Consider the following 54,738-nt stretch of genomic DNA (forward strand, 5'->3'; position numbering starts at 1 on the left):
CCCCCCCCCCCCCCCCCCGCGGCGCAGGAGGCCATCGTGCCCACCGACGCGGGCGCAGAGGCGAACGTGCCGCGCATCCCACGGCTAGGGCGTGTCTGACCGTTCGGGGCTGGCTGCGGTGCGCTCGGCACGGCCGCTCGCTGCAGAGCCGTCGTCGACCTCACGACCAGTGAGGCCTTCCTCCGGCTCTTTGCGGTCGACCGTGCCGAGCGCATCCTCGCCGACACCCGAACTGTCAGACACGCCCTGCTGTCACACGGGCGCCACGCAACTCCACGGCACACTGACCTCGCCGAGCCGCCACCTCGTGCGGCCGCCGGTGATGGGCCAGCCGTCGGCGAGCATCCGCTCGACCGTCGCCAGCCAGCGCTGAACGGGCCCGTAGGTCGACAGCGGGGCGGCATGCGTCCAGGCGGCGTCGAGCGCCGCGAGGAACGCGTGCACACGCTCACCGGGGACATTGCGATGGATCAGCGCCTTCGGAAGCCGCTCCGCGACGACCGACGGATGCTCCAGCCCCGGCAGCCGCAGCGACACCGTGAACGACACAGGTCCCGTGTCGTCCAGGCCCACCCAGCTCGCGATGCGGCCGAGCTCGTCGCACGTGCCCTCGACAAGCAGGCCGTCCGGCTGCAGGCGCGACCGCAGCAGAGCCCAGGCGTCCGCCACCTCCGACTCGTCGTACTGCCGCAGCACGTTGAACGCGCGGATGACCGCAGCCCGTTCGCCGTTCGGCGTCGGCACCTCGAACCCGCCGCGGGCGAAGGACACGTGCGCGTCGGGACGGAACAGCGTCCGTCCTCCCCGCAGCTCCTCCAGCTGAGCGGATGCCCGTGCCACCCGCTCCGGAGCGATCTCCAGCCCCAGCACCCGCACGTCGTCCCGAACGCGCCGCAGCCGACGCTCCAGCTCGAACACCGTCACACCGCTGGCGCCATAGCCGAGGTCGACGACGAGCGGATCGGATGCTCTCCGAAGCACGGGCCCAGCCGCGATCCAGCGGTCCACGCGGCGCAGGCGGTTCGTGTTCGTCGTTCCGCGGGTGATGGTGCCGACAGGGCGCCCGCGTCGTGTCTCGCCCGTGCCGCCCGCCATCCTTCCAGTATCCCGGCGGGCTCGGCCTCCCGGTGCGCTCCAGTGGCGGGGCGGCCGTCGATCACCGTCCTGGAGCGCCGATAAACTGGCTCCATGCCCTCTCCTTACACCTTGATCCTGCTGCGCCACGGCGAGAGCGAGTGGAACCAGAAGAACCTCTTCACGGGATGGGTCGACGTGCGACTCACCGAGAAGGGACGCGTCGAGGCGGCACGCGCCGGTGAGTTGCTGGCATCCAGCGGTCTGCTGCCCGAGGTGCTGCACACCTCTGTGCTGTCGCGGGCCATCCAGACCGCGAACCTCGCGCTGGAGACCGCCGACCGCCTGTGGATTCCGGTGCGCCGCACCTGGCGTCTCAACGAGCGCCACTATGGCGCCTTGCAGGGCCTGGACAAGGCGGAGACCAAGGAGAAGTACGGCGACGAGCAGTTCATGCTGTGGCGTCGCTCGTTCGACGTTCCGCCGCCGGTCCTCGCTGACGACGCCGAATGGTCGCAGGTCGGCGACCCTCGTTACGCCGACCTGAGTGATCAGGAGCTCCCGCGCACCGAGTGCCTCAAGGACGTCATCGCGCGGATGCTGCCCTACTGGCACTCCGACATCATCCCCGACCTGCGGGCGGGCAAGACCGTACTGGTCACGGCGCACGGCAACTCGCTGCGTGCCCTGGTCAAGCACCTGGACGGCATCAGCGACGACGACATCGCCGAGCTGAACATCCCCACCGGGATCCCGCTGGTCTACCGCCTCGACGAGGACTTCAAGCCCCTCGCCCCCGGCGAGTACCTCGATCCAGAGGCGGCAGCAGCCGGTGCCGCCGCCGTCGCAGCCCAGGGCGCCAAGTAGCGCCACGTCGGGCACCCCGACAGTGCCCGACCCCCACCCCGAGGGTGCGGGTTTCTCCGCTCGAGGGTGCCGGTTTCTCCGCTCGAGGGTGCGGGTTTCTCCGCTCGAGGGTGCGGGTTTCTCCGCTCGAGGGTGCGGGTTTCTCCGCTCGAGGGTGCGGGTTTCTCCGCTCGAGGGTGCGGGTTTCTCCGCCCGAGGGTGCGGGTTTCTCCGCCCGAGAGTGCCGGTTTCTCCGCCCGAGAGTGCCGGTTTCTCCGCTCGAGGGTGCGCTCTTCTCCTCTTGAGGGCACGGCTCGGCGTAGGCGCCGGCACGCTCCTGGTCAGCGCGCGAGCGCGCTGACTCCCGTGAGGCTCCGGCCGATCAGCAGCGCCTGGATGCTCTCCGTGCCCTCGTACGTGTGGATCGCCTCGATGTCCGCCATGTGCGTGATCACCCGGTTCTCCACCAGGATGCCGTTCCCGCCCAGCAGGTCGCGCGCGTTCGCCGCGATCTGACGTGCGGTGCGGGTGCAGTGGTACTTGGTGAGGGAGGCCTGGGTCGGGGAAAGGCGACCGGCGGCGTCCAGGTCGGCGACGCGACGGCAGTACAGCTGCATGGATGTCAGCTGCGACAACATCTCGGTGAGTCGTTCCTGCACGATCTGGAACGAGGCGAGCGGTTTGCCGAACTGGATGCGCTGTTTCGAATAGCTGAGTGCGGCCTCGAACACCGCTGTTGCGTGTCCCAGTGCAGACCAGGCGACGGCCGCCCGGGTTGCGAGCAGCACGGTTGACGTGTCCCGGAACGTCCGCGCTCCTGGCAGCACGGCATCGGCCGGAACATGCACGTCATCGAAGACGATGTGCGCCTGGTAGATGGCGCGAAGGGATCCCTTCCCGGTGATCGTCTCGGCCTTGTATCCGGGCGTGTCCTGATCGACCAGGAATCCGCGCACGTCTCCGTCGTCGTCACGAGCCCACACGACGGTGATCCCGCCGACGGATCCGTTGCCGATCCACTTCTTCTCGCCGTTGATGACCCAGCCGTCCTCCGTGCGGTGGGCGCGGGTCTCCAGCGACGTCGAATCGGACCCGTGATCCGGCTCGGTGAGGGCGAAGGCGCCGTAGACCTCTGCCTTCGCCAGCGGCACAAGCCACTTCGCCTTCTGCTCGTCACTGCCGTGCAGCGCGATGCTGCGCAGCGCCAGGCCGCCCTGCACCGCGATGACCGTGCCCATCGAGCCGTCTCCGCGCGAGATCTCCATGTTCACGAGTCCCGCGGCCAGCGGCGACATCGGCGTCAAGCCCTCGCCGGCGACTCCGTCGGTCAGCAGGTCGAGTTCACCGAGCCGACGCACCAGGTGGAGCGGATACTCGGCCCTGTCCCACGCATCCGCCAGCTCATCGCGCGACTCCAGCGAGAACTGCCGTGCACGGTCCCAGAAGGCGCGGTCCTCGGCGGGGACGTCGGCGAAGACCTCGTAGTAGTCCGTGTCGAGCGGGGTGGTGACGTCGTAGTCGGACACAGCGGATCCTTCCGGGCAGAGGGTGGGATACCGTCCATTGTCTGCCAGCCGCGACGCGTGCCACGACTCGGTTGACGACGCGCACAACGTCGGCGGCGGCCACGCGCGGTCCCGCCGTGCCTTTGCTCAGACCGGTCGAGCCCACATCGCTGTCACGCGACAGGCCCGGTCCGCCGGCGACTCTTGAGCACGGACGCGAGCCTGCGCACGGATCAGGATGCCTCTGGCACCCAATCGCCGGTCACCAAGTACTGCACCTTCTTCGCGATCGATACCGCGTGGTCCGCGAACCGCTCGTGATAGCGCGACGCGAGCGTCGCATCGACCGTGTCGACGGCCTCGCCCTTCCAGGTCTCGCCGAGCACCTTGTCGAAGACACTCACGTGCAGCTCATCGATGTCGTCGTCCTGATCACGGATCTCGTCGGCGATCCGAGGATCCTGTGTTCGCAGCAGCTCGACGAGACGCTCGGCGATGAGCACGTCGAGCCGTCCCATCTCCTGGAACGTGCCGCGCAGGCTCTTCGGCACGACCTTGTCGGGGAACCTGTAGCGGGCCAGCTGGGCGATGTGCTCCGCGATGTCGCCCATCCGCTCCAACGATGCGCTGATGCGCAGCGCGCTCACCACGATGCGCAGGTCGCGCGCGACCGGGTTCTGCCTGGCGAGGATCTGGATGGACAGCTCGTCCAGCACCACCGTGAGAGCGTCGATCTTCTGGTCGTTCTGGATGACAGTCTCCGCGAGCGACACGTCACCCTCGTTGAACGCCTCCGTGGCGTTGCGGATGGAGACGACGACGAGCTCGGCGATCTCCACCAAGCGGTCCTGCACCTCCCGCATCTCGTGCTGGAATACGTCACGCATACTCGGCTGTCCTTCTCATGGCGCGCAGAAGGATCGGGCTGTCCGATCCCTGTGTCATGGTCCCCATGACAGGTTAACGGGCGGTGTCCGAGGCCCGAACATTCCGCGAAGCGAGGCCCACAGGAGGCGACTTCGGGGCGGGGCAACGGGAGCGCGCCGCTAGCCTGACGGTATGGACTCCACCTGGTTGGTGCTGCTGTCTCTGGCACTCGGCCTCGTGGTCGGGGCTGGATTCGTGTGGCTGCTGTATTCGGCGGCATCCAGGAGCCACCGCGCAACCGAGATCGTGAGCCCGACCGTGCCGGACGGCGTCGATCAGGTGCTGGAGGCACTGCCGACCGCAGGCATCGTGGTGGATCCGAGCAACAACGTGGTCCGCGCATCCGCCGGCGCCTACGGACTCGGACTGGTGTGGAATGCGGCACTGAGCCAGCCGCGACTCGTCGAGATGGTCGACGCCGTGCGTCGCACGGGCGATCCGGTCGAGGAGGACCTCGAACTGGCACGCAGCGCGCTGGGGGATGCCACGGTGCAGCTGACCGTACGCGTCGCGCGCCTGGGCTCCCGCTACATCCTGGTGCTCGCGGATGACCGCACAGAGGCGGTCCGCCTGGAACAGGTGCGAAGGGACTTCGTCGCCAACATCAGTCACGAGCTGAAGACCCCGATCGGTGCGATCAGCGTGCTGGCCGAAGCCTTGGAAAGTGCACCGGATGATCCCGAGCAGGTGCGGCACTTCGCATCACGTCTCACGAACGAAGCTGGTCGCCTGGCCAGGCTCACGCAGGACATCATCGACCTCTCGCGCCTGCAGGCCGCGGACATCGTTCCGCACGCCGAGCGCGTCTCCATCGACCACGTGGTCACGTCGGCCGTCGACCAGAACCGGGTGCTGGCCGAATCCCGCGGCATCGAACTGGCCACCGGGCGGCACTCGCACGCCGTCGTCTTCGGCGACGAGAGCCTGCTGACCACGGCCGTACACAATCTCATCTCGAATGCGGTCCGCTATTCGCCTGACCGCACCAGAGTGGGTATCGGAACACGGTTGCACGACGGAATCGTGGAGATCACGGTGACCGATCAGGGTCCCGGAATCCCCGTCGAGGATCTCGATCGCGTTTTCGAGCGGTTCTACCGCGTCGACCAGGCGCGTTCCCGCTCGACGGGCGGCACCGGTCTCGGCCTCTCGATCGTGAAGCATGCCGTGCAGAACCACGGCGGCGAGGTCCGCGTGTGGTCGAAGCAGGGCAGCGGATCCACCTTCACCATCCGGCTTCCTGAGGCTGAGCACATCGCCCCTGAACCTTTGAAACCAGGGCTCCCCAAGCAGGCGCCCGTCAAGCAAGGAGAACGTACGACATGACCCGCATCCTTTTGGTGGAAGACGAGGAAGCGCTGAGCGAGCCGCTCGCATTCCTGCTGCGCCGTGAGGGATACGAGGTGGCTGTGGCCGACAACGGCCTCGGCGCGATCGCGGAATTCGACCGCGACGGCGCCGACCTGGTCCTCCTCGACCTGATGCTGCCCGGCATGCCCGGCACGGAGGTGTGCAAGCAGCTCCGCACGCGATCGAGCGTCCCGATCATCATGCTGACGGCCAAGGACTCCGAGGTCGACATCGTGGTGGGACTCGAACTGGGGGCGGACGACTACGTCACCAAGCCGTACTCGACACGGGAGCTGCTGGCGCGCATCCGTGCCGTGCTCCGCAGACGCTCCGAAGACGGGGACTTCGAGGACGGCATCCTCGAGGCCGGAACCGTGCGCATGGACGTTGACCGTCACACGGTGTCGGTCTCGGGAGCGGAGACGCCCATGCCGCTGAAGGAATTCGAGCTGCTCGAGCTCCTGCTGCGTAACGCCGGGCGCGTGCTGACCCGCGGGCAACTCATCGACCGGGTGTGGGGGAGCGACTACTTCGGCGACACGAAGACGCTCGACGTGCACATCAAGCGCATCCGCTCGCGCATCGAGCCGAACCCGTCCGACCCGCAGATGCTCGTCACCGTGCGTGGTCTCGGGTATCGCTTCGAGGCGAGCTGAGCGTCGAGTCGAGGCGCATTCGCCTCCAGGCATACAGCAGAACGCCCGGCCGATGAGCCGGGCGTTTCTGTCGTACGGATGTCTGTGGTTGCCGTTATTTGCCGGGTGCGTAGTCCTCGAAGCCGGGGAACGTGGAGGCCAGCACCGGCACCCGGAGCTGCGTGCCCGTTGCGCCCGGATAGGTGAAGTAGACATCGGTCAGAGAACCCGGCTTGGCATCCAGCCCCGCGAACTCGACTCGCGTGCCGCCCTCGGCCCCGACCTTCTTGACGCCCAGTGCCGGCACCGACACCGAGTGGGTCTTCGATCCGTGCTGCACGGCGATGTAGTGCGGCTTGTCGTCGTTGTTCACGAAGGTCACGACGAGGTTGCCGACCGTGCCGCTGGTGTTGGCGATGATGACGGCGTTGCGGATGTCCACCTTGCCAACGGTTCCGTTGACGCCGTCGGCCGACTCCTTGATGTACTTGGTGTCCTGCAGAGTGACCAGCGTGCAGCCGGACATGCCGACGGTGAGCCCGAGAGCGAGAACGATGGATGCCGCGACACGCGCCTTCACTTCAGATCCTCCAAGTCGCACCGGGCCGGCCGGATCGGCCTGTCGGAACACCGCGGAATGCGTCTTGAGCCTACCCCATGACCGGGGCCGCTCCCGGCCTGGGCGGCACAGGATAGCACCTCACCGCTGTGGTATTCTAGACGCTGCTGAAGGGACTGCTATCTATGCTTTTCGAGGTCGGCGAGACTGTCGTTTACCCCCATCACGGTGCCGCAACGATCACTGAGGTGAAGAAAAGAATCATCAAGGGCGAAGAGAAGGTCTACCTCAAGCTCAACGTCACTCAGGGTGACCTCACGATCGAGGTTCCCGCTGAGAATGTCGACCTCGTTGGCGTGCGCGACGTGATCGGCAAAGAAGGCCTGGACAAGGTCTTCGAGGTGCTCCGGGCGCAGTTCACGGAGGAGCCGACCAACTGGTCCCGCCGGTACAAGGCCAACCTCGAGAAGCTCGCTTCCGGCGACGTGATCAAGGTTTCCGAAGTCGTCCGCGACCTGTGGCGTCGTGACCAGGACCGCGGGCTTTCCGCGGGTGAGAAGCGCATGCTCGCCAAGGCGCGCCAGATTCTCATCTCGGAGCTGGCACTCGCGGAGAAGACCGACGAGGAGCAGGCGTCCAGCGTGCTCGACGAGGTCCTCGCCTCCTGAGGCACCATCCGGTTCGGCGGGTCGCGCTGCGATCCCGCCGAATCCTGCGACCGTGCGCGGTCGCACTACGCTCGACGCCATGAGTGCTTCCCTGCCGCGAGTCGCGGTGATCGTGGTGGCTGCAGGCTCCGGCACACGGCTCGGGGCCGGCGTTCCCAAGGCTTTCGTGACGGCTGGGGGGCGCACCTTGCTCGAGCATGCCCTGCATGCCGTGAACGGCATGCGTGAGCCCGTGCAGGTGATCGCCGTGGTGCCGACCGAACGCCTGGATGACTCGCAGAGCCTCCTCGATTCCCTCGTCGTCGCCGGTCGCGCGGTCGAAGGCGGTCCGACGCGCCAGGCCTCGGTGACCGCCGGGCTCGCAGCCCTGGACGACTCCGTCGAGGTCGTCCTCGTGCACGACGCGGCGAGGGCGTTCACGCCGTCGAGTCTCTTCGACGAGGTGGTGGCATCCGTCGACGTCTCGGGCGAGGGCGCGGTGCCAGGGCTTCCGGTGAGCGACACGGTGAAGCGGACGGATGCCGACTCCCGCATCACCGAGACCGTCGACCGCTCTGAGCTCGTCGCCGTTCAGACGCCGCAGGGATTCCCACGCGACCAGCTCGTCGCCGCATACGCGGCGGCCACCGAAGAAGTGACGGATGACGCAGCCCTCGTCGCCGCGATCGGCCATCCGGTGCGCATCGTCGCAGGTGACCCGCTCGCCTTCAAGGTGACAACGCCCGCCGACCTCGCCCGCGCCGAGCAGCTTCTGGGCGCCACGGATGCCGCGCCCGCGGTGCCGAGCATCGGGCTCGGCACCGACACTCACGCCTTCGGCGGCAACGGCGACCTGTGGCTCGCCGGCCTGCTCTGGCCGGGGGAGCAGGGGCTCGCCGGCCACAGCGACGGGGATGCCGTCGCGCACGCGATCGTGGACGCACTGCTGTCCGCGGCCGGGCTCGGCGACATCGGATCCGTGTTCGGCACCGACGATCCGCGCTTCGCCGGCGCTCATGGCGAGGTGTTCCTCACGGCGACGCGGGAGCGGCTGGCGGGCGCCGGCATCCGCATCGGCAACGTGAGCGTGCAGCTGATCGGCAACCGCCCGCGGTTCTCGCCGAGGCGAGTCGAAGCGGAGAAGGCGTTGTCGGACATCCTCGGAGCACCGGTCTCGATCTCGGCGACCACCACCGACGGACTGGGCTTCACCGGTCGGGGCGAGGGCGTCACGGCGATCGCGACCGCGCTGGTCGTGCCCTCCCGCTGAAGCGCTCCCCAGCCCATGCACGGGGCTGGTCGCCGATCGGACGGCCCGCGACGTCATGATGACAAGACCGACGGCAGGCGCCACTTAAGCTAGAGCGGTGGGCATCCGACTGTACGACACGCACGCTGCGGCGCTGCGCGACTTCGTTCCCCTCGTCGACGGTCGGGTCGGCATCTACGTGTGTGGCCCCACCGTGCAGTCCTCCCCGCACATCGGTCACCTGCGATCCGCGCTGGTCTACGACCAGATCCGTCGCTGGTTCAACTACCGCGGCTTCGACGTGACGCTCGTGCGCAACGTGACGGACGTCGACGACAAGGTCCTGATCAATGCGGCAGCAGCCCAACTGTCGGGCAGCACCGAGCAGTGGTGGGCGCTCGCCTACCGCTACGAGCGGGAGTTCACCGACTCGTATGCCGAGCTCGGCATACAGCCTCCGACGTACGAGCCGAGGGCGACGGCCAGCATCCCGCAGATGCAGGAGATCATCGCGCGGCTCATCGAGCGCGGGCACGCGTACGTTGCGGATGACGGCTCCGGCGACGTGTACTTCGACGTGCGCAGCTGGCCGAGCTATGGCGAGCTGACCAAGCAGAGCATCGACGCGATGGAAGCGGCGGCGGATGCCGATCCCCGCGCCAAGCGCGACCCCCGCGACTTCGCGCTCTGGAAGGGACGCAAGGACGACGAGCCGGCATCCGCATCGTGGAGCAGCCCGTGGGGCAGCGGCCGGCCCGGATGGCACATCGAGTGCTCCGCTATGTCCTCGCGCTATCTCGGCGCCGCGTTCGACATCCACGGCGGCGGGCTCGACCTCCGCTTCCCGCACCACGAGAACGAACTCGCGCAGTCGACGGCTGCCGGCGACGCGTTCGCCGGTTACTGGGTGCACAACGGACTCGTCAACGTGTCGGGACAGAAGATGTCCAAGTCGCTCGGCAACTCGGTCTACGCGGCCGACCTGCTCGGTGCCGCACGCCCCATCGTCGTCCGCTACTACCTCGGATCGGCTCACTACCGGTCGACCATCGACTTCACCGAGAGCTCGCTCGCCGAGGCGGAGGCCGCGTTGGAGCGGATCTCCGGCTTCCTCGAGCGCGTCGACCGAAGGCTGGCGGGCACCCGGTTCGCCTCCAGCGGCGTCGAGGTCATCCCTGACGCGTTCGCGCAGGCCATGGATGACGACTTCGGCGTGCCGCAGGCGCTCGCCGTGCTGCACGACACCGTGCGCGCCGGCAACCAGGCGCTCGACGGCGAAGACCTCGGAGCCGCGGCGGCCGCCCGCGGGCAGGTCACCGCGATGACCGAGGTGCTCGGCATCAATCCGCTGTCGCCGCAGTGGCAGATCCGTACGGATGCTCCCACCCGCGCAGCCCTGGACTCGCTGCTCCGCCGGTTGCTCGACGACCGCGAAGCGGCCCGCAAGGCACGCGATTTCGCTGCGGCAGACCGCATCCGCTCAGAGCTCGCCGAGGCGGGCATCACGATCGAAGACACCCCCATGGGTGCGCATTGGAGTATCGATGGCGAATAAGCCTCGCGCAGGAGCCGTGCGCAAAACGAAGAAGGGCCCAACGAAGGGGTCGGGCGGCCAAGGCCGCAAGGCGCTGGAGGGCAAGGGGCCGACCCCGAAGGCGGAGGACCGCACCTACCACGCCGCCAACAAGCGCAAAGCGCTTGCCGACCGCGCAGCGGCCAAGTCGGCGACGAGGTCCGGCCAGCGTTCGAACACCGGTGGCGGAACGGGATCCCGTCGTGCCACCCCGGACGAGGCAGAGATCGTCACGGGGCGCAACTCGGTGCTGGAGGCGCTCCGCGCCCGCATCCCTGCCACGACGCTGTACGTCGCCGCGCGCATCGAGCTCGACGACAGAGTCAAGGAGATCCTCAGCACGGCGACGAAGCGCGGCATCCCGGTGCTCGAGGTGATGCGTCCCGAGCTGGACAGGCTGTCCGGTCGCGACGCCGTGCATCAGGGCGTGGCGCTGAAGGTTCCGCCGTACGAGTACGCGCACGTCGACGACCTCCTCGACCAGGTGCTGAGCAGCGGCCGGACGCCGCTGTTCGTGGCGCTCGACGGGGTGACGGACCCGCGCAATCTGGGTGCGATCATCCGCTCCACGGCCGCTTTCGGCGGACAGGCGGTGATCGTGCCGCAGCGTCGGTCGGTCGGCGTGACCTCCTCCGCCTGGAAGACGTCGGCCGGTGCAGCGGCGCGCACTCCCGTCGCAATGGCGGCGAACCTGACCCAGACGCTCAAGGGACTGCAGAAGCGCGGACTGTTCGTGCTCGGACTCGCCGGCGACGGTGACGTGTCGCTCCACGACCTCGAGCTCGCCGACCGGGGCGTCGTCATCGTCGTCGGCAGCGAGGGCAAGGGACTCTCGCGACTCGTGACCGAGACGGCCGACGCCATCGTGTCAATCCCGATCAGCGCGGCGACGGAGTCGCTGAACGCGGGCATCGCGGCGAGCGTCACTCTCTACGAGATCGCCAAGCGCCGCTCGGAAGGCTAGGGCGGGTCGGAATTGCCGGACACGCCCCCGACCGTCGGCTGACGACTCCGGCACGTTTCCCGCACTCGCGGCGGTCGTCCTAACCTGGTGGCATCGGCTCGCGAGGCGGCGGGAGGCGCGGATCCGTGGACGACCGACGACGGCTGCTCGAGCGCATCTACTCGCGCGAGGGCGCTGAGGAGACCCCGAGGGAGTATCTCGATCCGTCGACGGGTCGCCTGGTCCGGATGACACCGAGCGAGTGGGCACTTGCCGAGTACGACAGGACGCACGCGCCAGAGGCAGGCACCCGGCGTGCGGCTCAGGGCGAGGACGGAGGCCGCGCCGGACGGGATGACGCCGGTGGCGGTACGCTCTCGGACGCGAGCGACGGAATCGCATCGTACGTGGGCACCGTGGACGTCGACGGACCGCACGAGCATGGAGCGGATGCCGCACCCGCTCGCCCGGCACTCTCGCGTCGCGCTCTTCCCACGTTGCTCGCCGTTGCCGGCTTCGTGCTGGGCGTGCTGATCACAGTCGGCGTCTCCGCCACGATCGGCTACCTGGCGCCGTCGTCGCCCGTCGGTGTGGAAAGCTCGCCGACGCCCACCCCGCGGGACGACGGATACCGTCCGCTCCCCGGACCAGCGATCGAGGAGTTCTTCGCGAAGTCGCCCCGCGTCGACAACCTGCCCGCGGACGTGACGCAAGGATTCGTCACCACGTCGTTCCATGAGGTGGCGGGATCCGTGAGGATGCAGCAGAGCAGCACAATCTACGCCGCCCAGCGCCTCGACGACGAATACTGTCTGGTGGCCGTCGTCGACGGGGAGCGCGCCGCGGAAACCTGCGCATCCCTCGGCGGAATAGCCACGCACGGCCTGTCGATCACCAAGGACGCAGTCCGCGACCTCGACGGACGTCCGCTCGCGGTCACCGTCACGTGGGAGACGGACGGCACCATCAGCTGGACGGCGATGCCGTCCGCCGGTTGAGCTCAGATCTTCGACATCCAGTCGTCGTCGCCGTCCCCGTCGTCGTCCGAGACATCGATCGGCAGGGTGAACGCCTCGGTGACCGGCGCGATCACGGTGGCCTCGTCGCGGCGGTGACGCAGCACGTCGTTGATGTACGACGTCAGCGCTTCGGCGAGGGGAACGTCGCGTCCCTCCTCCTGCGACATGAACCACCGGTGGTCGAGCAGCTGATGGAACACCTCGGCCGGTTCGAGCTTGCCGCGCAGGTCGGCGGGGATGGCACGCACCACCGGCTCGAAGACGCGCAGCAGCCACTCGTGCGCCATGCCCTCCTCGTCGAGCCCGGGCTTCGCGACGGTCGCAGCGTAGGAGTCGAGGTCGTTCAGCAGACGCCTGGCCTGGTTCTCGCCCGTGTCGAGCCCTGTCAGGCGCAGCAGGCGCCGCTGGTGGTGTCCTGCGTCGACCACCTTGGGCTGGATGCGCACGCTCGCGCCGTCCTCACCCGTGCGGATCGCCAGCTCCTCGATGTCGAATCCGAGCTCATTGAGCCGCCGCACTCGTTCGGCGATACGCCACCTCTCGGATGCGGAGAAGGATTCGCTTCCCGTGAGCTCCTTCCACAGCGAGCGATACGCGGCGACGATCCCGCCCGCCACCTCGACCGGATCCACTTCGTCGGCCAGGCGGCCTCCGGCGGCGATGTCCATCAGCTCGCCGGCGATGTTGACCCTGGCGATTTCGAGGTCGTTCTCGCGCTGTCCGTTCGAGAGACCGCCCTCGTAGATCTGGCCGGTCTCGGCGTCCACCAGGTAGGCGGCGAAGGCGCCGGCATCGCGGCGGAACAGCGTGTTGGAGAGCGAGACGTCGCCCCAGAAGAAGCCGACCATGTGCAGCCGCACGAGGAGCACGGCGAGCGCGTCCACGAGACGGGTCGCGGTGTCCGGACGCAGCGTCTGCGAGTACAGGGCGCGGTAGGGGAGGGAGAACTTGAGGTGACGCGTGACCAGCACGGGTTTGAGGGCCTTGCCGTTGTCATCCGTTCGGCCCTCGATCACGGCGACGGGCTCCACGCACGGCACGTCCAACCGCTGCAGGGTGCGCAGCATGCCGTACTCGCGCCTGGCCATCTCGCCCGTCGTCTCCTTGACGGCGATGACGTAGCCGGAGAGATGTGCGAAGCGCACGAGGTGCCGTGAGATGCCCTTCGGCAGCATGGCGATGTGTTCGTTGGACCATTTGTCCAACGGGAGGTTCCACGGGAGGTCGAGGAGCGCGGGATCGACCGTGGCCGCGGTGATGTTGACGGAGCCAGCCATAGAGCACAAGGCTAGCGGTCCCGAGCCCGCCGGATTCATCCGTGGAATGCGGAACGCCCCGACCCGAGAGACCCTGGCCGGGGCGTTCCGTTCAGCTGAGGTCTTAGTCGACCACGGCGCCGCCGAGGCGCTCGCCGCTCTCGGCGTCGAAGAGGTGCACGTGGCCCGGCTTCGGCGTGATGTAGACCGTCTCGCCCGCGTTCGGGTGCTGGCGACCGTCGACACGGCCGACGATGTCGACGCGCTTCTCGTCGACCTCGGTGTGGCCGTAGAGGTAACCGTCTGCACCGAGCTCCTCGACCAGGTCGACGGCCACGGTGAGGCCAGAGCTCGCGTTGGTCGACACGACGACGTCCTCAGGACGCACGCCGATGGTGACCTGCTTGCCGGCCTTCGCGAGGACCTCGCGGTCCACGGGGACGACGGCGCTGCCGAACTGGATGCCACCCTCGGTGACATCGGCCGCGAAGAGGTTCATGGCAGGGCTGCCGATGAAGCCGGCGACGAACACGTTGTTCGGCTCTGCGTAGAGCTCGCGCGGAGTGCCGACCTGCTGCAGGACGCCGTCCTTGAGCACCGCGATGCGGTCGCCCATGGTCAGAGCCTCGGTCTGGTCGTGCGTCACGTAGACGGTGGTGACGCCGAGGCGGCGGGTCAGCGACGCGATCTGCGTGCGGGTCTGGACGCGGAGCTTGGCGTCGAGGTTCGACAGCGGCTCGTCCATGAGGAACACCTGGGGCGAACGCACGATGGCGCGACCCATCGCGACGCGCTGACGCTGACCACCGGAGAGTGCCTTCGGCTTGCGGTTCAGGTAGGGCTCGAGGTCGAGCAGCTTGGCGGCCTCGAGAACGCGGGTGGCGCGCTCTTCCTTCTTGACGCCGGCGATCTTGAGCGCGAAGCCCATGTTCTCGGCCACGGTCATGTGCGGGTACAGCGCGTAGTTCTGGAAGACCATGGCGATGTCGCGGTCCTTCGGCGGAACGTCGGTCACGTTGCGGTCGCCGATGAAGATGTTGCCCTCGTTGACCTCTTCGAGGCCGGCGAGCATGCGGAGTGACGTTGACTTGCCGCATCCGGAGGGGCCGACGAGAACGAGGAACTCGCCGTCGGCGATGTCGAGGTTCAGCTTGTCGACCGCGGGACGCGTGCCACCGGGATAGATGCGCGTCGCATCGTCGAACGTGACTGTTGCCATGGTTGTGTGTCTCCTTCACCGGCAGGTACGTGCCGGACGATCCGAGTGAATGGATGTTGTATGGCCAACGGCAGTCACCGCTGACCAGCACCGATGCTACGACATGGCGCTCGTCCCGGCGAATCGAGGCCGCGACCGGACGGCAGAGACGCAGCGTTCGCACCGGTGGCATCCGATGGATCACCAGGACCCGTCTGGGCATTTCCCAGAGTGCCGCTCTACGATCGTCTGCGTTCGCATGCCGGCTCCGGCGCATGCCGCAACCCCCTGCAGTTCCACACCCGAAGTGAGACCAAATGAGCAACGGCGATCCTGCGCAGCGCCCGATCAATGGTGAGCGCCGCGCCGCAGCCCGTGACAAGGCGCGGCAGTTGCGAGAGGCGCATCGCAAGCAGGAACGCCGCCGCCGTGCGGTCATCCGCTCCACCATCATCACGCTGGTCGTCGCCGCAGCAGCCATCGTCGCCGTTGTCATCGTCTCCTCCATTCACGAGCCCTCCCGCGGTCCGGCGAACATGGCGAGCGATGGCATCCTGATCGGGAAGGGCATGAAGGTGGACCGCACGTCCGCGGCCGCAGCGGATGCCAAGCCTGTGGCCAACAAGCCCGACTCCTCCGGTCAGACGGTCAGCATCGTCACGTATGTCGACTACTTATGTCCGCTCTGCGGCGACTTCGAGCGAACGAACGCCGATCAGATCGGCAAGCTCGTCGACAGCGGTGCCGCGACCATCGAGATCCATCCCATCCCGCTGCTGGCCAGCCACTCCAACGGCACCAAGTACTCGCTTCGTGCAGACAACGCCGTCGCCTGTGTCGCCAACTACGATCCGGACTCGTTCTGGGCCCTCAACAAGGCGCTGTTCGAGAACCAGCCACAGGAGAACACGGCCGGGCTCACCGACCAGCAGCTGAAGAGCCTCGTGAAGCAGGCAGGTGCCAAGAGCTACGACTCGATCGTCAAGTGCATCGACGACGGACGCTTCGAGCAGTGGGCGCAGAACGCCCTGGATCGCACCCTCACCGGACCTATCCCGAACACCAGCGTGAAGCAGCTCAAGGGCACCCCGCTGGTGCTTGTCAACGGCAAGCAGTACGACGGATCGCTGACCGACGCGGACGAGTTCCGTGGGTTCATCGTGAAGGCTCAGGCCGACACGTACTCGACTCCCAAGCCGACGCCGACGCCCACGGCGACGAGCACCCGGTAGTCGCGGGCAAGCGCCCGAGCCGAGCACCGTCGGCGAACCCGTAAGATGGATCGGCGAGGCGGATGCCCGCCAGGCCGGCTTGGCGCAATCGGTAGCGCAACGCTCTTGTAAAGCGTAGGTTGCGGGTTCGAGTCCCGCAGCCGGCTCTCATGACGCACGCGGTTCCGGTGTTCCAAGGACAAGGATGGCTGCAGCTCGGCGAGCTCGGCCTGGCCTTCTTGCTGAGCGCGCTCATCGGGTTGGAACGCCAGCTGCGCGGAAAGAGCGCGGGACTGCGCACGCAGGCGATCGTCGGCACTGCGTCGGCACTGTTTCTGCTCGTGAGCAAGTACGGGTTCACGGACGTGCTCTCCGATCACGTCACGCTCGACCCGTCACGGGTTGCCGCCCAGATCGTCACGGGCATCGGATTTCTCGGCGCCGGTCTGATCCTGACCCGTCGCGGCACGGTGAGGGGGCTGACGACGGCCGCGTCGGTGTGGGAGACGGCCGCGATCGGGATGGCGGCGGGCGCCGGTCTCTGGCTGCTCGCGCTGACGGTCACCGCTTTGCACTTCGTCGTCGCGTACGGGCTCACCGCTGTCGCGCGGCTTCTTCCTCGCGGGCGGGACGCGCAGGTGCAGCTCGAGGTGATCTACCGAGATGGACGCGGCATCCTTCGAGACGTTCTGGGCTCGATCACCAGCGGGGGATGGGTGGTGAGCCGGGTGGACCATCGTCTGACCGGGGAGGGGGTGACGACCGTCGTGCTCGAGCTCAACGGTCCTGACGACATGCATCGCCTCCTTGCCGCGCTGACGGGGATCGGCGGAGTGGACAGCGTTCAGCTGCTTTCCGAGAGCGACCTGGAATAGCAGACCTCGCCGATGAGAGCGACCGTCACTCCAGAATGCTGACGAAGTTCTCCGGATCGATCCGCTTCGGCGCCCCTTCGCCCTTTCCCGGCTTGGGATCCGGCTTGCCGCCCACGTACAGCCATCCCAACAGGCGCTCGTTCCCGTCGAGTCCGTGCATCGCGGAGACGGCCGCGGACCGCGTGTAGTGCCCGGTGCGCCACATCACGCCCCAGCCGGCTTCATCGAGCAGGAGGCTGAGCATGTGGGCGACGCCGGATGTCACGGCATCCTGCTCCCACTCCGGCACCTTCACGCTCTCCCGCGGCGACGACACCACGGCGATGAGCAACGGTGCGCGGAGCGGCTTCGTCGACGGTTCGCGAGCTTCGCCCGGATGCTCCGCCTCGGCGATGGCCGCTCCCAGCCGTTCTCGCGCGGCGCCGCGCAGCTCGATGAGCCGCCACGGCCGCAGAGAACTGTGGTCGGCGACCCGTGCCGCCACGGTGACCAGCTCGAGGATCTCCTCGTGCGTCGGCGCGGCATCCGTCACCTTCGACTGCGAGCGCCTGCCGGCGATCGCGTCGCGGGCGGATCCCATCGTCACGCCTCGGTCGGTCGGTCGTCGTCCGCTGCGAAGGAGAGGGAGAGGGAGTTCATGCAGTACCGGTCTCCGGTCGGCGTGCCGAATCCGTCGGGGAAGACGTGGCCCAGGTGCGATCCGCAGGCTGCACAGCGCACCTCGGTGCGCACCATCCCGAGCGAGGTGTCCTCGATCAGGGTGACGGCCTCGGGACGCACGGACTCGTAGAAGCTCGGCCAGCCGCATCCGGAGTCGAACTTCGTTCCACTCTTGAACAGTTCGGCGCCGCAGGCGGCACAGGTGTAGATGCCGGCGCGGCTCTCGTCGAGCAGCTCGCCGGTCCACGGCCGTTCGGTCGCGGCCTCGCGGAGCACCGCGAACTGCTCGGGGCTGAGCTCTTCGCGCCACTGGTCGTCGGACTTGGAGACGGCATACGTCATGGCTGTGAATCCTTCCTGAATGGCGGAGCATCACCTCTCCGCCCGGCGCCGATCGGCACATCAAGGCTAACGACCGTCGTCGCGCCGCTGTTCCCGTGACGACACTGGACGTCGCGGGAGGCGGCACGCCTCCCGGTCTCAGCTTCGCCACACCCCTACAATGGCGCTGATCGGCAGGAGGTGAGGCGCGTGGGCGAACCGGGACACGCGCACGACGCCTCCGATGATCACGTCATCGGCGCGGTCGACGACGACGGCCTGAGTGAACGCGATCTCGCGGTCCTGGAGTTCGAGCGACGGTGGTGGAAGCACGCCGGTGCCAAGGAACAGGCGATCCGCGATCAGTTCGGTCTTTCCGCGGCCAGGTACTATCAGGTCCTCGGCCGGGTGATCGAGTCGCCGGCCGCACTCGTGCACGACCCGATGCTGGTGCGTCGCCTGCAACGCGTGCGCGCCGCCCGACTCGCAGCGCGTGCGGACCGCCTCCGTCCGCCGCAGTGATCCCGACAGCCGAAGCCCACCGATCGCGGTCACCGCGCCCGAACTGAAGGATCAGTACCTCCGCCCATGGCCCAGAAGTTCCCGACCGACCGGTTCGACCAGATCCCCGACGATCTCGAGCGCATCGGCGCGCACCGGGCGCCGCGGCCGAAGGGATACGGCTGGATCTGGGTCGCCTGGTGTGCCGGAGCCGTCGTCGTGATCGTGGGCCTCGGTGCTCTCGCCATCTTCGCCATCAACGGCACCCTGAACGTGAACCTGCCCTTCGGCCACACGACGGCGTCCGCGACTCCGACCGCGACGGCGACGCCCACGCCCACCGTCACGCCTGCCGTGAATCCGACGCTGAACCTGATCGTCCTGAACGGCACGACGAAGTCGGGTCTTGCCGCGGATGCGACGGCCACGCTGAAAGCCGCCGGCTGGCAGAACATCACGCCGGCCAACGCGAGCTCGACCGACGTCAAGACGACGACCGTGTACTACTCGGATCCGAAGAACGAAGGTGCGGCGCTCGCCGTGTCGCAGGAGCTCGCCGGGGCCCCGATCCAGGTGACGCAGGACTTCGCGGCATCCGGAGCGGACATCACGGTCGTGCTCGGCGACGACTACAAACCCACCCACCAGTAAAGGCGTTCGGCCTCCGCTCGCGCATGTGCAAAGCGGATGTCTGTCATTGATTGTCTCAATCTGGACACACCCCTCGTACTGGGCTAGGGCGCCCGCTACTATCGGGATCCAACGTGCGCGACCATGCGGCGTTGCAGAAGGGCAATGGGAGTACTAAATGGCGAACGGGACCGTCAAATGGTTCAACGCTGAAAAGGGCTACGGCTTCATCACTGTCGATGGTGGGGGACAGGACGTTTTCGTTCACTACTCCGCAATCGACATGAACGGCTACAAAGTCCTCGAAGAGGGTCAACAGGTGACTTTCGAGGTCGGCAGTGGATCGAAGGGGCCGCAGGCGGAGTCCGTCCGACCCGCCTGACGACCACCGAATCGAAAGAGGGGATGCTGCTTCAGCAGCGTCCCCTCTTTCTTCGTCTGCGACGCTTTCCTTGCCTCAGTTCGGTTCTGGAAGCGAGCGTCGCGGCCGTCTGCACTGATCGTCGCGGCAGGTGGCCCGCTTCCGATCTTCGGTGCGCCATGACCCGGTTGCCGCGCGTCGCCGTCGTTCTGTGACGCGGCGCATCCGCTCGTCTTGCACTCCAGGGGGGCGAGTGCCAGAATCCTTTTAGCACTCACTTCTGCTGAGTGCTAACCCATTGATTCTTTCGCGTACGTCCGGGAGGGACGAGAAACAACATGGCAAAGATCATTGCTTTTGACGAGGAGGCTCGTCGTGGCCTCGAGCGTGGACTCAACACGCTCGCCGACGCGGTCAAGGTGACCCTCGGCCCCCGCGGTCGCAACGTCGTGCTCGACAAGAAGTGGGGCGCCCCGACGATCACCAACGATGGCGTGTCCATCGCGAAGGAGATCGAGCTCGACGACCCGTACGAGCGGATCGGCGCCGAGCTCGTCAAGGAGGTCGCCAAGAAGACGGACGACGTCGCAGGCGACGGCACCACGACAGCGACCGTGCTCGCCCAGGCGCTCGTTCGCGAGGGCCTGCGCAACGTTGCGGCCGGTTCTGACCCGATCAGCCTCAAGCGCGGCATCGAGAAGGCAGTCGCGGCAGTGACCGAGCAGCTGCTCGCCACCGCCAAGGAGGTCGAGACCAAGGACCAGATCGCTGCGACGGCATCCATCTCCGCCGCCGACGCCGAGATCGGTGCGATCATCGCCGAGGCCATCGACAAGGTGGGCAAGGAAGGCGTCGTCACGGTCGAGGAGTCGAACACGTTCGGCACCGAGCTCGAGCTGACCGAGGGCATGCGCTTCGACAAGGGCTTCCTGTCGCAGTACTTCGTGACCGACCCCGACCGCCAGGAGGCGGTGTTCGAGGACCCGTACGTCCTCATCGCCAACCAGAAGATCTCCAACATCAAGGACCTTCTGCCCGTCGTCGACAAGGTGATCCAGGCAGGCAAGCAGCTGCTGATCATCGCCGAGGACGTCGACGGTGAGGCTCTGGCCACGCTGATCGTCAACAAGGTGCGTGGCATCTTCAAGTCCGTCGCCGTCAAGGCTCCGGGCTTCGGCGACCGTCGCAAGGCCCAGCTGCAGGACATCGCCATCCTCACCGGTGGCCAGGTCATCAGCGAGGAGATCGGTCTCAAGCTCGAGAACGTCACCCTCGACCTGCTCGGCCAGGCTCGCAAGGTGGTCATCACCAAGGACGAGACCACGATCGTCGAGGGCGCAGGCGACCCGGAGCAGATCGCCGGCCGTGTTCAGCAGATCCGCAACGAGATCGAGAACACCGACAGCGACTACGACCGCGAGAAGCTGCAGGAGCGTCTCGCCAAGCTCGCCGGCGGTGTTGCCGTCATCAAGGCGGGCGCGGCGACCGAGGTCGAGCTCAAGGAGCGCAAGCACCGCATCGAGGACGCCGTTCGCAACGCGAAGGCCGCCGTCGAGGAGGGCGTCGTCGCCGGTGGTGGCGTCGCGCTGATCCAGGCGGGCAAGGTGGCGTTCGCGACGCTCGAGCTCGAGGGCGACGAGGCGACCGGTGCGAACATCGTCAAGGTGGCCATCGAGGCGCCGCTCAAGCAGATCGCTCTCAACGCCGGCCTCGAGCCGGGCGTCGTCGCGGCCAAGGTCGCCGAGCTGCCCGCTGGATACGGCCTCAACGCCGCGACCGGCGAGTACGGCGACCTGCTCGAGCAGGGGATCATCGACCCCGCCAAGGTGACCCGTTCCGCTCTGCAGAACGCGGCCTCCATCGCCGGCCTGTTCCTGACGACCGAGGCGGTCGTGGCCGACAAGCCGGAGAAGTCTGCTCCGGTTCCCGGTGGCGACGCCGGCGGCATGGACTTCTAAAGCCGAAGTATTCCAACGGAAGGGCGCCCCTCGGGGCGCCCTTCTCGTTTCCACGTTCGCTCGTGCCTTCGGTCGGCGTGCTCGAGCCCGAACGGTCAGACCGCGAACAGCTTGGCGTTCGTGAGCTCCACCTCCGCGTAGTGCTGCCCCGCCTGGCCGAGCGCCTGGTTCAGCGCGGCGAGCGATTCCTCGACCTGCTGCTGAGTGCCGCGCCACTGCGCGACGACGCCCTGGAACGAGTTGGCTGCCTGTCCGCTCCACGATCCCTGCAGTCCGTTCAGCTGACCCATCAGACCCGCAACCTCGCTCTGGATGCGGCTCATCGATCCGCGCACGGCGCTGGTCGCCGCGATCATCTGGTCGCTGTCGACCCGGTATGTCGTCATGGTTCCTCCTTCGTGCGCCTCCGGCGCGGGCGCGTGGAACCGAGGGTAGGCATCCGCCCGGGCAGGGATCGACGGTGGCCGGCATTCCGTGGACAAGCGTGGGATGCGGCAGCCGGGGAGGAGCAGACCGGGCGAGGAACGACAGGTCACGCCAGGAGCAGGGCGACGAGCGGTGCGGGAACCGCCCACACGTCGCCGTCGAGGTCGAGCACGGACTTCGTCGCCAGGATGCCGCGTCCGTACTTGCCGTCGATGACTCGCGATTCTGCGCGCCAGCCGGTGTCGATCCACTTGCTCTCGATGGGAACCGTTGTCGAATGACCGCCACCGACGGGCACTCGCACCGGCGCGAAGTCGATCTCGTTGTTGGATTCCGTGCGGGCGTATCCCACGGAGTCGTCCGAGAGCCAGCGGCCCTCGTCGAGCGCCTCGATCGCTCGGGCGAGCGTGATGCCGAGCGCGGACTCGGTGAGTCGGGTGAAGTCGGGTGTCGGGAGGCCGGGGCTCACGATGGACGGGATCCACGCCAGCAGCGGATCGGCGAGATACAGCTTGTAGTGCGCGCCGACGACGCGGTCGCCTTCGTCGCGAACCTGGTTGCAGCGCAGTGCGGCGTGGGTGCTGATCAGCCGATCCACCCTGGCGGTGAACGTCGGACGGCTGGCGTATCCGAGGTCCTGAGCCGTCGACGTGAGATTGATCGGACTGTTCATGCGCTCGCTGATGCCGCGCAGGAGCGTCGTGGTGGTGTTGGTCGGCGCATCCGGATCCACATCGCGGCGCAGCCACGCGTGCAGGTCGCGGGCGTAGCCGTCCGAGACGGCACCGGCACGGGTGTGCTCGAAGACCGCTCGGGGGAAGCCGCCGCACGTGAGGTAGTCCTGCCAGGCGAGGTCCAGCTCGTCGACGGCGAACTGCAGGCCGTCGAGGGCCCAGCGGGACTCCTCGCTCTGCAGCTCGGCCGGGTTGACCACGGCGATGGTCGGCAGGCCAGGGTAGGCGGCGGTGAGGAAGTCCCTGAATGACATCGGCAGGAGCTGACGGATGCGGTGCGATCCGGTGGATCCCGCGCGCCCGGCGAGCAGGTTGCCCTGGATGTCCTCTGACTGCGCCCAGCGGCTGCCGGTCACGACCACGGTGTCGTCGCCGAAGGTGGTGGTGTCGCGGGCGAGCTTGAGGGCGCTGGTCCAGCCGCTGACCATGCTGATCTCGTCGAACAGCCAGATGCGCGGGCGGGGCTTGGGCTGGTCGACGGAGCGCGTGAGCATCCTTGCGAGCGTGAGTGTGCGCGTGACGTCGCGACCACGCATGGTGTCGCACGGCACGTAGATGACCTGTCGCGGATCGACGCCGGGGAGTGTGCAGAGGTTTGCCGCGGCATCCAGAAGCGCCACCGATTTGCCGATGCGTCGTGGTCCCGTGAGCACAACTAAACGGCCGTCCGGCTCGACGCTGGCGACGTCGTCGAGGATGCCGCTGCGATAGCCGAGCTCGTACCGCGTGCGTTCGCGGAGCGTGCGGTTGCCCGCCACCCACGAGGTGGGATCCGCTCCGCGGGCAGCGGCGGTCCACCACGGATTGCTCTCTGTCAGCAGGCGTCGTAACTCGTCATCGCGCACGCGGCCACGCTAACCGCGGATTCAACGGAATTGGACGCGAATCGCCGCGAAGGCTTGCCAAAGGGGGAGTGGTCCACGACATTCACTATTGCCGCAAGGGGAGGGGTCCAAGCAATCATCTGATACCAGAAGGGGAGGGGTATTCGGTATTGATGTTTGCCGAACGGTGAGGGGTACAGCTCTATTGCACTTACCAGAAGGGGAGGGGTAATTGTGCTTTCCTGTCCGCAATGCGGTCACGCCGATCCGTCCGTGCTGGAACGCGCGCCTCTCAATTGCGCCCGAACTCGGCTGTCGCGCCACAAATGCTGGCGCAATAGCCATGACCTGGCGCAGTCGGGGCGGACGTGGAGGCGAATCCGAGCCGAGTCGGCGAATGTCAGGCCAAGGGAGCGTCGAGTGTCAGGCCGAGAGCGCGCCGAGTTTCGGGCCGAGGGAGCGCCGGATGTCCGGCCCGGAGAAAACGGATCGGGCGTAGCGCGAGCGCGTCAGGCCGCGGTTGCTGGCTTCGGGGCGTGCGGCGAATCGGTCAGCGGCAGCGTCACACGGAAGGTCGCACCGCCGCCCGGCGTCTCGACGGCCTCCACCGTGCCGTGATGGGCGCCGACGATCGACGCCACGATCGCCAGGCCTAGTCCGCTGCCGCCGGTCTCGCGCGTGCGCGAGGTGTCGGCGCGCCAGAAGCGCTGAAAGATCTTCTCCCTGATCTGTGGAGGGATGCCATCGCCGTGGTCGATCACGGAGAGCACCGCGACGTTGCGGTCGGGGTCGGCCGAGACTTCGATCTCGATCGGACTCCCCGACGGGGTGTAGCGCACCGCGTTGCCGATCAGGTTGGCGATGACCTGGCGGAGCTTGTTCTCCTCGGCCATCACCAGAGCGCGCACCCGCGGCGGCTCGGGAATGTCTGCCAGTTCAAGCGGCGCCGTCTCCACCCCGGGATCCGCCTTGCGCGGGCGGCGTCGCAGGCGGGCCAGGGTCGCGCCGGCGAATCCGATTGGACCCTGAGAACCCGTGTTGCGTGACGTGGTGCCGGCGGCCGAGCGTGAGGGCGACGGTTCGTCTGCGGCCTCGGCTGGGCGTGCATCCGCAGCTCCCTCGCTCGACGGTCCTGGCGGAGGCGGGGGCAGCTGAGGCAGGGACAACCTGACGGAGACGGTGCGATCGGGATTGCCCGCGTTCGCGTCGAGTGCTGCGTCGTGTGCGAGCGGAACCAGATCGACGACGCCGAGGTTGAGCGGTTTCGTCTCGTCGAGGCGGGCCAGCTCGAGGAGGTCTTCGACGAGGAGACCCATGCGCACGGCCTCCTTCTCGATGCGCTCCATGGCCTGCGCCACCTCTTCCGGTGTCTGCAGCGCACCCATGCGGTAGAGCTCCGCGTAACCGCGCACGGAGACGAGCGGCGTGCGCAGCTCGTGGCTGGCATCACCGACGAACCGTCGCATCTGCTCGATGCTGCGGGCCCGGTCTTTGAAGGCCCGATCGATGCGGTTCAGCATGGTGTTGAGCGAGCGGTTCAGCCGGCCGACCTCGGTGTTGGGGGTTGCTCCGCCGAGGCGCTGGCTGAAGTCGCCGTCAGCGATCTCTGCGGCCGTGCGCTCCACCTCGCGCAGCGGACGGAAGGTGGTGGTCACGAGCGCACGGGTGAGGAATGCGCCGATGATGACGACGATGACGCCGAAGCTGAAGAAGATGGACAGGTAGCTCGCCAGCGTGTTGTCGAGCGGGGCGGTCGAGATGGCGATGATGGCCGTTCCGTACGTCGGTGTCTGTCCGCGCAGCTGGACGACGGCGCACACGCTGCGGAAGGATTCGGAGCCGTCACGGCTCTGCACCCAGCCGGGATTGCCCTCGTTGGCACATGCAGCGCCCTGCTCGAGCGACAGGGTGCTTGGCACGTCCGGCTTCTTGCCGTCGGGCACCGAGCTCCAGTTCTCGGCCATCGGCTCGCCGTCGGCGCCGTACAGCACGACGTAGAAGCTGGCGACTCCCGCCTGTCCCAGCACCGGACCGCTGGATGTCTTGCCCTGGCCGGGCAGGATGGCGTTGATGCTGTCCGGCTGCGCGGCGATCGCCTGGAGCTGCTGGTCGAAGAGGTTGATGAGCACCGGCTTGAACAGGAGCATCGTGCCGAGGCCCGCGACGAGCAGGCCGAATGTGAGCACGAGCACCGTCACGCCCGTGATCTTCGTGCGCAGAGAGATCGAGTTCCAGTGGTCGAGGACGGAACTCATGCCGGAGTCCGATCCGAACTGCCGCGTGCTCGACGAGCGGCTTCAGGTCTCGGCATGCGGGCTGACGTCACGGATTCGGAGCCTATGCGGTCATGCTGAGATGACGCCGATGACGCGTCGGCGCCGACGAACGCGACGAGCCTGGCATCCGCTCAGGACTTCGCGGCCTTCAGCATGTAGCCGAACCCGCGCTTGGTCTGGATGAGCGGCTCGCTGGAGTGCGCATCCACCTTGCGGCGCAGGTAGGAGATGTAGCTCTCCACGATGCCGGCGTCGCCGTTGAAGTCGTACTCCCACACGTGGTCGAGGATCTGCGCCTTCGACAGCACGCGGTTCGGGTTGAGCATGAGATAGCGGAGCAGCTTGAACTCGGTGGGCGAGAGCTCGATGGGGGTGTCGCCGACGAAGACCTCGTGCGTGTCCTGGTCCATGGTGAGCTCGCCCGCGCGGATGATCGCGTCGTCGTCCGCCTGCATCGTGCGGCGCAGGATGGCCTTGATACGGGCAACGATCTCGTCGAGGCTGAACGGCTTGGTGACGTAGTCGTCGCCGCCCACCGTGAGGCCGGTGATCTTGTCCTCGGTGTCGTCCTTGGCGGTGAGGAAGAGGATCGGAGCCGTGTATCCGGCACCGCGGAGGCGCTTGGTGACGCCGAATCCGTTCATGTCGGGCAGCATCACGTCGAGGATGATCAGGTCGGGCTCCTCCTCGAGCACCGCACTGATGGCCTGGGCACCGTTGCCGACGGCACGAACGGCGAATCCGGCGAAACGCAGGCTGGTGGTGAGGAGGTCGCGGATGTTGGGCTCGTCGTCGACGATGAGGATGCGGGGTCCTGTGCTCATGGGCCCAGTCTCTGCGCGTGGGCTGGAATCTTCCTGTGAGTCTGTCGTGCGACATCCCGTCGAGTGACGTGTGCGAGCCGGGGGTCGGCTTGAGGCGCGGACAGTGTGCGCTGTGCACGCACACGCGGCGGGTGCTGAAGAATCGGATGGGCGGAGCGACGGTGTCGGCGCTTCCGTGATCACGGCGTCGTGTGGCGCCGAATCGACAGGAGTGCAGGGAGGAACCCGATGTCAGCTTCGGAATTCGTCATCATCGGAGGCGGTCTCACCGCAGGCACCGCGGCATCCACGCTGAGGGACGAGGGTTTCGACGGACACATCACACTGATCGCCGGCGAGGCGCACAAGCCGTACATTCGGCCTCCCCTCTCCAAGGGATACCTGGCGCAACTCGACGAGTCCGAGCTGTGGGTCCAACCGGATGCCTGGTGGCACGAGCACGACGTCGATGTGCGATCCGGACAGCACGCACGGTCGCTGGATCCGGAAGGTCGCAGCGTCGTGCTGGAAGGCGGCGTGACGGTGCCGTATGACCGACTACTGCTCGCCACCGGCGCGACGCCGCGCAGACTGGACGTGCCGGGAGCGGATGCGGACGGCATCCATTACCTGCGAACTCTCGAAGACTCTCGTGGCATCAGAGAGGCCACAGAAGCCGGAGACAAGCGGGTCGTCGTGGTCGGATCCGGCTGGATCGGCATGGAGGTGGCCGCCACCGTGCGCGGTTTCGGCAACGAGGTGACGGTGGTGTCGCACGCCGAGGTTCCGCTGTCGACGGCGCTCGGCGACGAACTCGGCGAGGTCTTCGCCGGGCTGCATCTGGATCATGGGGTGAGGCTCGTGCGCGGCTCGGGGGTGAAAGCGTTCCGCGTCGCGGACGGCAAGGTCACCGGGGTCGTGCACAGCGGCGGGGAGATCGACGCCGATGTCGTGGTGGTGGGCGTCAGTGCTGTGCCTCTCGTCGGGCTCGCGGAGGAGGCCGGACTCGAGGTGGATCACGGGATCCTCGTGGACGCAGGCATGCGAACGGGCGTTGCGGACGTCTTCGCCGCGGGCGATGCTGCCAACCCGTTCCATCCGGTGCTCGGGCAGCGGCTGCGCAGCGAGCACTGGGCGAACGCGATCGGCACCGGACGCACCGCAGCACTCAACATGCTCGACCGCGATGTCGAGTACGACGACATCCCGTATTTCTACACGGACCAGTTCGACCTCGGCATGGAGTACTCCGGCTACCGGCCGCTCATGGAAGGAACACACGTCGTCTACCGCGGCGATGTCCCCGGCCGCGAGTTCGTGTCGTTCTGGGTGACGGGCGACGGTCGTGTCGTGGCGGGCATGAACGTGAACGTCTGGGACGTGAACGAGCAGGTGCAGGGTCTGATCCGCGGGGCACGCCCGGTCGACGAGGCCAAACTGGCGGATCCCGCTGTGCCGCTCGGGGACCTCGTGGTGGATGCATGAGCGTCTACCTTCCGCCGCTTCGCGACCCCGTGCGCACCGTGGGTGCCCACACCTTCGACTTCTCCACTTCAGTGGCCGTCATGGCGGTGGTCAACCGCACGCCTGACTCGTTCTACGACCGTGGCGCGACATTCGCCCTGGATGCCGCGGTGCGCGCCTGCCTCACAGCGGTCGGGCATGGCGCCGACTGGATCGACATCGGCGGGGTGCCGTTCAAACCGGGCCCCTCGCTCCCTGTCGAGGAGGAGATCGCCCGGGTCGTTCCGGTGGTCGAGGCGCTGCGGCGGGAGTCGGATGTGGTCATCTCGGTGGACACCTTCGAGTCGGAGGTGGCGCTGCACGCGATCGCGGCCGGCGCCGACGTGATCAACGACACCACGGGCATCCATGATCGGAGGCTCGCGGAGGTGGTGGCCGACAGCGACGCGACGCTCGTGATCACGCACAGCCTCGCCGCGCCCCGCACGGTGTACCCGCGACCCCAGTACGACGACGTGGTGATGGAAGTGGCAGCCTTCCTCGGGGATCGCGTGGACCTCGCCGTCTCGCTCGGTGTGCCGGAGAGTCGGATCGTGATCGATCCCGGCCACGACCTTAACAAGAACACCCTGCACACCCTCGAGCTCACGCGGCGCTTCGATGAGATCGCGGCGATCGGGCTGCCGGCGCTCGCCGCCGTGTCCAACAAGGATTTCATCGGCGAGACGCTCGATGTGGAGCGGGCCGACAGACTCGAGGGATCGCTCGCGGCCGCCGTGTTCTGCATCGCCCAGGGTGCACGGGTCGTGCGGATGCACAACGTGCGGGAATCGGTGGCCGCCGTGCGGATGACGGAGGCGATCCTCGGGCTGCGAGAGCCGGCGTACCTCAAGCACAACATGGGCGACTTCAATGAGGAATGACGACGCGATCGACGCTCTCTGGCCCCATCCCGCCGGCGCTCTCGACGATGACGCCGTCATCGCGGGTTACGAGGACGGCGTCTCTGCGAGCTGGGTGCGCGTCAACTTCGTCTCCTCCGTCGACGGATCGGCCACGCAGGCCGGACGGTCGGGCGGACTGTCGGATGCCGCGGACAAGCGGGTCTTCGCCCTTCTGCGACGTGTCTGCGACGTCGTGCTCGTGGGCGCAGGCACGATCCGCATCGAGGGGTACGACGGGATGCGCGTCGACACGGCATCCGAGCGCTGGCGCGCGGAGCACGGATTCGCCCCGCAGCCCACGCTCGCGATCGTCTCCCGCGACCTGGAGCTGGATCCGGGGAGCGAGGTCTTCACGGCGGCGCCGGTGCGGCCGATCGTGCTGACGGGCGACGCGGCACCCGCCGAGCGTCGTCAGGCGTTGGACGAGGTGGCCGACGTCATCGTCTGCGGAGAGGAATCCGTCGTGACCGCCGAGGCACTGCGCCAGCTGGGGGAGCGAGGGCTGCGTCGTGTGCACTGCGAAGGCGGTCCCCATCTCTTCGGGACATTCGCGGCGGAGCGCACGCTCGACGAGCTGTGCCTCACGGTGAGTCCCGTGCTGGAAGGCGGTCTCGGCAAGCGGATCATCGACGGGTCCCCGCAGCTTCCGCTCGACATGCGGCTGGCGCAGGTGCTGAGGTCCGACGACACGCTGCTGTTGCGGTATCTGGCCGCAGACGCCTGAGTATGGTGCGGGAGCGCGGTCGCGCACAGGCACGGGCTGCCAGGAAGGCAGCCCGGCTAGGCGGCCTCGAGCGCCCCGGCGTCGAGGATCGTGTACGAGTACCCCTGCTCGGCGAGGAACCGCTGGCGGTTCTGCGCGAAGTCCTGGTCGACCGTGTCGCGTGCCACGAGCGTGTAGAAGTTCGCGGACAGGCCCGACTCCTTCGGACGCAGCAGGCGCCCGAGGCGCTGGGCCTCTTCCTGACGGGATCCGAACGAACCGCTCACCTGGATGGCGACGGTCGCCTCCGGCAGGTCCACAGAGAAGTTGGCCACCTTGCTCACGACGAGCACGGGAGTGCGACCCTCTCGGAACTCCTGGTAGAGACGCTCGCGCTCGTCCACGGGGGTGGCGCCGGTGAGGGATGGTGCCTGCAGCGCATCCGCTAGCTCATCGATCTGGTCGAGGTACTGCCCGATGACGAGGATGCGTTCCCCGGCGTGCCGCTCCACCAACGAGCGCACGACGCCGAGCTTGGCCGGGGCCGTCGCGGCCAGCCGATACCGTTCGTCGTCGGCCGCCGCCGCATAGGAGAGGCGATCGGATGCCGGCAGGTCGATGCGCACCTCGTAGCAGGCGGCCGGGGAGATGAATCCCTGAGACTCGATCTCCTTCCATGGCGCGTCGAAGCGCTTGGGGCCGATGAGCGAGAAGACGTCGCCCTCGCGGCCGTCCTCCCGCACGAGAGTGGCCGTCAACCCGAGACGTCGGCGAGCCTGCAGCTCTGCCGTGAGCTTGAACACGGGAGCCGGCAGCAGATGAACCTCGTCGTAGATGATCAGGCCCCAGTCGAGCGCGTCGAGCAGGCTGAGGTGCGCGTACTCGCCCTTCCTCTTCGACGTGAGGATCTGGTACGTCGCGATGGTGACCGGCTTGACCTCTTTCACCTGGCCCGAGTACTCGCCGATCTCCTCGGCGGTGAGGCTCGTGCGACGCAGCAGCTCGTCGCGCCACTGCCGTGCGGACACCGTGTTCGTCACGAGAATGAGCGTCGTCGTCTTCGCCGTGGCCATGGCTCCTGCGCCGACAAGCGTCTTGCCGGCGCCGCACGGGAGCACGACAACACCGGATCCGCCCTCGAAGAAGTTCTCGACGGCCTTGGTCTGGTAGTCGCGGAGGTGCCATCCCGATTCGTCGAGGTCGATCTCGTGCGGTGTGCCTGGCGAGTATCCCGCGAGGTCCTCGGCCGGCCAGCCCAGCTTGACGAGTTCCTGCTTCAGGTGGCCCCTGGCCCATGCGGCGACGACATACGCGCCATCCGCTCGGTGCTCCAGCAGCAGCGGTGCAACGCGCTTCGCGCCGGACACCTCGCGGAGCACGGCCTCGGCGGAGCTGCGTAGCACGAGGACGCCCTCGTCGTCGCGCTCGATCACGAGACGTCCGTAACGGGCGACCGTCTCCTGGATGTCGACACTGACGGTCTGCGGGATCGGGAACTTCGAGTATCGCTCGAGCGTGTCCAGCATGTCGGATGCCTGGTGTCCGGCCGCGCGCGCGTTCCACAGACCCAGTCGGGTGATGCGGTACGTGTGGATGTGCTCCGGCGCGCGTTCAAGCTCGGCGAAGACGGCGAGGTCGTGGCGGGCATCCTCCGCCTGAGGGTGCGCCACCTCGAGCAGCACGGTGCGGTCGCTCTGCACGATCAAGGGGCCGTCAGACATAACAATCGAGTCTATGACGGTCGCCTTGGACGCGTGGGGCGCTGCCGCCTTCGGCTGCGCTCGTGCGGCGAGCTCGGGTGGCACCCCGCGAGCTCGACCGGCTACGGCGTCGTCACCGCGCGGATGCTCGCGACGGGCAGCGTGCGCTCGATGTCACTGGCGCGATCGCGACCCCGTAGCCGGCCACCGCCGAGACCGGTCGGCTCGAGCGTGTAGTCCAGCTCCCGGCCGTCGGGGAGCGCCACTGTCACGGTGACGACCGTGCGAGAGCGCACGGCCGACTCCAGCTGTCGGTTGAGCCACGCCTCCGCGCCCTCAGGGCCGTCCGTGCGTTCTGCCGACCGCAGTCGCTGCACCAGGATCTCCGCCGTGTCGGTGTCTTCCCGCGGCTCCGGATGCCCGAGCCTGCGCCTGACCCGAAGCTGCCGTCCTTCTGAGTCCTCCGCCACCACCGGGTAGTGGGCGTCGACGAGCGCCCAGTACACGACGTCGAGCGGGAACCTGCTGACCAGGCCGTCGTCGGATCCGGCGTGAAGCCCGAGCGCTGAGACCGTCTGATCCACCGTGATCGTCCGCAGCAGTTGGTCGTCGGGGGAGCGGACGACGGTGCCGATCTCGCCTTCCCTCACCCGGACCCGCCCGAACCGCCCGGCAGCCTCGTCGATGAGATAGGCGACCGGCTGGGGCAGTCCGGTGAGCGAGATGGATCCGATGAACTCCCGCAGCGACTCGGCGGTCTCTCCCGCAGCGATCGCGCGGTGCAGCGACGACGGCGAGATGCGGAAACTGGCGGCCAGTCCCGTTCCCTCGACATCCGCGAGCGTGCGGAGGCGGGCGTCCAGGGCGGGAAGCAGCGGGCCAGGGGCCACGATCGAGAGGTCGTGCTGCACGTAGACGCGATCGACCTCGGCCGGGAAGGCGGCGCGCATGACGTCGGTGGCGGCATCCGGTCCGCGTTCCAGAAGAGCGATGCCGGCGGTGCTCGGGGCCGTGCTCGCGGTGATCCCGAGGAACTCGGCGTGCGTCTCGACGTCGTTCACACGACGGTCGAGGGAGGCGTCGGCAGCCGGGTAGCGCCAACGTGCATAGCCCCGAAGCGCCTCGCCCCACGCCGCCTGCGAACGCTCGACCATGAGCGGATGGATGTCTTCGGGCACCGACTCCAGCCACGTCGCCGCGAGCCGCCCCCAGCGCTCAGGAGTCGTGAGGGTCGCCCACGGTTCCGCCGCGTCGGTCGGCAGCCAGACGGCGCCTTCACGGGCGACCAGCCCAGCGCTGCGGGCCAGCCAGTGCACGGTCGGCACGGATCCCACCTCGATGCCGAGGGCCGAGGCGATCCGCCGTGCGTCGGGCAGCGCGAGTCCGCCCTTCTGCAACTCGCGGGCCGGTTCGTGCTCGAGCTCGTAGACGAACTCCGAGACGGCTCCCGCGGCGAGGAACGCGCGCTCGGCCGCGAGGCGGTCGACGAACCGCTTGTCGACGCCGGGCACAGTGGCCAGAGCCGCCGGCTTTCCGGATGCCGCGAGCTTGCGTCCCGTCAGCCCCTCGCCCTCGGCCCACGCCGTGAAGCGCGCCGCGACGCCCGGGTACAGCGTGACTGGTGCATCGGTCGCCGCGTCACCGGTCGCGGTTCCCTCGCCATGTCCGGCACCGTCCTCTCCGGTCCCCTCCTCGGCGAGGAACGCGGCGACCAGAGCATCGAGCGAGGTGCGTGCGGAGGAGGGGGAGGCGTCGGCTTCGCCCCACTCGGTGAGGATGGACGCCAGGCGTGTGGCGGACGCGGATCCGTCTTCATCGACCAGCGCCGCGAGGACCGCGAGCACCGGACGGGGAAGCGGAGCGATGGCGTGCTGCACCGACACCGGCTCGAGCAGGGCGTCTGCGAGGTCGAAGAAGTCCTCGACGCGTGACCGCCCCATGCCCCGAGCGCGGATCAGCTCGTGGAGCTCGGCATCGCCCAGCTCGCCCAACCGCTCCGCCAGCGTGAGCGTGCTGGTCATCGGGGGTCAGGCTCCGCCATGCGCGTGCTCCGCTGCCCTACCGGCCGGACTTTCGGTTCTGCCTGCTGCGGGCGACGACGCTCATGATCAGGACCGCGACGATGCACAGGAACGCCAGCGGGAGTGCCACGAGCGGAAGAAGCTCGACCGTCGGCCAGATCCCCTTGCCGGATCCCTGGTCGGGCCCGGCGCCCAGCCAGGTGCCGATCATCAGCACCAGGAAGCAGACGATGGAGAGGATGACGAGCCCCGCTCCGATGAAGGCCAGTGTGCGCTGCGCGCGCGATACGGGCTGGGGCGTCTGTTCGGTCACGAATCAAGGATAATTGACGTTGCGTACAGCACTTCCCCCACCCCGAAAGAGGTTCCCCATGCCGACCGGCAAGGTCAAGTTCTACGACGAGGAGAAGGGCTTCGGTTTCATCGCCCAAGACGGCGGTGGCGAGGTCTTCCTCCACGCGTCGGCGCTCCCCGCCGGTGCGGTCGTCAAGGCCGGCACCCGCCTCGAATTCGGAGTCGCCGAGGGCAAGCGCGGCGCGCAGGCGCTTTCGGTGCGCGTCATCGAGAGCCGTCCCAGCCTCACGAAGATCAACCGCAAGTCGGCAGACGACATGGCGGTGATCATCGAAGACCTCGTGAAACTTCTCGACGGCATCGGATCCGGGCTCAAGCGCGGTCGGTATCCGGATGCCGCGCACGGCCGCAAGATCGCTGCCGTGCTGCGACGCGTTGCGGACGACCTGGATGCCTGAGCAGCGTGCGGAAGACACGGAACCCGGCACGACCGCGGTGACCGACACGACCGGCGCGCCCGAGTCGACGGGTGTCACCGAGTCGCCGGAGGCGGGGGTCGTGACGGACTCGATCGAGGAGGCCGAGCCGGCCGCCGATGCCGTCGCCGGCACCGATGCCGACGAGACTGCCGTGGCGGAGCCGGCCGTTCCCGCCGTCGCCGACGCGACCCTGCTCGGCGCCCACGACCTGGCGCGCACCGCACTGCTGGAGATCACGACGGAATCGAGCATCGGCGCCGTCGCCGGACATGTGGTCGAGGGTGACCACGTGCTGTCCCTTCTCTTCGAGTGCACGCTTCTCGGGTATCCGGGATGGCACTGGACCGTGACGCTCGCCCGCATCGACGAGGAGACGGATCCCGTCGTGCTCGAGGCCGAGCTGCTTCCGGGCACCGAAGCGCTCCTCGCTCCGGACTGGGTGCCGTGGTCGGAGCGTCTCGCCGAGTATCAGGCAGCCCAGGAGGCGGCGCGCGCGTCCGGCGGGCAGCCGTCAGAGGACGCGGAGGAGGATGCGTCGGACGACGAGGAAGCCGACGAGCTCGACGAGGATGACGACGACATCGACGACGGACTCGACCACGATGACGACATCGATGGCATCGACATCGACCGCATCGAGCTCGACGACGAGACCGAGCCGGACGACGGCGAGTCCGACGACGTGGAGTCCGACGACGTGGAGTCCGACGACCCGGATGAGGCCGACGACGGTTCCGACGAGGACGACGACGAGGCGGCCGAGGACGACATCGATCTCGAGGCCGACGACATCATCGGCGCCGAGTCAGCGGCGCTCGTCCCCGGGAGCGACGACGCGATCGACGGATCGTCTGCCACCGCGTCTCGTGACGACGGTGTAGACGAGCCCGATGACACCGAGCACGATGCCGACGACCGTCGCGGCGATCACCCAGCCGAATCCTGACGCGATCAATTCCGGCGCGAGGATCCAGGCGACGATCGCGGCCACGACCCACGCGACGGTTCCCGTGAGGATGGCCGCGCGGTCGTCCGTCTTCATGGGCGGCGGATCCGGGAGCCGCTCGCTGTCCTTCAACCAGAGCCGCATGTCGGCCTTCTTCCGCTGTCAGCCGATGTGCTCGACGACGTACTCGATGGCGCGGATCAGCGTGCGCACGTCATCCGGATCCACCGCCGTGTAGGTCGCGACCCGTAGCTGGTTGCGGCCGAGCTTGCGGTACGGCTCCGTGTCGACGATGCCGTTCTCTCGGAGTACCGCCGCGATGCGCGCGGCGTCGACGTCGTCGAAATCGATGGTGGCGACGACCTGCGAGCGGTGATCGGGGTTCTCCACGAACGGGTGCGCGTAGTCGACGGAATCCGCCCAGTCGTACAGGGCCCCCGACGACTCGCGCGTTCGCGCCGCGGCCCACGCCAGTCCGCCGTTGTCGTTGATCCAGCGCACCTGCTCGTCGAGCATGATCAGCGTCGAGATGGCCGGGGTGTTCAGCGTCTGGTTCAGGCGGGAGTTGTCGACGGCCTGCTTGAGGCTCAAGAAGTCGGGGATGTAGCGACTGGATGCCGCGACCCGCTCGACGCGCTCCAGCGCGGCCGGCGAGAACAGGGCGAGCCACAGGCCGCCGTCTGAGGCGAAGTTCTTCTGCGGGGCGAAGTAGTAGACGTCCGTTTCGGATGCGTCGAACTCGGCGCCTCCTGCCGCACTCGTCGCGTCGATGACCGTGAGCGCGCCGTCGTCGCCGTGAACGCGCCTGACGGGTGCCATGACGCCGGTCGACGTCTCGTTGTGCGGCCATGCATACACGTCGACGCCTTCGACGGGTTCGGCTGCACTCCGTGATCCGACGGGGGCCTCGATGACGTGCGGCGCCTGGAGCCAGGGCGCCGACGCCGCCTTGGCGAACTTCTGGCTGAACTCGCCGAAGACGAGGGCCTCGGCGCGCTGCTCGATGAGGCCGAAGGCTGCGGCATCCCAGAACGCCGACGAACCGCCGTTGCCGAGCACCACCTCGTATCCGTCCGGGATGCGGAACAGCGCCTCGAGTCCTTCGCGCACACGGCCGACAAGGGAGCGGACCGGGGCCTGTCGGTGCGAGGTGCCGAGCAGATCGGATTCCGCGGCGACGAGTGCCTCGACCTGGGCCGGACGCACCTTGGAGGGGCCGCTGCCGAACCGGCCGTCCGCGGGCAGAAGGGACTCGGGAATCGCGATCGCAGCCATGGTGTTGATTCTATGGGCGATTGAGATGAGAGCCCCGCGAGCGCGCTTGCGAGGCCCAGCCGATCGAACCCTTGAGCGGCGAAGCTCCGTTTTGGGGCGCTGGAGAGTCGGCCTTCGGGAGCCGACTCGCGCAAGGCGGACCCGACGGGGCACGAGTCAGGGCCGTCGGTGCGCGCCGGTAGGCTGGAACTCGCGCCATCGGCGGCGAGCAGAACGACACGAGGGGAAGCGATGACAGATCTCGTCGACACCACCGAGATGTATCTGCGCACGATTCTCGACCTCGAAGAGGAGAACATCGTGCCGCTCCGTGCTCGCATCTCGGAGCGCCTCGGGCATTCCGGCCCGACGGTGTCGCAGACCGTCGCGCGCATGGAACGGGACGGCCTGGTCGTCGTGTCCGACGACCGCCATCTCGAGCTGACGCCGGAGGGCCGTCGTCGCGCCGTGCACGTCATGCGCAAGCACCGGCTGGCCGAGCGACTGCTCTCCGACGTGATCGGGCTCGAATGGGAGTTCGTGCACGAGGAGGCGTGCCGCTGGGAGCACGTGATGAGCGAGCAGGTGGAGCACAAGATCCTCGACATCCTCGGGCATCCCACCGAGACGCCGTACGGCACACCCATTCCGCGAATCGAGGACGAGGGCATCGGGCTGCACCGGGTGTTCCTCGACGGCGTGCGCAGCGCGGTCGACGCGACTGCGGCATCCGAGGCGCCTGTCACCGGCACGATCAGGCGACTCGGCGAGCCGGTGCAGTTCGAACCGGAACTACTCGCCCAGCTGCGTCAGGCCGGCATCTTCCCGGGGTCGACGGGTACGTTCTCTCGCGCCGGGTCGTACGTCGCCATGCAGATCGACGGCTATGCGGATGCTCTCGAGCTGCCCAACGAGGTGGCCAGTCACATCTTCATCACGGCGTGACGCGATCGACGGCGACCCCCGCCGATCGGCCGTGACCGGACGGATGAAGCGAGTCCGCACGACCGTGCTGTCGACCCACAGGAGGGTGTCAGTGCTCGACCGAGGACTCTCCGTCCCCAGCCGGGAATCGCTTTCCGAGGCGAGAAACTCCCCGAAAACGATGTGACAAACAAGTAGGGGTCCCGTATTCTCGTACGAGTCCACAGGCCGGAACCCGACCGACGGACCCGGCCCAAGACGCTCCCTCAGCCCGTCTCTTGAGTCTGCGAAGCCGAACTCGCAAGAGATCTCGGACGGGGTGGCTACCTAGTGCCAGCGGAGCGCCGGAGGTTCACACCTTGGCAACATTAGGTACGAGCGGTCTACCCGAGGACCGCGACCCGAGTACTACGAGCAAGGCGAACGATTCTCTGGGCGAGACGACGGCGATGTCGCGGCGAAGCCTGAGGGAGTCCGATCGCCGGGCAGCCGACTCCGCGAGTCGCCGGTACAGCCGCAACCGCGCTCCGGCTGACCGCACGGCAGCGGGCAACCGCACCGAGAAGCGCCAGGGGTCCACCGCGCCGGTTCCTGCGAGCTCCGGCATGGCGAAGCGCAAGCGCCGCATGCGTCCACTGGTGAACCTCGCCGTCATGCTCTTCGCGGGCGGCATCGTCGCCACGATCGCCATCCCCGCGTATGCCTTCAATCCGGCGACGTCGAACCAGGCGAAGTTCGCCACGAACGCGCTGGACAGCATGAAGAAGGCGAACTCGCAGTCCGTGCGGGTCTCGAGCGCCATCGATGCTCCCGCCGCAGCAGGCGACACGTTCAGCGCCACGACCGAGCAGCAGCTCGCCGACCAGAAGGCGGCGACGGAGCGTGCAGCAGCGGCGGCACAGATGCAGGCGTATGCGGCGGCGTACAGCGGCCCGACGGCATCCGACTATCTCGCGAACCCGCCGTACCCGAACTTCAGCCTTGCGCAGGTGTTCTCGGTCGCGCAGCAGTACATCGGCACCCCGTACGTCTACGGCGGCGACACCCCCGCCGGATTCGACTGTTCCGGCTACGTCATGTTCGTGTACGCGCAGTTCGGCATCTCGCTTCCGCACTCCGCGGCGCAGCAGGGTGCGATCGGCAAGAAGATCTCGATCGAGGACGCGCAGCCCGGTGACGTCGTCATCATGCTCGGCGGAGCCCACGACGGCTTCTACGCGGGCAACGGCAACATTCTCGATGCCCCTGACGTGGGCCGCAGCGTCTCGATCAGGCCGATCTGGACGAGTGACTACTACATCGTGCGGTTCGGCATCTGACCGCCGTAGCGTGAGCCGACGCGCATCCCGATGTCACGTGACTCCGACGTGAACAGTGGATGACCGCAGCCCAGCGATCGGCGTGCCACAAAGGCGTGACACGCCGATCCTGCGTTAGCCTGATGCCCTGACATTGTTCGTACGCATCACCGACCCGGAGGATCCCCGCATGGGAACCTTGCGGCATCACAGCCACCACTGCTTCCACCACCACTGTGCGTGGAAGCACTAGGCGTCGTCTTCATGACGGCGCCTTTTTTGTTGCCTGAGGATGCCGTGGGATCCCCGCAGGGGACCCTCGAGCACAAGAACGCGAACGAACACGAGAACCCGGGAAGCCATTCCGGTCTATCAAAAGGACACCGATGCGCACACTGGTGCTGAACGCGGGATATGAGCCGCTGGCCGTCGTGAGCTTCAAGCGAGCCCTCGCACTCGTGCTGAGCGCGAAAGCGACGGTCATCGAAGTGGATGTCGACCACCCGGTCTGGGCTGTCGACGCGGTCTACGACAGACCGTCGGTCATCCTGCTCACCCGCTACGTGCACCTGCCGCACGGCCGGGCCGTTCCGGTCTCGCGTCGCGGCGTGCTGCGTCGCGACGGGCATCGGTGCGCATACTGCGGCAAGTCGGCGACCACGATCGACCACGTGATGCCGAAGTCGCGCGGAGGAGCAGACTCCTGGGACAACCTCGTGGCGTGCTGCCTGCGCTGCAACAACGTGAAGGGCGACAGAACGGCCATCGAGATGGGCTGGGCGTTGTCTTTCATCCCGCGGATGCCGCACGATCCGGCCTGGATGGTGCGTGGCGTAGAGCACGCATTGCCGGAGTGGCAGGGGTACCTGGTCTCTGCGGCGTAGGGACACCTCACGGCTGATCGCAGCCCAGGCCTTGGGAGCCTAACGACCCGTCAGTCGCGCAACTGCCGGGGCGAGCAGCTCGGCGAACGCCGCGCCGAACACGAAGTAGCTGAAGCCGATCTCATCGCGTCGACGCTGCAGCTCGTCGACGACTTCTGACGGGTCGTCCGGCAACCTGAACAGTGAGTCGGCAGCGCGGAGAGCGACCGGGTCCGTGCCCGGTGCCGCCATGAACGCGGCCCTGGCGTCGCCGACGACGCCGACGTGCTGGGCGAGCTCGAGGTCTCGGCCTGCGGCGAACTCCCGCACTCCCTGTCCGATCTCGACCCGATCGTCGCCCACGTCCAGCACGAAGGTGACGGTGTCGGCGACCTCGGCCGCGAGCTCCAGCGATCGGGGGCCACGCACCGCCATGACGACAGGCGTGCGTCGCTCCGGTCCGTCGAATTCGCGCAAGACGGTCACCGTCTCTCGCACTCGCCGAAGCCGCTCGGCGCCGGAGACCTTCGGTAGGCCCTGCTCGGTCTCTATGCCGGGACGGCCGAGCCCGATGCCCATCTCGAAGCGACCGTCGGTGAGTACCGAGAGCGAGTGCGCTTCGCGTGCGGTGCTCCAGGGCTGTCGCAGGGCGGCGGCGTACACCCAGCTGCCGACCCGAAGCTCGGCCGTCGCGGCGGCGATGGCCAGCGTGGGGCCCGGCGCGGGCTGAAGGCCTGGCACGTCGGGCATGAGCAGCGTCGAGTAGCCGAGATCTGCGATGCGGCGCACGCTGTTCCGCCACGTCGGCAGGTCGGTCAGAATCGGGGCGACGACTCCGAAACGGAAGGGTCTCATGATCATCTTTCTGTGATTGTCGTGCGCGGCGGAGGGCGACGCGAGGTTCGATGCACGGGATTACTCTGCGCGAGCTCTTCTGATTGTGCGGCTTCAAGGCGTTCTCTGTGGATTTCTTGGAGGCGCGTAACATGTGGTCTGACATCGGGGGAGTCATGAGCCAAGGGATACGTGCGGCTGCAGCCGCGTTGACGATCGGCGGAATCGTTCTTTTCGCCGCTGCGTTTACTGGGCCGAGCGCCATGGCAGCGCCCGGTGCGAACGTGATCGATGCCCTGACCTCGACGACGAACGCCGACAGCGGCAATGGGTGGGCGATCGATCCGGCGAATCCCGGGGGTGGTGGCATCGAGCAGTTGGTGGAGGGACCGGCAACACCGCCGAGCGGTCGCGGGAGTCTCCAGCTGACGACGCCGACATCGGCTGACCGCGCGCAGGTCTACACCAATCCGGCCGGCGCCGTGCCGTCGGCGTGGGATACGTTGCTGGGCGCGAGCTTCTCCACCTTCACGTTCGCCGCTTCGGATGCTGGAAGCAGTCTCCCTGTCATGCGTTTCGCCGGCTGGCAGGCGGGCACGACGCAGGGCACGTTCACGACTCTGAGCTTCGGCCAGCCCGGCAACGGCACCGCTGCCAGCGGTCAGTGGCAGACCTGGACTCTGACCGATGACTCGATCGTGTTCCAGTCCAATGCCGGCGACGGAGGCTTCTGCGTGCAGGCAACGCCGTGCACGTTCGCCGCTTTCGCGGCCCGCTACCCGACCGGTGTGTGGGGTCAGGTTCAGGTGGGCCTGGGCAGCGGTGCAGCCCCCGGAGCGAGCGGATACGCCGACGCCGTATCCGTCACACATGGCAGCACCGCGTACTCCTACGATTTCGAAGTCCCTGCCGTGGAGAACTCGACGGCCTCCGTGCAGCAGGGATCGGTCAGCAGCACAGGAGGGCAAGCGGCGGTGACGCTGACAGCTTCACCGCTTGCGGCCGGACCGGTCGTTTTCACGATCACCGCAACGCTCCCGGACGGAACGCAGCAGACCACTGAACAGTCGGTCGCTGCCGGCGAGACCGCAACGGTCGACCTGGACGTGCCCTTCGGTGCGACCTCAGTGTCAGTGACCGCCCAATCGGTGAGCATTGCGAACGGCACCGTCAGCTTCGCGGCACCTGCCGCAGACACGACCACGCCGCCGCCCTCCCCGGCCGAGGCCTCCCAGGAGCTCGCGGCAACCGGCAGTTCGCTGCCGCCGCTGTGGCCGGCAGTGCTCCTCGTCTCAGTCGGGGCGAGCCTTCTCACCGCATCAACAGCCCGACGGTACCGGGTCGGCCGCCACAACGGATAAGACGACACCGTGCCGCCCGGCCGACGGATGCACGTTGGCAATCGGCCGCCTGAGGAATCAGTCAGCTCACTTCGGCTACCGGCGTGGATCCCGTGTCCTCGGTCGGCTTCGACGTCGAACTGCTTCTCGGGTCGCCCTCAGAATGCCGCAGCACCGGCCTCCGCGACCGTCTGATCCTGTTCGCCCGAGCCTCCGCTGACCCCGACGGCCCCGACCACATGGCCGTCTCGCACCAAAGGAAGGCCGCCGGCGAAGATGGCGACGCGTCCGTGGTTGGTGGCGTGGATGCCGAAGAACTGCTGCGTTGGCTGCGAGTTGTCGCCGAGGTCCTTGGTGGAGATGTCGAACGCACGCGAGGTCCAGGCCTTGCTGATGGAGATCTCGACGCTGCCGATCCACGCGCCGTCCTGGCGCTCGTGCGCCACGAGGTTGCCGCCGGCGTCCACGACGGCGACGTTCATGGGCTGGCCGATCTCGTCGGCGCGCGCTTCGGCGGCGGCGATGACGCGGCGAGCGTCTTCCAGAGTGACGGACATGAGTGTTCCTTTCATCGGGGATGACCGGATGCCGCGAGCACGGGCATCCGGAATCAAGGGGGCGAAGCTCTAAGCGGCCCTGATGTAGCCGTTGGGGTTCAGCACGTACTTGCGTGCGGCGCCCTTGTCGAAGTCGGCGTAGCCCTGTGGGGCGTCCTCGAGCGGAATGGGCGTGGCGTTGACGGCCTTCGCGATCTGCACCTTGTCGTGCAGGATCGCCTCCATCAGCTGGCGGTTGTAGCGCATGACCGGACACTGACCCGTGGTGAACGACAACGACTTCGCCCAGCCCAGTCCCAGTCGCAGCGACAGGGATCCGGTCTTGGCCGCCTCGTCGATGCCTCCGGGGTCACCCGTGACGTAGAGTCCGGGGATGCCGAGGGCACCGCCCGCCGCGGTGAGGCCCATGAGGTCGTTGAGCACCGTCGCGGGCGCCTCGTGCGAGGAATCCGCACCGTGACCTTTGGCCTCGAACCCGACCGCGTCGACGCCGGCGTCGACCTCGGGGACTCCGAGAAGCTGCTCGATCTGATCCCGTGGATCGCCCTGCGAGACGTCGACGGTCTCGCATCCGAACGAGCGTGCCTGCGCCAGGCGGTCGGCGTTGAGATCCCCGACGATCACCACGGCAGCGCCGAGGAGTTGCGCACCGGCCGCGGCGGCGAGCCCGACAGGCCCTGCGCCGGCGATGTAGACGCTCGAGCCGGGGCCAACACCCGCGGTGAACGCTCCATGGAACCCGGTGGGGAAGATGTCCGACAGCATCGTCAGGTCGAGGATCTTCTCCAGCGCCTGGTCGCGGTCGGGGAACTTCAGCAGGTTCCAGTCGGCGTAGGGCACGAGCACGTACTCCGCCTGTCCGCCGACCCATCCGCCCATGTCGACGTAGCCGTATGCGCTGCCCGGCCGGTCGGGATTGACGTTGAGGCAGATGCCGGTCTTGCCCTCCTTGCAGTTGCGGCACCGGCCGCACGAGATGTTGAACGGCACCGAGCAGATGTCGCCGACCTTGATGAACTCGACCCCGGGACCGACCTCGACGACCTCGCCCGTGATCTCGTGGCCGAGCACCAGCCCTGACGGCGCCGTGGTGCGTCCTCGCACCATGTGCTGATCGGAGCCGCAGATGTTGGTCGACACGGTGCGAAGGATCGCGCCGTGCGGCACCTTGCGCCCCACGTTCGCGGGATTCACTCCCGGTCCGTCCTTCAACTCGAACTCGGGGTAAGGGGTGTCCTCGACCTCGACCACGCCCGGTCCCTTGTACACGACGGCCCTGTTGCCTGACATCGTCGTCCTCCACAGTTCTGCCCGCTTCGCGGCGGCATCCTTGCCGTCCGCTGTGATCGAGCCTCGGCGATGTGCCCCTGCGTGGCCACCATTCCTGAGGACCGTTCCGCCTACCCGAACGGGTGGGCGATCCGTGTCGAGCGCGACGGCCTAGGGTGGGAATCGTGACCGACGGGGGTGGGTCCTGCACCGAAGAGACGCTGCGCGATCTCGTCACCGTGGTCAGCGCGCCCGCCTACGCGCTGGCCGATCGGCTCTCGTCGTTGCTCGTCGGGTTCGTCGCGCACGACGCACTGCTGATCCTTGCGGCCGACACCTCGGGCGCCGCACGGCGCGGTTCGGGCGATCGAGCGTTCATCGACGGCGTGTCGTTCCTCGATCTGGATGAGCTTCGGCGGGTGATCCCCCCGGGATCCGCCCGGCACAGCGAACTCGAGGTGGCCGGAGAGCGCGTGCCGACGTTCGAGGCGCTCTCACGCAACGGAGCTCTGCTCGTGATGGCGCATCCTGGACCGCCGCACGATACCGACGCGATCGTGCTCCAGGCGTGGAACCTCGTCGCGATGCGTGTTCAGCAGCTCGCTGATGCGGCACCCCCCGACTATCTGCAGCGCGCACGGGCCGCGTCCGGCGAGCGTATGGAGGCGTTGAGCGAGCTCGCGGACGAGTACTCGACGACGCTCGAGTCCGTGCTCGCCGCGCTGCGGTCATCCGCACTCGACGACCAGACGGCTCGCACGACCGCGACGGGCATCGCCGCGCAGGGGATGGTTCACCTGCGCACGGCGAGCGATCGCGTCCGCACCTTCACCGAAGAGCCAGTGACGAGCGCGTTCGAGCGGCTTCGCGACGACCTGCGCCCGCTCGTCAAGTACCGTGATCTCGACGTTCAGTTCGTGGAACCGCCCGCGGATGGCCGCCCGCTGCCGAGCGAGGTCGCCCACGGAGCACGCGCCGTCGTTCGCGGCTCCATCCTCGCGCTCGTCGATCGGCCTGAGGTCGGCCGGGTTCGAGTGCAGTGGGGATGCGACGGCACGAACCTGCTCATCGACATGCGCGACGACGGACCAGGCGACTTCACGGATGCCTCGACGCAGCTGCAGCTCGTGCGCCAACGCGTTCACGCGCTCAACGGCCAGCTCGAGATCGAGGCGACTCCTGGCTGGGGAACGGAGATGTCGATCGTCATTCCGCTCGACCCGCCGCACGCGACGGCGGCGCTCGCCGCGGCGTGGCGGCTGCGCCCGCGTGAGGTCGACGTGCTGAAGCTGCTGGCGGCCGGGCGGCGGAACAGGGCGATCGCCACCGAACTCGGCATCAGCGAGAACACCGTGAAGTTCCACGTCGCTGCGATCTACCGCAAGCTCGGCGTCACGTCGCGCGCCGAGGCGGCATCCGTGTTCCTGGCACAGCCGGCCGGGACCTGATCGAGTGTGGCGGTCGGATCGACGCGACGACTCCGGGGTGCCGCGTGATTCCGCGGGCCACGGGCTGGCCACATGATGCCCCTCGCCAGCGTTCTCATCCTTGCGGGGGCAAGTCCTTGCCGTTCGCAATCTGCTCGAGCGCCGACACGTGGCCGGCGAACGCAGTCCGACCAGCCTTCGTGAGCACAATCCAGGTCAACCGGCGCTTGTCAGTGCGCGAACTCGACGGTTCCTTGAGAATCGAGACGTACCCCTCATCCGCGAGCATCACGATGCTTCAGCTCGATGTACCGGCCGAGGCACCTCTGCTAGACCTGCCGGATGACGTTCGAGAGCCGATCGCGGAGAGCGACGTCGTAGGCGGCAACGGCAACGCCCTGGGTGGGATCATGTTGTGGGCCACCGGCATGCGCCTAAACACGCTCGAGATCTATTGGTTCACGAACGACCGCCCGACCGAGCTGCCGAACACCGCTCAGGTCATGACCAGCCCTGCGCGCTAATGGATCCCTGACTGACGCATCTGCAGGACCAAGGCCAGCCGAGCGCCCCACTGCGGCACGAATCCGGATCCGCATACGGTACGATTCCGCAGGCCACTCTACGTAGCCACGCGGCCCATCAGGGCTGCTGGCGAGCCTTCTCGATGATGTCGACCGTGTCGTCCATGTTGTACACATTCCGCAACTGCCGCAGGACTTCGTCCAGTGATCGTTTCGGCAGTCCGCCCGTGCCGCTGAAGGCCACGATGGACTCGGCTGCCCGCAGCGCGGCAACGGGATGCATAGACGCGGTCGTGAAGGCGAACCTGTCCGGCGGCTGCACCGTGATCGTCGCGGGCACCCTGTCGTCAGGAAAGTCCTTCAGATTCTCGGTCACGATCGTGCCGGCGCCGCCGATGTGCGCAGCTGCAACCACGTGCTCATCGTCCGGATCCGGCAGACCGTAAGTGCCCTCGAGTGGTTCCCACCCTGTGACCATCGCGTCGGAGAATTCGTCGCGCATCAATGCAACGAGTCTGGCCGCCCGCGCCTCAGCGTCGGCCGGGCCGGCGCCCCGGTTTATGAGCTTCTCGGTTTCGTGTTCCTCGAGCTCGTCGAGGATCACCTCACTCCACAACGGGCGATATGCGCCCTCGACGGCGAGAGCCAGAAGGAAGTTGCGACGCATGTTCGGCCACAACACATTGGTATCGAGAAGGGCGCTGAACACGCCTCATTCTTTCGAACGTCGGCGCCTTTCCGCGACTTTGGCGCGAGCTGCCCGCAGGTTTGCTGCGATCTCGGCAGGGTCGTCGTCTTCATCAATGGCTTCAGAGAGCGCAGTCAGGGCCGCGTACTGAGCTGCTCGGCGCTGTTCGATGTAGTCGAGGACATCGCGGAGCTTCAACCGCCGGTGCGAGGAGACTCGCTTGTACTCGATGGCTCCGTCGTCCAACAGCTTGATTAGCGTTGGTCGGCTTACGCCGATGAGATCTGCGGCCTGCTGCGTCGTTAATGTCTGCGATCGCGGAGACACGGTGACAGCTAGTCCCTGCTGCATCGCCTCGACCACCTGGACCACCACGCGGTAGACCTCTTCCGGTAGCTCGATCTGCTCGTGCACGTTGGGACCTGCCAGCAGATACCGTGGGGCCGGCTCGCCGTTGCCCGCTTCACGGCGGGCAAGGAGGAAGTCGTGGACCTGAGCTAGCTCCTCGACGTCCTCGGGTTCATAAGTGCGCTCTTCCAGCGCTGACGTTGCCATAATCAAACATCCTCTATTCGTAAGAATCGTAACAAGCTTTCGTTTCGTGCGATACAGGTAAACGTACGAACCCAGCAGAAACTCACCGTTTACAGGCAACGTGTCGCACGAGCATCCGGTCCGGGCACGACTGTGAGGCGGGCCGACGGACCCTCCAGAGCGCGAGGGCCGACCCGCACCAACTAGTGCCCTCAACTGGATCCGTATGCGTGCGGCTGCCGCAGGTAGGAGCTCAGGTCTCGGGCGACTCGATTGACAACGCCTCGAGAGCGCGTGCGACCTCGGCTGGTGTCACGTCGCACCCGGTGGCCCGATTGCCGGACCAGTTCACGCCGACGAGGAGCCCATCGCGCTGAAGGCCCGGCAGCCATCTGCGGTTGAAGTCCTCTAGTAGCACTTCGACCGGTTGGAATCCGGCGTAGGCAGCGACGTTCGCGATTACGCGTTCGGCTCGGCCCGGGTGGACCAAAACGGCATTGCGCGTTGTCCGGATCCGCTTGCGGGCGCCGGAATCCCCTCTGCATCGCGCAGCGTCCACACCGCACCCGATCGCGTCGCGTCACGGTAGAAGACGGATGCCTGTGCCGCACTCGTGCTCATACTCGAATCTTGCCGTCGCCGACGACACAATGCACGGAGCACGATCCGCTTACGTGCGGGGAGCTATCTGCCGAGGATGCCGGTTTTGAGCTGCTCCAGCGCGCCGGGCAGCGCGTAGACGGAGTTCAGGTAGTTCGATGTCGAGCTCGGGTCGAATCGCATGTGTCTGGAGTCCCCAAACGGCTGCCCCCTGGTGAACTCGCTAGCGTTCGGTGAGCGGCATCCAGATTCAGCCCGAGGACGTTACTGGGAGATCCAAGCACGGACACTCGACGACACATCCACCCGACAACGCCGAGCGAGTGACAACAGCGTCGACGCCCGCTGGCGAGATCGGACTGCGTTCGGCTTGAGGTTGCTTCCACCGAACTGGCGTCAGTGATGACCGACGGAGGGGCCTCCACCAACCAGGTGCTGTCAAACTGGCTGCCATGCAGTTGCGTCTGTTGACCAAGCACTTGTTGAATTCGCGCGAGTTCGGTCTCGGATACTGGTGGATCGATGGTCTGACGTACGAGGCTACGGAAGCTGGGTCAGATCGAGACTTGCTCGCGGCCCTCATCGCGGATCCCTGGTATCACCACAGTTACGCCGCACCACGAGGCGACGTACCCGACCTGAACGACCGGGAGATACACGGCCCCTACCGGATCCCTGCCATCGAACCCCGAGCATTCGTGCGAACGGACCACAATCATGCGGTGAGGCGACTTGACGACTGGCTCGACCAGAACGATTCCAGAGCGTCCGCGACAGCCGCCTTCCAAGGCCTTATCCGTGAGCTGTTGCCAACCGGGTACACAATCTACGAACTCCCTGACCTTGGCGATTCATCGAGACACGAATGGGGTTGGGTCGTGGGGAGCGACACAGGGTTCGTTGAGTACGTCGCAATCTCACCCGACTCGAAGACACTCAACCTGCTTGTCGCAACCGACGACTGACAACACGCACGTAACCCGATCGTCTTGCGGACGTCCTATGCGTATCCGCGTCGCAAGAGCATGCCTGCTGCCTTGTTGAAGACAGCTGCGCCGGGTATGTCGAAGTCGAGCGCGTTGGCGTAGCGGGTGATGATCGCGAACAGGGCCGCGACTGCAGAAGCGTCCTCGAGTTCCGCGCGAGTGACACCGGCCTGCATGGCGCGGCGAGCGTCGGCGGTGCCGAATTCGTCGGGTGTCTTAGTGACACACGAGACGCTGCGCTTATGCCCCTCAGCCTCCGGCACCCCGCTCGGTGCTGCGCGCGACGTACCGAAAGTCGTCTGCCGGCGCCGTGCCCATATGCCAAAGAAACAGCATATGGAACGATTCAGACGGGCAATAGAAAAAACAAAGGCCTGGTCAAAGGCAAAAACCGAATGGTGCCCCTGGAGGGACTCGAACCCCCAACCGTTTCCTTAGGACGGAACTGCTCTTCCATTGAGCTACAGAGGCTGGCCCGTCAAGTTTAGCGGGCTGGGGGATCCGGTCGTGACGCCGACACCGATGCAGGACGGAGGCAGTGACCGGGGCCTGGTCCCGCTACTCGCCGGGGTCGAGCCTCACGCGTTCGACACCGAAGCCCTGGAGCGTTGCAGTGCGTCCCGGCAGTTGCACGGTGACGGCATGCGGCTGCTGGTTGATGAGCACGACGCCGTCGGTCGTCGGCACGGCCTCCACGGCATCCGGCAGCCCTCCGAGGGGTGCCGAGACGTCGGCGGAGGCGAGGGCGACGTCGAGGACGGATGCCGCCCCTGTCTGATCCGTCAGCGTCGTCACATGCAGCGAGAGGCCGTTGCCGTACGGGTTCCGTACGAGCACGGCGCGATCACCGAGCACGCTGGTGATCGCGGCATCCGAGACAACCGACCCGGTGGTGACAACGAACTCCTCGCGGATGCCACGTGCCGCGGACGGCGCATCCGCGTCGACCGGAAGCCCCTCGAAGTCCACGGGGTATCCGCCAAGGACCTCGCGCAGCTGCACGGCGAATCCGCCGGGACGGAACGCGTCCTGTTCGTCGACGACATCCGTGAACGCCGTGGTCACCAGGGTGCCGCCGCGCGCGACGAAGGACGTCAGCGATGCGGCCCCGGCCTGGGTGAGGAGGTAGAGCGCGGGCGCGATCACGAGATCGTATCCGGTGAGGTCGTGTTCGGCACGCACGATGTCCGTGAAGACGTGCCGGGTGTGCAGCGCGGAGTACCAGGTCTGGACTTCTGCGAGGTAGTCGATCGTTGCGGGATGATCCGGCTGATCCAGCGCCCACCAGTTCTGCCAGTCGACGACGATCGCGACGCGCGCGGCCGGCGGGAGGTCGACATCCCGCTGGCGCAGCGACCTGCCGTACTCGACGACCTCGTGCCAGGTGCGGGTGGCCGTTCCGGCGTGCGGGAGCATCGCGGAGTGGAACTTCTCGGATCCGCGTACGGATTGCCGCCACTGGAAGAACATGATGGATCCGGCGCCCCTCGCCAGAGCCTGGTCGCTGAGCGCGGCCATCTGGCCTGGAGCCTTGAAGGCGTTCGCCGGACGCCAGTTGACGGCGTTCGCGGCCTGCTCCATGAGGATCCACGGCGTGCCGGGCTTGAGTGAGCGCATCAGGTCGCGCGTGAACGCCGCGGTGCGGAACGATGCGGGATCCGCCGGGTCGGGGTAGCTGTCGTCGGCGATGACATCGACCTCCTGCGCCCACCGCCAGTAGTCCAAGGGCTCGAAGGCGCCCATGAAGTTCGTCGTGATCGGCTGCGTGGCGCCAGCGGTCCGCAGGATGTTGCGCTCCATCGTGTAGAGCTCGAGGATGCTGTCCGACGTGAACCGCCGGAAGTCGAGCAGGCCGCCCGGATTCAGGGAGTACGGCGCCCGCCGCGGCGGCAGCACCTCGTCGAAGGATCCGTAGCGCTGCGACCAGAACGTCGTGCCCCACGCACGGTTCAGGGCACCCACGTCGCCGTATCGGCGCTCCAGCCACGCACGGAAGGCGACGGCCGCGTGATCCGAGTAATCGGCGTGCACGTGGCACGCGTACTCGTTGTTCACGTGCCACATCCGTACGGCGGGATGCGTCGCGTAGCGCGCACCGATCCGCTCGACGAGTTGCGCAGCCAGGCGGCGGTAGTCGGGGCTGGTGGGGGAATAGTGCTGGCGGCTGCCCGGGCCGAGCGGCACGCCATCGGCCGTGACGGGAAGGATGTCGGGGTACCGTCGCACCGCCCAATGCGGGATCGAGGCGGTCGCCGTCGCCAGGTTGACGCCGACGCCTGCGTCACCGAGCAGATCGAGGAAGCGGTCCAGCCACGCGAAGTCCCACTCGCCTTCGTCGGACTGGATGCGGGACCACGCGAACACTCCGAGGCTCACGAGATTGACGCCGGCCTCGCGCATGAGGCGCACGTCCTCGGCCCAGACGTCTTCGGACCACTGCTCCGGGTAGTAGTCGCCGCCGTATCCGATCACGCCGAAGCACCTGGCCTTCCGTTCGCCGAGCGATGTGCTGGAGACGTCAGGCCTTCGCCGCCGACGCCGTCCTCAGCACCGTAGCGGGTCCAGCGAGCGGCGCCGAACGGAGCGATCATCACTGCCGCGCGAGAGTGCCGATCTGCGAGCCGCTCTTGTCGAAGACGACGAGCTTGTCGTCCGACCGCTTCGCTGTTGCCGCGTTGTTGAACCAGGTTGTCACGCCGGGGCACGCCATCAGCGTCGACGCGAAGACGCCGAACGAGAACACGTCGCCGGAGACCGTGCCCTTGCCGGTGATCCGGTTGCAGCCGTCCGTTCCGTGGAATGCGCCGTCCTTGCCGATCGTCACGTTCGCCTTGCCGGAGCCCGAGGATCCCCACGATCCCGCGAAGTCCGAGACCGACGTGCTGCTGCACGCCGACAGCGTCAGCGCGAGCACGCCTGCGGTCACGAACGCGGTCGCCCAGCGCGTCGCCTTCATGTCGTCTCCCTGCCATCGAGCGCGGCGCCGGACACCGTCGTCCGGCTCCGCTGAGCCGAACGTAGACCGGAGGGTCGCGCCACACGGCCGGGAGTGGCTCAGATCACCCGCACAGGGCTGCCGTCGTCCCAGGCGAGGATGTCGTCGACGGCGTCCGTGTAGAAGCGTTCGTACTGCTGGGTCGTGACGTATCCGAGGTGCGGCAGGAGCAGGGTGCGAGGCGCGCTGCGCAGCGGATGGCCGAGGGGCAGAGGCTCGGTGTCGAAGACGTCGAGGGCTGCACCGGCGAGGCGATGTTCCTCGAGAGCGGAGACGAGCGCATCCTCGTCGACGATCGGACCGCGTGAGGTGTTGATCAGATACGCGGACGGTTTCATCAGCGCGAGCTCTCGGGCTCCGACGAGTCCTCGGCTGCTGTCGGTGAGCGGCAGATGGATGGTGAGGATGTCCGACTCCCGGAACAGCCCGTCCCTGTCGCCGATCCGCGCGCCGTGTGCGTCGGCCCGTTCCTGCGTGATCGAGCGGTCCCACGCGATCACGTGCATGCCGAGCGCGTTCGCCGCCTCGGCGACCGGGCCGCCGAGGCGGCCGAGTCCGAGGACGCCGAGCGTCAGCCCGCCGAGGCCTGGTCCGATGGTGTGCTGCCATCCACCGCCGCGGACCGCGGCATCCTCCTCCACGAAGTGGCGGGTCAACGCGATCATCATGCCGATCGTGAGCTCGGGGACGGGATTGCCTGCGCCGCGGGTGCCCGTCACGACGACGCCGTGCGCGGCCGCCGCGGCGAGGTCGACGGACGCGTTCTTCATGCCGGTGGTCACGAGCAGGCGGAGGGCCGGCATCCGCCCGAAGAGCGTCGCGGGGAAAGCGGTGCGCTCCCGCATGGCGACGACGACCTCGCTTCGGACCAGGCGTCCGGCCAGCTCGTCGCCGTCGAGGTGGTCTCGCACGACGTCGATGTCGAAGCGCTCGGCGACGGCGGTCCAGTCGGCGCTGGCCAGCGCAACGCCCTGGTAGTCGTCGAGGATCGTCAGGCGGCGCATGGGCATCCCTTCTACGATTATCTTGACGTCGAGATAATCGTAGGGCGACCGAGGCGCGGTGGCGACACCGAGTGCCGGCACAGAGACACCCCCGGACGACCCGCCCCCGCCAAGGAGAACAACATGAGCATCGAACTCGAAGACACCGCAGCCCTCGTCGTGATCGACCTCCAGACCGGCATTCTGGGGCAGCAGACCGCCCACCCGCTGGAGCAGATCATCGGCAATTCCGCCGCGCTCGCCGAGGCGTTCAGGGCGAAGGGTCTTCCGGTCGTGCTCGTGAACGTTGCGGGCACCGCGCCGGGGCGCACGGAGCGCGGCAAGGCGACCGGACGGACGGGCGCCCAGACCCTTCCGGAGCAGGCCACCGTGCTGCTTCCGGAGCTGGGGCAGCAGCCAGGTGACATCACGGTCACGAAGCGCACGCTCGGCGCCTTCGGCTCGACCGACCTGCACGCCAAGCTGCAGGAGGTAGGCGCCACGCAGATCGTCCTGACCGGCGTGTCCACCACGTCAGGCGTCGAGTCGACCGCCCGCGCAGCCTACGAGCTGGGCTACCACGTGGCCTTCGTCGTCGACGCCATGAGCGACGCAGCCGAGGCGCACGAGGCATCGGTCACGCACCAGTTCCCGAAGCTCGGCGAGCTCGGCACGACGGACGAGGTGCTGGAGCTGCTCGCGGCGCGTTGAGCAGTGAGCGTCCGCCGGCGGCGTAGCCGAACGGCATCCGACGTCATCACACGGCGACCGATGCCGCGAGCCGCAGCGCTCCCTCGACCGGAGGCACGTCGAGCACCGACAGACGCAGCGGATGCTCGTGCCCTGCCAGGCGCGCGCTCACGGCTTCCCGCAGCGCCGGTTGGTTCACGATCACGCCGCCTGCGGCCACGACCTGCTCCCCGAGCCCGCCGCGACGGATGACCGCGGCGACGCCGTCGACCAGCCGGTCGGCCGCAAACGCGATGGTCTCGCGGGCGAGGAGCGATCCGTCGTGTGCGGCGGCGAACACCAGGGGTGCAGCCTCGCCCAGTCGAAGCGGATCGGTCACGATCGTCGCAGCCCCGGCGAGCTCGGCGGCGTTGCTGCTGTCGAAGTGGTCGAACAGGGCCGACGTGAGGCTGTCGTGCGTAGCTTCGCCGGCATCCGCTGCAGTGAGCACCCGGCCGATTGCGTCGCGCACGAGTCCGGGTCCGCTGCCCCAGTCGCCGAACAGCCAGCCGTAGCCGTCGGCGGTGATCCGTCGTCCGGCCGCATCGCGTGCGCTCACGATGGATCCGGTGCCGACGACCATCGCAACGGCGTGGTCGACGCCCATGGCCGGGCCGAGCAGGTCGGCGTCGTTCTGCACTCGCACCGGGTGGTCGAGCGCTGTCGAGAGCGTACGGCCGGCGAGGTCGATGTCGGCATCCGTGTCGCAGTCGCGGAGTCCGATGACGATGGTCGTCGCGTCGCCGATGCGCGTGCGGGCGGCGATCCAGGCGGCAAGGCGCGGCAGGTTCTCCTCGTCGGAGAAGAGGTGACCGGAGCGCCACTCCGACGAGGCCCCGACGATGTCGCGTCTCTCACCGGCGTCGTCGATCACTGCCAGGTGGGTCTTGGTTCCTCCGACGTCGATGCCGACGAGGCGATCGGAGCGCGGATGCCCGTTCACGCGAGATACGTCGCCGTGCGGGCCCGGTCGATCGCCAGATCGCCGATGCCGGTGATGGCCGCGTCGAAGCCGAGCCGGCTCGGCACGATGGTCGGAACGGACGGGATGCGGCCAACGAGCCTGCGCGTGATCTGGTCCGCCGACAGGCTGCTGTACTGCGCGAAGGCGCCGGCGAGCACGATGACGCTGGGGGCGAGCACCACGGTGACCGCCGCGCAGATGAGGGCGATGTTGTCGAAGAACTCGTCACGCGCGCGTGCCGCCTCGGCATCCCCTTCCGCCACGAGGCGCATCATGGCGCGGAAGGCCGGACCGATCCGTCGGTCGACGTGGCCGTCGCCGCCGCCCGTCATGTAGGGCTGGATCTCCGCGGAGATCGTGCCCTCGACATCCCCGAGGTCCGTGAAGTAGCGGCCGAAGGACTTGGAGGACGTGAGCAGGTATCCCACCTCACCGGCTGCGGATCCGAATCCGCGGTGGATGCGGCCCTCGCTCACGATGCCCGCGCCGATGCCGGTGCCGAGCACGAGCGCGACAGCGCTCTCCGCGTCGCGGGCCGCGCCGTGCAGGAGCTCGCTGTACGCGGTCGCGTTCGCGTCGTTCTCCGCGAGCACAGGCAGGCCGGTGCGTTCGGCGATGATCCTGGCGACTGGAATGTTGAGCCACTCGAGCTCGATGGCGTTGAGCACGACACCCTCGTCGGTGATGCCCGGCAGTGCGACGCCGATGCCCGTCAGGGGCGAGCTCAGTCCGGTCTCGTCGGAGGTGATGCGGTCGACGAGCCTGAGCAGGCCGTCAAGGCGCGCGGTCGAGGCGTTCGTCTTGTGGAAGTCGAACGCCTCGTACGTCTCGTAGAGCACGTTGCCGCCGAGGTCGATGATGCGGCCGCGGGCGTTGTTCTCCGTCACGTCGATGGCGGCGACCGTGCGGATGTCGGCCACGTACTTCAGCAGGCTCGACGGACGCCCCGCCGACGACCGGTCGAGGCCGCCCGGCTCGATCGCGCCCTCCTCGAGCAACGCCTGGCAGAGTCGCTCGACCGTGGCGGAGCTCAGGCCGGTGCGGTGCCGGATGTCCC

General features: G+C 67.7%; 58 protein-coding genes, 2 tRNA genes and 1 pseudogene (1 of these 61 only partly in view). 28 read left to right on the forward strand and 33 right to left on the reverse strand.

The window, feature by feature from the left end; genetic code table 11:
• Positions 1-84: 84 nt before the first annotated feature.
• Entirely contained in the window at positions 85-243 is a 159-nt protein-coding gene (locus ACX9R5_RS07760) for a hypothetical protein (protein ID WP_459408410.1), read from the reverse strand.
• Between the two features lie 9 nt (positions 244-252).
• Positions 253-1,095: a class I SAM-dependent methyltransferase gene (locus tag ACX9R5_RS07765; RefSeq protein WP_459408411.1), complete on the reverse strand. Its 843-nt coding sequence runs from the start codon at positions 1,093-1,095 to the stop codon at positions 253-255.
• A gap of 93 nt (positions 1,096-1,188) precedes the next feature.
• Between ACX9R5_RS07765 and ACX9R5_RS07770 the strand changes: the two genes are divergently transcribed.
• A complete protein-coding gene (locus ACX9R5_RS07770) occupies positions 1,189-1,941 on the forward strand; it encodes a phosphoglyceromutase (protein ID WP_459408412.1) in 753 nt (250 codons plus the stop codon).
• Positions 1,942-2,261: 320 nt separating this feature from the next.
• Here the strand turns inward: ACX9R5_RS07770 and ACX9R5_RS07775 are convergent, their stop codons facing one another.
• Together ACX9R5_RS07775 and phoU are read right to left on the reverse strand one after the other, a co-directional pair.
• Positions 2,262-3,446: an acyl-CoA dehydrogenase family protein gene (locus ACX9R5_RS07775; RefSeq protein ID WP_459408413.1), complete on the reverse strand. Its 1,185-nt coding sequence runs from the start codon at positions 3,444-3,446 to the stop codon at positions 2,262-2,264.
• Positions 3,447-3,658: 212 nt separating this feature from the next.
• Positions 3,659-4,312, reverse strand: a complete 654-nt coding sequence (gene phoU / locus ACX9R5_RS07780; RefSeq protein ID WP_170024793.1) for a phosphate signaling complex protein PhoU — start codon at positions 4,310-4,312, stop codon at positions 3,659-3,661.
• A gap of 172 nt (positions 4,313-4,484) precedes the next feature.
• On the opposite strand from phoU, the gene ACX9R5_RS07785 reads away from it, so the two are divergent.
• Entirely contained in the window at positions 4,485-5,678 is a 1,194-nt protein-coding gene (locus tag ACX9R5_RS07785; RefSeq protein WP_459408414.1) for a sensor histidine kinase, read from the forward strand.
• Positions 5,675-6,358: a response regulator gene (locus tag ACX9R5_RS07790; protein WP_459408415.1), complete on the forward strand. Its 684-nt coding sequence runs from the start codon at positions 5,675-5,677 to the stop codon at positions 6,356-6,358. The genes ACX9R5_RS07785 and ACX9R5_RS07790 overlap by 4 nt, the downstream gene beginning before the upstream one ends.
• Before the next feature lie 94 nt (positions 6,359-6,452).
• Here the strand turns inward: ACX9R5_RS07790 and ACX9R5_RS07795 are convergent, their stop codons facing one another.
• Entirely contained in the window at positions 6,453-6,917 is a 465-nt protein-coding gene (locus tag ACX9R5_RS07795; RefSeq protein ID WP_459408416.1) for a hypothetical protein, read from the reverse strand.
• 164 nt (positions 6,918-7,081) lie between these two features.
• Here ACX9R5_RS07795 and ACX9R5_RS07800 point away from each other — a divergent pair, with 164 nt between their 5' ends.
• The 5 genes from ACX9R5_RS07800 (at position 7,082) to ACX9R5_RS07820 (ending at position 12,306) form a co-directional block, all read left to right on the forward strand.
• A complete protein-coding gene (locus tag ACX9R5_RS07800) occupies positions 7,082-7,564 on the forward strand; it encodes a CarD family transcriptional regulator (protein WP_170024789.1) in 483 nt (160 codons plus the stop codon).
• Between the two features lie 79 nt (positions 7,565-7,643).
• On the forward strand, positions 7,644-8,813 hold the full coding sequence (gene ispD / locus ACX9R5_RS07805) for a 2-C-methyl-D-erythritol 4-phosphate cytidylyltransferase (protein WP_459408417.1): 1,170 nt from the start codon (positions 7,644-7,646) through the stop codon (positions 8,811-8,813).
• A 97-nt stretch (positions 8,814-8,910) separates the two neighbouring features.
• A complete protein-coding gene (gene cysS / locus ACX9R5_RS07810) occupies positions 8,911-10,347 on the forward strand; it encodes a cysteine--tRNA ligase (protein ID WP_459408418.1) in 1,437 nt (478 codons plus the stop codon).
• Positions 10,337-11,329: a 23S rRNA (guanosine(2251)-2'-O)-methyltransferase RlmB gene (rlmB, locus tag ACX9R5_RS07815; protein WP_459408419.1), complete on the forward strand. Its 993-nt coding sequence runs from the start codon at positions 10,337-10,339 to the stop codon at positions 11,327-11,329. The genes cysS and rlmB overlap by 11 nt, the downstream gene beginning before the upstream one ends.
• A 125-nt stretch (positions 11,330-11,454) precedes the next feature.
• Positions 11,455-12,306: a hypothetical protein gene (locus ACX9R5_RS07820; RefSeq protein WP_459408420.1), complete on the forward strand. Its 852-nt coding sequence runs from the start codon at positions 11,455-11,457 to the stop codon at positions 12,304-12,306.
• A 2-nt stretch (positions 12,307-12,308) separates the two neighbouring features.
• On the opposite strand, the gene ACX9R5_RS07825 is transcribed toward ACX9R5_RS07820, so the two are convergent.
• Both ACX9R5_RS07825 and ACX9R5_RS07830 read right to left on the reverse strand, forming a co-directional pair.
• Positions 12,309-13,604: a DUF4032 domain-containing protein gene (locus ACX9R5_RS07825; RefSeq protein ID WP_459408421.1), complete on the reverse strand. Its 1,296-nt coding sequence runs from the start codon at positions 13,602-13,604 to the stop codon at positions 12,309-12,311.
• Positions 13,605-13,707: 103 nt separating this feature from the next.
• A complete protein-coding gene (locus ACX9R5_RS07830; protein ID WP_459408422.1) occupies positions 13,708-14,802 on the reverse strand; it encodes an ABC transporter ATP-binding protein in 1,095 nt (364 codons plus the stop codon).
• Positions 14,803-15,098: 296 nt separating this feature from the next.
• Between ACX9R5_RS07830 and ACX9R5_RS07835 the strand changes: the two genes are divergently transcribed.
• From ACX9R5_RS07835 to ACX9R5_RS07845, 3 genes are all read left to right on the forward strand, one after another.
• On the forward strand, positions 15,099-16,013 hold the full coding sequence (locus ACX9R5_RS07835) for a DsbA family protein (RefSeq protein WP_459408423.1): 915 nt from the start codon (positions 15,099-15,101) through the stop codon (positions 16,011-16,013).
• 73 nt (positions 16,014-16,086) lie between these two features.
• Positions 16,087-16,159 (forward strand) — tRNA-Thr (locus tag ACX9R5_RS07840).
• Positions 16,160-16,162: 3 nt separating this feature from the next.
• Positions 16,163-16,867: an MgtC/SapB family protein gene (locus ACX9R5_RS07845; RefSeq protein WP_459408424.1), complete on the forward strand. Its 705-nt coding sequence runs from the start codon at positions 16,163-16,165 to the stop codon at positions 16,865-16,867.
• Positions 16,868-16,892: 25 nt separating this feature from the next.
• On the opposite strand, the gene ACX9R5_RS07850 is transcribed toward ACX9R5_RS07845, so the two are convergent.
• Both ACX9R5_RS07850 and msrB read right to left on the reverse strand, forming a co-directional pair.
• Positions 16,893-17,447 carry a nitroreductase family protein gene (locus tag ACX9R5_RS07850; protein ID WP_459408425.1) on the reverse strand — a complete coding sequence of 185 codons (555 nt, stop codon included), beginning with the start codon at positions 17,445-17,447 and terminating at the stop codon, positions 16,893-16,895.
• A 2-nt stretch (positions 17,448-17,449) separates the two neighbouring features.
• Positions 17,450-17,869 carry a peptide-methionine (R)-S-oxide reductase MsrB gene (gene msrB, locus ACX9R5_RS07855; RefSeq protein ID WP_459408426.1) on the reverse strand — a complete coding sequence of 140 codons (420 nt, stop codon included), beginning with the start codon at positions 17,867-17,869 and terminating at the stop codon, positions 17,450-17,452.
• Between the two features lie 234 nt (positions 17,870-18,103).
• Here msrB and ACX9R5_RS07860 point away from each other — a divergent pair, with 234 nt between their 5' ends.
• From ACX9R5_RS07860 to groL, 4 genes are all read left to right on the forward strand, one after another.
• Positions 18,104-18,370, forward strand: a complete 267-nt coding sequence (locus ACX9R5_RS07860) for a DUF3263 domain-containing protein (RefSeq protein ID WP_459409050.1) — start codon at positions 18,104-18,106, stop codon at positions 18,368-18,370.
• Positions 18,371-18,436: 66 nt separating this feature from the next.
• Complete coding sequence (locus ACX9R5_RS07865) at positions 18,437-19,000, forward strand: LytR C-terminal domain-containing protein (RefSeq protein ID WP_459408427.1); 564 nt, start codon at positions 18,437-18,439, stop codon at positions 18,998-19,000.
• 157 nt (positions 19,001-19,157) lie between these two features.
• A complete protein-coding gene (locus ACX9R5_RS07870) occupies positions 19,158-19,361 on the forward strand; it encodes a cold-shock protein (RefSeq protein WP_170024777.1) in 204 nt (67 codons plus the stop codon).
• Positions 19,362-19,678: 317 nt separating this feature from the next.
• Positions 19,679-21,298, forward strand: a complete 1,620-nt coding sequence (groL, locus tag ACX9R5_RS07875) for a chaperonin GroEL (RefSeq protein ID WP_459408428.1) — start codon at positions 19,679-19,681, stop codon at positions 21,296-21,298.
• 95 nt (positions 21,299-21,393) lie between these two features.
• On the opposite strand, the gene ACX9R5_RS07880 is transcribed toward groL, so the two are convergent.
• From ACX9R5_RS07880 to ACX9R5_RS07895, 4 genes are all read right to left on the reverse strand, one after another.
• On the reverse strand, positions 21,394-21,684 hold the full coding sequence (locus ACX9R5_RS07880) for a WXG100 family type VII secretion target (RefSeq protein WP_459408429.1): 291 nt from the start codon (positions 21,682-21,684) through the stop codon (positions 21,394-21,396).
• A gap of 146 nt (positions 21,685-21,830) precedes the next feature.
• Positions 21,831-23,303: an ATP-binding protein gene (locus ACX9R5_RS07885; RefSeq protein ID WP_459408430.1), complete on the reverse strand. Its 1,473-nt coding sequence runs from the start codon at positions 23,301-23,303 to the stop codon at positions 21,831-21,833.
• A 488-nt stretch (positions 23,304-23,791) separates the two neighbouring features.
• A complete protein-coding gene (locus ACX9R5_RS07890; protein WP_459408431.1) occupies positions 23,792-25,537 on the reverse strand; it encodes a sensor histidine kinase in 1,746 nt (581 codons plus the stop codon).
• A 152-nt stretch (positions 25,538-25,689) separates the two neighbouring features.
• On the reverse strand, positions 25,690-26,382 hold the full coding sequence (locus ACX9R5_RS07895) for a response regulator transcription factor (RefSeq protein ID WP_170024769.1): 693 nt from the start codon (positions 26,380-26,382) through the stop codon (positions 25,690-25,692).
• Positions 26,383-26,610: 228 nt separating this feature from the next.
• Between ACX9R5_RS07895 and ACX9R5_RS07900 the strand changes: the two genes are divergently transcribed.
• Genes ACX9R5_RS07900 through ACX9R5_RS07910 form a run of 3 tightly spaced genes read left to right on the forward strand, consistent with a single transcriptional unit; the run spans position 26,611 to position 29,493 of the window.
• Complete coding sequence (locus tag ACX9R5_RS07900; RefSeq protein WP_459408432.1) at positions 26,611-27,846, forward strand: NAD(P)/FAD-dependent oxidoreductase; 1,236 nt, start codon at positions 26,611-26,613, stop codon at positions 27,844-27,846.
• A complete protein-coding gene (folP, locus tag ACX9R5_RS07905; protein ID WP_459408433.1) occupies positions 27,843-28,748 on the forward strand; it encodes a dihydropteroate synthase in 906 nt (301 codons plus the stop codon). Before ACX9R5_RS07900 ends, folP begins: the two co-directional genes overlap by 4 nt.
• Positions 28,738-29,493 (forward strand): pyrimidine reductase family protein, encoded by a 756-nt coding sequence (locus ACX9R5_RS07910; protein ID WP_459408434.1) that lies wholly within the window; start codon positions 28,738-28,740, stop codon positions 29,491-29,493. The genes folP and ACX9R5_RS07910 overlap by 11 nt, the downstream gene beginning before the upstream one ends.
• Positions 29,494-29,549: 56 nt before the next feature.
• Here the strand turns inward: ACX9R5_RS07910 and ACX9R5_RS07915 are convergent, their stop codons facing one another.
• The 3 genes from ACX9R5_RS07915 to ACX9R5_RS07925 all read right to left on the reverse strand — a co-directional run bounded on the left by ACX9R5_RS07915 (position 29,550) and on the right by ACX9R5_RS07925 (position 33,506).
• Positions 29,550-31,193, reverse strand: a complete 1,644-nt coding sequence (locus ACX9R5_RS07915; RefSeq protein WP_459408435.1) for a DNA repair helicase XPB — start codon at positions 31,191-31,193, stop codon at positions 29,550-29,552.
• Positions 31,194-31,294: 101 nt separating this feature from the next.
• Positions 31,295-33,193 (reverse strand): helicase-associated domain-containing protein, encoded by a 1,899-nt coding sequence (locus ACX9R5_RS07920; protein WP_459408436.1) that lies wholly within the window; start codon positions 33,191-33,193, stop codon positions 31,295-31,297.
• A gap of 37 nt (positions 33,194-33,230) precedes the next feature.
• Positions 33,231-33,506: a hypothetical protein gene (locus tag ACX9R5_RS07925; protein WP_459408437.1), complete on the reverse strand. Its 276-nt coding sequence runs from the start codon at positions 33,504-33,506 to the stop codon at positions 33,231-33,233.
• A gap of 58 nt (positions 33,507-33,564) precedes the next feature.
• On the opposite strand from ACX9R5_RS07925, the gene ACX9R5_RS07930 reads away from it, so the two are divergent.
• Complete coding sequence (locus tag ACX9R5_RS07930) at positions 33,565-33,945, forward strand: cold-shock protein (RefSeq protein ID WP_459408438.1); 381 nt, start codon at positions 33,565-33,567, stop codon at positions 33,943-33,945.
• The gene (locus ACX9R5_RS07935; protein WP_459408439.1) at positions 33,938-34,912 is read left to right on the forward strand and encodes a DUF3027 domain-containing protein; all 975 of its coding nucleotides are present in this window, start codon (positions 33,938-33,940) and stop codon (positions 34,910-34,912) included. The genes ACX9R5_RS07930 and ACX9R5_RS07935 overlap by 8 nt, the downstream gene beginning before the upstream one ends.
• On the opposite strand, the pseudogene ACX9R5_RS07940 reads toward ACX9R5_RS07935, so the two are convergent.
• Positions 34,874-35,056: pseudogene (locus ACX9R5_RS07940) on the reverse strand (DUF2530 domain-containing protein); the annotation flags it as partial. The gene ACX9R5_RS07935 and the pseudogene ACX9R5_RS07940 sit on opposite strands and share 39 nt — an antisense overlap.
• An 18-nt stretch (positions 35,057-35,074) precedes the next feature.
• Positions 35,075-36,187, reverse strand: coding sequence for a phosphoserine transaminase (gene serC / locus ACX9R5_RS07945; RefSeq protein ID WP_459408440.1), 1,113 nt, complete (start codon positions 36,185-36,187; stop codon positions 35,075-35,077).
• Between the two features lie 231 nt (positions 36,188-36,418).
• Between serC and ACX9R5_RS07950 the strand changes: the two genes are divergently transcribed.
• From ACX9R5_RS07950 to ACX9R5_RS07960, 3 genes are all read left to right on the forward strand, one after another.
• Positions 36,419-37,111: a metal-dependent transcriptional regulator gene (locus ACX9R5_RS07950; protein ID WP_459408441.1), complete on the forward strand. Its 693-nt coding sequence runs from the start codon at positions 36,419-36,421 to the stop codon at positions 37,109-37,111.
• A 584-nt stretch (positions 37,112-37,695) separates the two neighbouring features.
• On the forward strand, positions 37,696-38,409 hold the full coding sequence (locus ACX9R5_RS07955; RefSeq protein WP_459408442.1) for a C40 family peptidase: 714 nt from the start codon (positions 37,696-37,698) through the stop codon (positions 38,407-38,409).
• 365 nt (positions 38,410-38,774) lie between these two features.
• Positions 38,775-39,272, forward strand: a complete 498-nt coding sequence (locus ACX9R5_RS07960) for an HNH endonuclease (protein WP_459408443.1) — start codon at positions 38,775-38,777, stop codon at positions 39,270-39,272.
• A 39-nt stretch (positions 39,273-39,311) separates the two neighbouring features.
• Here ACX9R5_RS07960 and ACX9R5_RS07965 read toward each other — a convergent pair whose 3' ends face one another.
• Entirely contained in the window at positions 39,312-40,106 is a 795-nt protein-coding gene (locus ACX9R5_RS07965; RefSeq protein ID WP_459408444.1) for an LLM class flavin-dependent oxidoreductase, read from the reverse strand.
• 155 nt (positions 40,107-40,261) lie between these two features.
• Between ACX9R5_RS07965 and ACX9R5_RS07970 the strand changes: the two genes are divergently transcribed.
• Positions 40,262-41,446, forward strand: coding sequence for a hypothetical protein (locus ACX9R5_RS07970; protein ID WP_459408445.1), 1,185 nt, complete (start codon positions 40,262-40,264; stop codon positions 41,444-41,446).
• 137 nt (positions 41,447-41,583) lie between these two features.
• Here ACX9R5_RS07970 and ACX9R5_RS07975 read toward each other — a convergent pair whose 3' ends face one another.
• Entirely contained in the window at positions 41,584-41,982 is a 399-nt protein-coding gene (locus tag ACX9R5_RS07975; RefSeq protein WP_459408446.1) for a GlcG/HbpS family heme-binding protein, read from the reverse strand.
• Positions 41,983-42,051: 69 nt separating this feature from the next.
• A complete protein-coding gene (gene fdhA, locus ACX9R5_RS07980; RefSeq protein WP_459408447.1) occupies positions 42,052-43,272 on the reverse strand; it encodes a formaldehyde dehydrogenase, glutathione-independent in 1,221 nt (406 codons plus the stop codon).
• 164 nt (positions 43,273-43,436) lie between these two features.
• On the opposite strand from fdhA, the gene ACX9R5_RS07985 reads away from it, so the two are divergent.
• Complete coding sequence (locus tag ACX9R5_RS07985) at positions 43,437-44,699, forward strand: LuxR C-terminal-related transcriptional regulator (RefSeq protein WP_459408448.1); 1,263 nt, start codon at positions 43,437-43,439, stop codon at positions 44,697-44,699.
• A 94-nt stretch (positions 44,700-44,793) separates the two neighbouring features.
• On the opposite strand, the gene ACX9R5_RS07990 is transcribed toward ACX9R5_RS07985, so the two are convergent.
• On the reverse strand, positions 44,794-44,967 hold the full coding sequence (locus ACX9R5_RS07990) for a transcriptional regulator (RefSeq protein ID WP_459408449.1): 174 nt from the start codon (positions 44,965-44,967) through the stop codon (positions 44,794-44,796).
• Between the two features lie 4 nt (positions 44,968-44,971).
• Here ACX9R5_RS07990 and ACX9R5_RS07995 point away from each other — a divergent pair, with 4 nt between their 5' ends.
• Positions 44,972-45,202, forward strand: coding sequence for a hypothetical protein (locus ACX9R5_RS07995; RefSeq protein WP_459408450.1), 231 nt, complete (start codon positions 44,972-44,974; stop codon positions 45,200-45,202).
• A gap of 118 nt (positions 45,203-45,320) precedes the next feature.
• Here ACX9R5_RS07995 and ACX9R5_RS08000 read toward each other — a convergent pair whose 3' ends face one another.
• The 4 genes from ACX9R5_RS08000 to ACX9R5_RS08015 form a co-directional block, all read right to left on the reverse strand.
• A complete protein-coding gene (locus ACX9R5_RS08000) occupies positions 45,321-45,911 on the reverse strand; it encodes a PIN domain-containing protein (protein WP_459408451.1) in 591 nt (196 codons plus the stop codon).
• A gap of 3 nt (positions 45,912-45,914) precedes the next feature.
• The gene (locus tag ACX9R5_RS08005; protein ID WP_459408452.1) at positions 45,915-46,445 is read right to left on the reverse strand and encodes an excisionase family DNA-binding protein; all 531 of its coding nucleotides are present in this window, start codon (positions 46,443-46,445) and stop codon (positions 45,915-45,917) included.
• 232 nt (positions 46,446-46,677) lie between these two features.
• Positions 46,678-46,914 (reverse strand): DUF2750 domain-containing protein, encoded by a 237-nt coding sequence (locus ACX9R5_RS08010; RefSeq protein WP_459408453.1) that lies wholly within the window; start codon positions 46,912-46,914, stop codon positions 46,678-46,680.
• Positions 46,884-47,045: a DUF2750 domain-containing protein gene (locus ACX9R5_RS08015; RefSeq protein ID WP_459409082.1), complete on the reverse strand. Its 162-nt coding sequence runs from the start codon at positions 47,043-47,045 to the stop codon at positions 46,884-46,886. Before ACX9R5_RS08015 ends, ACX9R5_RS08010 begins: the two co-directional genes overlap by 31 nt.
• 431 nt (positions 47,046-47,476) lie before the next feature.
• Here ACX9R5_RS08015 and ACX9R5_RS08020 point away from each other — a divergent pair, with 431 nt between their 5' ends.
• Positions 47,477-47,989 (forward strand): hypothetical protein, encoded by a 513-nt coding sequence (locus tag ACX9R5_RS08020; protein ID WP_459408454.1) that lies wholly within the window; start codon positions 47,477-47,479, stop codon positions 47,987-47,989.
• A 35-nt stretch (positions 47,990-48,024) separates the two neighbouring features.
• Here ACX9R5_RS08020 and ACX9R5_RS08025 read toward each other — a convergent pair whose 3' ends face one another.
• The 5 genes from ACX9R5_RS08025 to ACX9R5_RS08045 all read right to left on the reverse strand — a co-directional run bounded on the left by ACX9R5_RS08025 (position 48,025) and on the right by ACX9R5_RS08045 (position 52,009).
• A complete protein-coding gene (locus ACX9R5_RS08025) occupies positions 48,025-48,186 on the reverse strand; it encodes a hypothetical protein (protein ID WP_459408455.1) in 162 nt (53 codons plus the stop codon).
• Positions 48,187-48,406: 220 nt separating this feature from the next.
• Positions 48,407-48,481, reverse strand: a tRNA-Arg gene (locus tag ACX9R5_RS08030).
• Positions 48,482-48,568: 87 nt separating this feature from the next.
• Positions 48,569-50,482, reverse strand: a complete 1,914-nt coding sequence (locus tag ACX9R5_RS08035) for a beta-galactosidase (RefSeq protein WP_459408456.1) — start codon at positions 50,480-50,482, stop codon at positions 48,569-48,571.
• A 118-nt stretch (positions 50,483-50,600) separates the two neighbouring features.
• A complete protein-coding gene (locus ACX9R5_RS08040; protein WP_459408457.1) occupies positions 50,601-50,966 on the reverse strand; it encodes an META domain-containing protein in 366 nt (121 codons plus the stop codon).
• 98 nt (positions 50,967-51,064) lie between these two features.
• Positions 51,065-52,009, reverse strand: a complete 945-nt coding sequence (locus tag ACX9R5_RS08045; RefSeq protein WP_459408458.1) for a D-2-hydroxyacid dehydrogenase family protein — start codon at positions 52,007-52,009, stop codon at positions 51,065-51,067.
• A 123-nt stretch (positions 52,010-52,132) separates the two neighbouring features.
• Here ACX9R5_RS08045 and ACX9R5_RS08050 point away from each other — a divergent pair, with 123 nt between their 5' ends.
• The gene (locus tag ACX9R5_RS08050; RefSeq protein ID WP_459408459.1) at positions 52,133-52,699 is read left to right on the forward strand and encodes an isochorismatase family protein; all 567 of its coding nucleotides are present in this window, start codon (positions 52,133-52,135) and stop codon (positions 52,697-52,699) included.
• A 46-nt stretch (positions 52,700-52,745) separates the two neighbouring features.
• Here the strand turns inward: ACX9R5_RS08050 and ACX9R5_RS08055 are convergent, their stop codons facing one another.
• A complete protein-coding gene (locus ACX9R5_RS08055) occupies positions 52,746-53,660 on the reverse strand; it encodes a BadF/BadG/BcrA/BcrD ATPase family protein (RefSeq protein WP_459408460.1) in 915 nt (304 codons plus the stop codon).
• A protein-coding gene (locus tag ACX9R5_RS08060) for an ROK family protein (protein WP_459408461.1) crosses the window boundary here: on the reverse strand, positions 53,657-54,738 show its 3' portion. It continues 184 nt past the right edge of the window; the window shows 1,082 of its 1,266 coding nt (coding positions 185-1,266); its start codon lies beyond the right edge, outside the window; the stop codon is at positions 53,657-53,659. The genes ACX9R5_RS08055 and ACX9R5_RS08060 overlap by 4 nt, the downstream gene beginning before the upstream one ends.

This window comes from Rathayibacter sp. CAU 1779 (genome assembly GCF_054551755.1).

Coding starts and splice junctions, on each gene's coding strand:
- ACX9R5_RS07865 (WP_459408427.1), top strand. CDS start 18,437: ATGGCCCAGAAGTTCCCGACCGACCGGTTCGACCAGATCCCCGACGAT.
- ACX9R5_RS07995 (WP_459408450.1), top strand. CDS start 44,972: ATGCTTCAGCTCGATGTACCGGCCGAGGCACCTCTGCTAGACCTGCCG.
- ACX9R5_RS08015 (WP_459409082.1), bottom strand. CDS start 47,045: ATGAGCACGAGTGCGGCACAGGCATCCGTCTTCTACCGTGACGCGACG.
- ACX9R5_RS07890 (WP_459408431.1), bottom strand. CDS start 25,537: ATGAGTTCCGTCCTCGACCACTGGAACTCGATCTCTCTGCGCACGAAG.
- msrB (WP_459408426.1), bottom strand. CDS start 17,869: ATGACGTATGCCGTCTCCAAGTCCGACGACCAGTGGCGCGAAGAGCTC.
- fdhA (WP_459408447.1), bottom strand. CDS start 43,272: ATGTCAGGCAACAGGGCCGTCGTGTACAAGGGACCGGGCGTGGTCGAG.
- ACX9R5_RS07915 (WP_459408435.1), bottom strand. CDS start 31,193: ATGTCTGACGGCCCCTTGATCGTGCAGAGCGACCGCACCGTGCTGCTC.
- ACX9R5_RS08025 (WP_459408455.1), bottom strand. CDS start 48,186: ATGCAGGCCGGTGTCACTCGCGCGGAACTCGAGGACGCTTCTGCAGTC.
- ACX9R5_RS07930 (WP_459408438.1), top strand. CDS start 33,565: ATGCCGACCGGCAAGGTCAAGTTCTACGACGAGGAGAAGGGCTTCGGT.
- ACX9R5_RS08045 (WP_459408458.1), bottom strand. CDS start 52,009: ATGCGCCGCCTGACGATCCTCGACGACTACCAGGGCGTTGCGCTGGCC.
- ACX9R5_RS07825 (WP_459408421.1), bottom strand. CDS start 13,604: ATGGCTGGCTCCGTCAACATCACCGCGGCCACGGTCGATCCCGCGCTC.
- ACX9R5_RS07870 (WP_170024777.1), top strand. CDS start 19,158: ATGGCGAACGGGACCGTCAAATGGTTCAACGCTGAAAAGGGCTACGGC.
- ACX9R5_RS07950 (WP_459408441.1), top strand. CDS start 36,419: ATGACAGATCTCGTCGACACCACCGAGATGTATCTGCGCACGATTCTC.
- ACX9R5_RS07965 (WP_459408444.1), bottom strand. CDS start 40,106: ATGAGACCCTTCCGTTTCGGAGTCGTCGCCCCGATTCTGACCGACCTG.
- ACX9R5_RS07900 (WP_459408432.1), top strand. CDS start 26,611: ATGTCAGCTTCGGAATTCGTCATCATCGGAGGCGGTCTCACCGCAGGC.
- ACX9R5_RS08005 (WP_459408452.1), bottom strand. CDS start 46,445: ATGGCAACGTCAGCGCTGGAAGAGCGCACTTATGAACCCGAGGACGTC.
- ACX9R5_RS08050 (WP_459408459.1), top strand. CDS start 52,133: ATGAGCATCGAACTCGAAGACACCGCAGCCCTCGTCGTGATCGACCTC.
- ACX9R5_RS07990 (WP_459408449.1), bottom strand. CDS start 44,967: ATGCTCGCGGATGAGGGGTACGTCTCGATTCTCAAGGAACCGTCGAGT.
- rlmB (WP_459408419.1), top strand. CDS start 10,337: ATGGCGAATAAGCCTCGCGCAGGAGCCGTGCGCAAAACGAAGAAGGGC.
- ACX9R5_RS07790 (WP_459408415.1), top strand. CDS start 5,675: ATGACCCGCATCCTTTTGGTGGAAGACGAGGAAGCGCTGAGCGAGCCG.
- ACX9R5_RS07845 (WP_459408424.1), top strand. CDS start 16,163: ATGACGCACGCGGTTCCGGTGTTCCAAGGACAAGGATGGCTGCAGCTC.
- ACX9R5_RS07830 (WP_459408422.1), bottom strand. CDS start 14,802: ATGGCAACAGTCACGTTCGACGATGCGACGCGCATCTATCCCGGTGGC.
- ACX9R5_RS07975 (WP_459408446.1), bottom strand. CDS start 41,982: ATGTCCGTCACTCTGGAAGACGCTCGCCGCGTCATCGCCGCCGCCGAA.
- ACX9R5_RS08020 (WP_459408454.1), top strand. CDS start 47,477: ATGCAGTTGCGTCTGTTGACCAAGCACTTGTTGAATTCGCGCGAGTTC.
- ispD (WP_459408417.1), top strand. CDS start 7,644: ATGAGTGCTTCCCTGCCGCGAGTCGCGGTGATCGTGGTGGCTGCAGGC.
- ACX9R5_RS07955 (WP_459408442.1), top strand. CDS start 37,696: ATGGCGAAGCGCAAGCGCCGCATGCGTCCACTGGTGAACCTCGCCGTC.
- ACX9R5_RS07960 (WP_459408443.1), top strand. CDS start 38,775: ATGCGCACACTGGTGCTGAACGCGGGATATGAGCCGCTGGCCGTCGTG.
- ACX9R5_RS07880 (WP_459408429.1), bottom strand. CDS start 21,684: ATGACGACATACCGGGTCGACAGCGACCAGATGATCGCGGCGACCAGC.
- serC (WP_459408440.1), bottom strand. CDS start 36,187: ATGGCTGCGATCGCGATTCCCGAGTCCCTTCTGCCCGCGGACGGCCGG.
- ACX9R5_RS07935 (WP_459408439.1), top strand. CDS start 33,938: ATGCCTGAGCAGCGTGCGGAAGACACGGAACCCGGCACGACCGCGGTG.
- ACX9R5_RS07910 (WP_459408434.1), top strand. CDS start 28,738: ATGAGGAATGACGACGCGATCGACGCTCTCTGGCCCCATCCCGCCGGC.
- ACX9R5_RS07785 (WP_459408414.1), top strand. CDS start 4,485: ATGGACTCCACCTGGTTGGTGCTGCTGTCTCTGGCACTCGGCCTCGTG.
- ACX9R5_RS07835 (WP_459408423.1), top strand. CDS start 15,099: ATGAGCAACGGCGATCCTGCGCAGCGCCCGATCAATGGTGAGCGCCGC.
- ACX9R5_RS07770 (WP_459408412.1), top strand. CDS start 1,189: ATGCCCTCTCCTTACACCTTGATCCTGCTGCGCCACGGCGAGAGCGAG.
- ACX9R5_RS07970 (WP_459408445.1), top strand. CDS start 40,262: ATGAGCCAAGGGATACGTGCGGCTGCAGCCGCGTTGACGATCGGCGGA.
- ACX9R5_RS07765 (WP_459408411.1), bottom strand. CDS start 1,095: ATGGCGGGCGGCACGGGCGAGACACGACGCGGGCGCCCTGTCGGCACC.
- ACX9R5_RS07800 (WP_170024789.1), top strand. CDS start 7,082: ATGCTTTTCGAGGTCGGCGAGACTGTCGTTTACCCCCATCACGGTGCC.
- ACX9R5_RS07895 (WP_170024769.1), bottom strand. CDS start 26,382: ATGAGCACAGGACCCCGCATCCTCATCGTCGACGACGAGCCCAACATC.
- ACX9R5_RS07920 (WP_459408436.1), bottom strand. CDS start 33,193: ATGACCAGCACGCTCACGCTGGCGGAGCGGTTGGGCGAGCTGGGCGAT.
- phoU (WP_170024793.1), bottom strand. CDS start 4,312: ATGCGTGACGTATTCCAGCACGAGATGCGGGAGGTGCAGGACCGCTTG.
- folP (WP_459408433.1), top strand. CDS start 27,843: ATGAGCGTCTACCTTCCGCCGCTTCGCGACCCCGTGCGCACCGTGGGT.
- ACX9R5_RS07850 (WP_459408425.1), bottom strand. CDS start 17,447: ATGGGATCCGCCCGCGACGCGATCGCCGGCAGGCGCTCGCAGTCGAAG.
- ACX9R5_RS08040 (WP_459408457.1), bottom strand. CDS start 50,966: ATGAAGGCGACGCGCTGGGCGACCGCGTTCGTGACCGCAGGCGTGCTC.
- groL (WP_459408428.1), top strand. CDS start 19,679: ATGGCAAAGATCATTGCTTTTGACGAGGAGGCTCGTCGTGGCCTCGAG.